We start from the raw sequence: 47231 nt of genomic DNA on the forward strand, positions 1-47231 counted from the left end.
GGGCCGACAGCGGACTCATCCACAAAATCGGCCCCGGCCTCTACGCCGCCACGACATGGCCGCCGACTTCCCTGCAGAAGCACGGAAACCCTCAACTACCCGGCCTTGGGTCAAGTCCCGCGTGTCGTGGTGGTGGAGCAGCGGAACCCCGGGTAGGAGCAGAGGGCTGTCAAGACCGTCCTGCTGGTGAGGGGTCCTGTTGCGCGATCAGTGTGCCGTCTCTGCATCCGGGCTGGCCGGCGGCGATGCGGAGGGTTTCTCCTACCCGGTCACTTGGGCGAGCTGACTCGTCACCTTCCTGTCGAACTTTTCGACGCCATCGTGGAGGAGACCCAAACCGTTCAGAGGCGGATGCTGCGCCGGCCCTGCCGCGCCGGAGTCTGCTTCGTGTTGACGCCGGCGTTGTTCCCGTCGCTGGTGTACCTACGAGTCCGGGACAGGTTGACCGCAGGGCTGGGGCCAAGCCGGCACCCGCGTCCCAGCGAGAAGGCGTTGCGCGACTTGCGGCGCCGGCGGACGGTCGCCTTCGACGGGCGCACCCGGATCGGGGGGTGGCGGCAAATCGTTCGGCTAGGTGAACTTGAGCCGACCACCATCGGAGGACCACCGGAGTCGAGGGTTGCTCATCACCGGTCGTCCGCGTCGAGGTGATCGTCGAGCGGTAGGCCCGTGACGAGGGCTCCACGTGGGATCCCGGTGCGCGCTCACTCGTGCACCACACCGCCCTCATGTCGAAACCCAGGGAGCACAAGGACACGGCGTGTCGACCGGGTGCGTCACACCCCGGCCGGGGCACCACTCAAGGGTGACTCCACAGTGGACCGGATACGGCGGGTGATCAGTCGACGCCACCCGTCAATGCGCTCCACCGCCGATCCGGCCCAGCGTCCCTATGCTGGGCCGAGTCCGACAGGAGGGCTGTGACCGTGCGGTACTCGACTTCTGGCCATTTCGCCGAAGGAATGGCGACGAACTCCTCGGCGACTCCTCCGGTGGCCGGGCCGGTCCGGCGACGACCCGGCCACCTGGTCCGGGACGCGCCCGCGGCCGGATCGGGACCCACGCCACTCCGGGAGCGCGCTGCCGCGGGGATGAGACCCCGGTGACGACGAAAGACTCAGCCCGCGAGAACACCGTCTTTCCCACTGATCGGAGTCGTGCCATGGCGGTTTCCCGCGCGCGTACGAAGTTGCTCACCGCATTCCTGGCCCTGCTCGTCACCGTCATCGCGACTCCCCCCACCGCCTCGGCCGGCGATGCGGTCCGCGCTGAGGGACGAAAGTCCGCAGAGGACGTCTCCCCCCGCGGCGACGTCGGCCGTCGTGAACCACCGACGCCACCGGAGCTGACCGTCGTCGGAGGCGCAATTCCCCCGGTCGCGCAGCCGGTCAGCGCGTCGGGGAGCGACGAGGTCGTGCTGCGACCGCTGGTGATCGCCGTCGACTCCGCCGACTTCGGCTTGCCCACGTGGAAGGCCGTGCTCGACCGGGTCGGCACGCCCTACGACGTCCTGTCCGCCGAGACCGAGCAGCTGACCGCGGACCGGTTGGTCCGTCCCGACGGCGTCGGACGCTACAACGCGATCCTGCTGACCGACAACGCCCTGCTGCACCCCGACGGCTCCGGCGGCCACGTCAGCGGGCTCGACGACGCGGAGTGGCGGGCGCTGTGGGCCTACGAGCGCACCCACGGAGTCCGACAAGTGTCGCTCTACACGTCCTGGGGCACGTTCCCGGAGGACTACTGCCTGCGCCCCGGGACAGAGGGCGGCATCACCTCCCCGGTCCGGTTGTCGCTCACCGCGGCAGGCGCGGAGTTCTTCGACCGGCTCAAGCCGACCGCGCACATCCCGGTCGCCCACTCCTACGCCTACAGATCCACGCTCGCCCCGGGCTGCGCGGCCCAACCCCTGCTGACCTTGGACGACCACGTCATGGGGGTGGTCGGCACCTCCGCGGACGGCCGTGAGCGGGCTGCCCTGACCTTCTCCTCCAACGAGCACCTGGCGCAGACCGACCTGCTCGGGTACGGGCTGCTGCGCTGGGCCACCCGGGGTGTGCTCGCCGGCGAGTCCAGGCACTGGATCAACGTGGACGTGGACGACTGGTTCAACACCGGCGACCACCTGCACGAGGACGGCCGCCTCGACACCGATCCCGGCTTCCGACTGAGCGGAACGGATGCCGCGGGCGTCGCCCAGCAGCAGCGGGACCTGCGCACCGACCACCCGTTGGCCGGGGACTTCGCCCTGAACCTGCCCTACAACGGCGGCGGCCTCGACCCCGACGCACCCGCGCGGTGCGCGCCCGCACCCACCGGTGACGCCTTGACCAGCTACTCCCGCTGCCTGGCCGGCGAGTTCCGGTGGCTCAACCACACGGTGCACCACCCGGCGCTGGACTTCACCACCTACGCGGAGAACGAGGCCGAGATCGGGGACAACCTGGCAATCGCCCGACAGGCCGGGCTGACCGTGCCCACCGAGGTGCTCAAAACACCCGCCTACTCCGGGCTGGGCGTGTACCACCCGGACCCGGACGCGGCTCCCACCGCCCCACCGACGGACTTCGGGCTGACCTCGTCGAACAAGGCGCTGCTCGACGCCGCCCACGACCTCGGCGTGCGGTACCTGCACGGCAACATGTCCTTCGCCGGCCACCGACCGGGCTGCTTCAACTGCGGCACCCGCCACCCGCTCCAGCCCGACGTGCTGGTGGTGCCGGACTGGCCGACCAACATCGGCTACCACGTCACCGCCCCCGCCGAGCAGACCTACTTCTACAACAACCTGCTCGGGGGCAGCGGCGGGTTCCCCTCCTCCGATCTCACCTACGAGGAGATCGTCGACCACGAGTCCGACGTCGCGCTCCGGCACGTCATGACCGGCTCGGCGTACGCGCACACCCTGCACCAGGGCAACCTGAGGCAGTACTCGCAGCTGCGCAGCCTGGCGTTCGACTGGCTCCGGGCGGTCGTGGAGAAGTACTCCGCCGCGTACCGGGTGCCGCTGCGCAACCCCGACTGGCCGGCCCTGGCTCGGTACGTCGACGCGCGCACCGCCCACTTCACCGAGTGGGGAGCGGGCCGGGACGCGGTGTGGGACAAGCGCACCAACACCGTCAGCTACACACCCGCCGGCGCCGGCTGGCTGTTCTTCACCGGCGTGACCGCACAGGGTGGTGTGGTCGACGTGTACGGGACCGACGCGGTGACCCTGGTGCGGACCACGGCCGAGGTCGCGCTCGTGGCCACCGCGACCCCGCGCGCATGAGGCCGGGCGGAATCGGTTCGCGGCTGCGGGTTCCGCTGCTGGCTGCCGTCACCCTCGCGGCGGCCACGATCACCCTGTCCAGCCCGCCGGCAACAGACACCGCCGTCGTGGCGGACACCTCCGTCGTGCCGGAGGTCGACGAGCCGCCCCCCGCACCCGCGCCGCTGCGCACCGCGATCAAGCAGCGGGTGCCGGTGCGGGTGGCACGGCCGGCGGGAGTCGTGGCGAAGCCGGGCGATCTGGTGGCGCTGCGCCAGCTGGTCGTCGCAGCCGGCGCCGACGACATCGGCCTGGCCACGTGGCGGGCGGTGCTGGACGGGATCGGCACACCGTACGACGTGCTGCTCGCCGCAGAGGAGCAGCTGACACCCGAACGGCTGGTCGGCCCGGACGGCGTCGGCCGGTACAACGGCATCCTGCTGACCGACGGGGCCTTGTTGCGCGACGACGGGAGCGGCACGTACGCCAGCGCGTTCGACCCCCCGGAGTGGGAGGTGCTCCGGGCCTACGAGCGCGGTTACGGCATCCGCCAGGTGACGTTGAACGCGCACCCCGGCACATCGCCGGAGGACCACTGCCTGCGCGACGGTTCGGAGGGCGACGTCGGCGTGGAGCCGGTCGGGCTCACGCTCCCCCCTGCCGGTGCCGAGGTTTTCGACTACCTGCGCCCCGAGGCGGTGGTCCCGTTGACCTCCGCCCACCTCTACCGGGCCGCGCCGGCACCCGGCTGCTCCGCCGACCCCGTGCTGGTCGCACCGGGCGGGGTGGTGGGAGTGGTCAGCCGATCCCCTGACGGCCGCGAGCGCATGGCGTTGACCTTCTCCACCGGGCCGGACGCCACACCCACTCCCCTGCTGGGCTACGGCCTGGTGCGCTGGGCGACCCGCGGGGTGCTGCTCGGCGAGCACCGGCACTGGTTCACCGTCGACGTGGACGACTGGTTCAACGCCACGACCCGGCGGCGACCCGACGGCGGCACCGAGTTGTTCCGACTCGACGGCCGGGACGCGGTCGCGGTCCGCGACCAGCAGCGCGCGCTGCGGGCCCGGCACCCGGTGGCCGCCGGGTTCACCCTCACCCTGCCCTACAACGGCAGCCGCTTCCGCCCCGAGGTCCCGGCGACCTGCGCCGGAAGCGGCACACCGGACACGTTGAGCAGCTGCTCCAAGAGCCTGGTCGACGAGTTCCGATGGGTGAACCACACCGCCACCCACCCGCAGATGAACGACACCCCCTACGACGTGAGCCGCGATGAGATCGTCCGCAACCTCGACATCGCCGCGCGCGGCGGGTTGCCGGTGCCGTCGGAGGTCCTCAAAACCCCGGAGTACTCCGGGCTGGGCGTGCACAACCCGGACCCGCGCTCCACCTCGCCACCGACGGACTTCGGGCTGGCGGGCTCCAACAAGGCGATGCTCGACGCCGCGCACGACCTGGGGGTGCGGTACGTGCAGGGGAACATGTCCTTCGCCGGTCACCGCCCGGCGTGCGCCAACTGCGGCGTCCGCCACCCGTTGCGGCCGGAGGTGATGGTGGTGCCCGACTGGCCGACCAGCATCGCGTTCGAGGCGACCGACCCTGCCGAACAGGTCGCGCTCTACAACGCCCAGTACGGCCGCGGCGGCCACCGGCCGGACCACGGCGACCACGACCTCTCCTACCGGCAGGTCGTGGACTCCGAGGCCGACGTCGCGCTCTGGCACCTGGTGAGCGGCTCGGTGTACGCCCACACGCTGCACCAGGGCAACCTGCGCGAGTACGAACCCGGGCGCAGCCTGGCGTTCGACTGGGCCGATGCCGCGGTGGCGGCGTACGCGGCGCTCTACCGGGTGCCGTTGAAGAGCCCGGACCGGCGATCGCTCGCCGAGTACGTCGAGGACCGGACCGCGCACTTCGCCGAGCTGGCCGCCCACCGTGACGCGGTGTGGGACCGGGCGACCGGCACCGTCACCTATACCGCGGACGGCGACCGGGCGCTGTTCCTGACCGGCATCGACACCCGGCCGGCCACCGATGCCGACCGGTCCGCCCCCGACGAGGCGGAGGTCTACGGGTCGGACGTGGTATCCCGGCTCGGCCTGAAGCGCGGCGAGACCGTCACCGTGATGGCGAGCCCCCGGCCATGACCACCCGTCGACAGCGACCGCTCACCGGCTCGGCCCTCCCGACGCGGGCGTTGAGGGTCGCGCTGGTCTCCGAGGGTGCTTACCCGTACTGCGCCGGTGGCGTGAGCCTGTGGATCGACCAGCTCGTGCGCGGTGTGGCAGGGCACGCCTTCACCGTCGTCGCGCTGACCGTCGACGGCTCGGAGCGCCCCACCTGGCCGGTCCCGGCGAACGTGGAGGTGGTGAACCTCCCGCTGTGGGGTCGACTCCCGCGCCGGCCGCGGGGCCGGCCGCGGGATTTCGCCGCCGCCCACGAGGCTTTCCTGCGGTCCTTCATCCCGTACGCCGAGGGCGGTGCGGACGTCGTGCTCGCGGCGCTGCGCCGGTTGTTCGAACTGGCCCAGAACTCGGACGTGTGCTCGGCGCTGGTGTCCAACGACTCGGTGGACCGGCTGATGGCCGTGGCGGCGGACGCCGGGTACCCGCTGTCGCTGCGCGACGCGGTCACCGCCACCGACCTGCTGGAGCACCTGCTGCGGCCGCTGTCGCACCCACCGATCCAGGTCGACGTGTGCCACCTGGCGATGAACGGGCCCAGCGCGCTCGTGGGGATGGCCGCCAAGTGGGCGCACGGCACGTCGCTGATGATGTCCGAGCACGGCGTCTACCTGCGCGAGCGGTACCTCGCCGCGGTGGGGACCCACAGGTCGCACGCGGTCGAGCGGCTGCTGCTCGGCTTCCACCGCGCGCTGGCCTGCGCCGCCTACCGCTGTTGCGACGCCCTGGCCCCGCACTCGGCCTACAACCGGCGCTGGCAGCTGCGCAACGGCGCCGACGAGGAGCGGGTGCGGACGATGTACAACGGCATCGACCCCGCCATCTTCCCCGTGGCCGGCGCGGAACCGGCCGAGCCGACGATCGTCTTCGTCGGCCGGATCGACCCTCTCAAGGACCTGCACACCTTGATCCGGGCGTTCCGGATCGTCCGCGGCGAGCTGCCCGAGGCCCGGTTGCGGATGTTCGGTCCCGTGCCGCCGGTCAACCGGGACTACCACACGAGCTGCCTGGACCTGGTCGACCGACTCGGCCTGTCGGGTGCCGCGGTCTTCGAGGGCCGGATTCCCAACCAGGTCGACGCCTTCCACCAAGGCCACCTGGTCGGGCTGACCAGCGTGTCGGAGGGCTTCCCGTTCAGCCTCATGGAGGGGATGTCGACCGGTCGGCCGCCGGTGTGCACCGATGTCGGCGGGGTGCCCGAAGCCGTCGGTGATGCCGGGATCGTGGTGCCGCCGCGGGACCACGCGGCGTTCGCGGACGCGTGTCTGGGGCTGCTCACCGACGGTGAGCTGCGCAGGCGCCTGGGTCGGCTCGCCCGGCAGCGCGTGCTGGAGAACTTCACCCTCCAGAGGTGGAACGACGGCTACCACGCCCGGTACGCCGAACTGGCCCTCGCCGGCCGATCCGGATGACCATCGCCGACCTGACCGGGCGGGTCGGCCGAGTGCTGCCCGACCCGGTGGACGAACTACAGGTGGCGGCGGTGCTGGAAAGCCTGGGTGTCACCGACCGGACCGCGGTCGAGGTGTACCGGGCGGCCGACGTGTTCGACCTGGCCCGGCAGGTGTACGAACGGCTGCCGCACGTGGGCGAGGGCGGCCGGCACGCCGCCGATCACCGCTCACCGGCCCCGCGCTCGTGGTACGACGTGGTGCACGGCCCGCTGTACCTGCTGCCCGCGGTCGGCTACCCGGCGGTGTTCACCGCGCTGGGCGGCCCGGCGGCGATCCGGGCGCTGGTGCTCGCCACGACCGTGGGGTGGCTCTGGGGAGCGGGCACCGTCTGGATCGCGCACCGAGTGCTCCGCTCGGGCGCCGGTGGGGTGACGGGCCGGCTGCTGCGCGTGCTCGCGACCGCGGGCGCCGCGCTGGCCGCGGTGGGCGCGCTCGCGCTGCCGTCCCCCAGTGGCGGCCCGGTCGCGGTGCTGTTCGTGATGGCGCTGACGGGCTATCAGATCGCCTCGGGAATCCTGGTCTTCTACCACCGGGAACCACTGGTCCTCCTCACCTCGCTGCCGGTCGTGCTCGGCGGGGCGGGGTATCTGGTGTCGGGCCTCGCCGACGCCCTCGTGAGCCCGGTGCTGCTGTTCGGCTGCGCCTCCGCCGCGGCGACGTTCGGCCTGGCGTTGTTGGTCACCCTGCGCGCCGAGGACGCGCCCGGCGCCCGACCACCGGGCGCGCGGGCACTGGTGCTCGGGGCGCTGCCCGTCATCGGGCACACGGCGTTGTGCGCGGCATTCCTGTTCTACACCGATGTCCGGTTCATCGGCGGCGCGGTCGACCTGGCCGTGGCGGCGGCACCGCTGGCGCTCGGCATGGGCGTCGCGGAGTGGCGGGCCAACCGGTTCTTCGAGCAGGCCGCCGAACTGCTGCGGGAGCGGCGTCCCACCGCCTGGTTCCGCAGCGCGGTGTGGCGGATGCTGCTGCGGGAGCTGGCCAACTGCCTGGTGGTCCTCGGCGGGCTCGCCCTGGTCCTGCTGGCCTGCCTGCGCGTGACAGGTCTGCTGACCTCACGAGGCGCGCTGCTGGTCGACGCCCACGTCGTGCTCGGTGGCGCGTTCTTCCTGGGGTTCGTCCTGATCCGGACCGGCCGCCTGCCGCGGTTGCTGGCCGTGCTGGCCGGCGTGCTGATCGCGGACGTCGCCCTGGCCGAGTTCGTCGTCGCCGACGCGTGGGCGCCCCACGCCCACGTGCCGGTGTTCCTGCTGTGCGGCACCGCGTTGGCACTGCTCATGCTGTCGACGCTGCGCACGAGCGTCGGTGAAGTCCACCACTACCGTTGACCAGGAAGGGATTCACCATGCACGCGGTGATACTCGCAGGCGGCCGAGGAGTGCGACTGCGGCCCTACACCACGTCGTTGCCCAAGCCCTTGATGCCCATCGGCGGGGAGTACGCGATCCTCGACATCATCCTGCAGCAGTTGCGGGCACGCGGATTCGACCGCGTCACGCTCGCGATCGGCCACCTCGGCCGGATGATCCGCGCCTTCGTCGGCGACGGTGCGCAGTGGGACATCGAAGTGGACTACCACGAGGAGGAGACGCCGCTGTCCACCATCGGTCCGCTGCTGAATTTCCTGGACCAGCTCCCCGAGCACTTCCTGGTGATGAACGGCGACGTGCTCACCGACCTGGACTACGGCGAGCTGCTGGGCCGGCACGTGACCGGCGAGGCTCCGTTGACCGTGGCCACCCGCAGGCGCGAGGTGCGGATCGACTTCGGCACGCTGGAGACCGTGGAGGGCAGGATCGTGGATTTCATCGAGAAACCGGTCCTGTCCTACAGCGCGAACATGGGTGTGTACGCGTTGGCGCGCAAGATACTCGCGCCGTACCCGCGCGATGTGCACTTCGGGTTGGATGCTCTGGTGCTGGACCTGCTCGCCCGGGGTGAGGACCTCGCCGCCTACGAGTTCGACGGCTACTGGCTGGACATCGGCAGGCCCGACGACTACGACGAGGCCAACCGGTGCTTCGAACGGCTCCGCTCGAAGCTCCTGCCCGCCGAACAGCGGCAGGTGCGTTCGTGCGCGCGCTGAAGGTGGTGCTGTTCGGCGCCTCCGGACACCTCGGCCAGTGGGTCGACCGCGCGCTGACCGCCCGGTCGGAAGACATCGCGGTGGTGCGCGTCGGGCGCGGCGCGGCGCTCGCACCCGACCGGGTCCGGTACGACCTGGTCACCGGCGACCCCGCCGGACTCGACGGGCTACTGGAATCGGTCGCGCCGGACGTGGTGGTCAACTGCGCCGGACGGCTGGACGGCACGGCCGCGGAGCTGGTCGCGGCGAACGTGACGGCGGTGGCCCGGCTGCTCGACGCGATGCCCTCCGCGGCGCCGGGCGCCCGACTGGTCACGGTCGGTTCGGCGGCCGAGTACGGGGTCGTCCCGGAGGGCCACCCGGTCACCGAGGACGCGCCGGAGCGTCCGGTCTCCCCCTACGGGGCCACCAAGTTGGCAGGCACGGCCCTGGTGCGGGCGGCCGTCGCCGCGGGACGGCTGGAGGGGGTGGTGCTGCGGGTGTTCAACCCGATCGGCCCCGGGACGTCCACCGGGACGGTCCTGGGCCGCGCCGCGGCCGCCCTCCGCGCGGCCGCGGCCACCGGTGAGCGGGTCGTCCGGCTCGGTCCGCTGGACGCCCACCGCGACTTCGTGGACGTGCGCGACGTCGCCGATGCCGTCGCCGGCGCTGCGCTCGCGCCCGCGCCGGTCGACCCGGTGCTCAACGTCGGCCTGGGGACCGCGGTCCTGGTGCGGGAAGCGGTCGAATTGCTGGTGGAGACGTCCGGCTTCAGCGGGCGGGTGGCGGAGTCCGGTGGGGCGTCGGCCCGGTCCGGCACGGTGGGCTGGATCGCGGCCGACCCGACCAGGACCCGACGGGTCCTGGGGTGGTCGCCGCGGCACGACCTGGCGTCGTCCGTGCGCGACGTCTGGGCGTGGTCGACGTGAGCGGCCGGACACACGGGTGGGCGCGCCGGCGGCGCGCCCACCCGGTCCGGGCGTCAGGACCCGTGCTCCCGGTACCAGTCGAAGGTCCGGCGCACGCCGTCGTCCAGTGCCACCTTCGGCTCGAACCCGGTCAGCGCCCGCAGTCTGGTGAGGTCCGGACAGCGGCGCCGGACCGAACCGCGGGGCGCGGGCACCCGGTCCAGGGTCGGCGCGTGCCCGGCCACCCGCAGCACCAGCTCGGCCAGCTCGCCGATGTTCGTCTCCGCCGTGTCGTCGCCGATGTGGACGATCCGCCCCCGCGCCTCCGGCACCGCCATCAGTCGCACCACGGCGTCCACCGCGTCGTCCACGTGGCAGAACGCCCGGAACTGATCGGTCCCGTAGACCCGGAAGGGGTCCTCGCGCCGCAGCGCGCGCAGCGACAGCTCCGGGATGACGTGATCCGAGCCCATCCGCGGCCCGTAGACGTTGTGGAACCGACCGATCACCGCCGCGACGCCCTTCGCCCGACAGGTGTGCACCACGGCGCTCTCACCCCACATCTTGCTCACCGCGTAGGCGAAGCGCGGCGCGGTGACGTCCTCCACCACCAGCGGTGTCGTCTCAGGGGTGGGGAACGGCACGACACCGGTCTCCACCCCGCCGGCGTAGGTCTCGCTGGTGGAGGCGAAGAACAGCTGCTGGTGAGGCCGCAGCCAGTCCAGGGTGTTGAGCACCGACAGGGTGTTGACCCGTAGGACCCGGGCCGGGTCGGCCTCGACGTTGCGCACCCCGACCACCGCCGCGAGCAGGTACACCTGCTCGACGGTGGCGGGCAACGCCGTGAACGACGCGGGGTCGGTCAGGTCGGCGGAGAGCACCCGGACGCCCAGCGCGGTCAGCTCCGGGTCGTCCCGGCCGCGGGAGAAGTCGTCCACGACGATCACCTCGTGCCCGTCGGCCAGCAGCCGGCGCGTCAGGTGCAGACCGATGAACCCGGCGCCGCCCAGCACCGCCACCTTCACCGCGCCACCGGCTCGTAGCCCAGGCCCGCGTAGCGGACGCCGTGGCCAAGCACCCGGTTCGCGTCGAGTACCCGCCATGAGTCGTAGACCAGCCGGACCCCCGACCCGGGCAGCAGGGCGTCGACGTCCAGCCGCTGGTAGTCGGGGTGGTCGGTGGTCACAAGCACCGCGTCGGCCTCGCCGAACCCGGCGACCAGGTCCACGGGGTCGCCCCCGTGCCGCCGGATCATCTCCGCCCCCACCAGCGGGTCGTGTCCGAGCACCCGCAGACCGGCGGCGGTGAAGGCGGGCATCATGGCCGTGATGGGGGTGCCGCGCATGTCGTCGGTGGCCGGTCGGCCCTTGTACGCCCAGCCGAGCACCAGCAGCGTCCTGCCTCGCGGGCTGCCGATCATCTCCACCACGCGGTCGGCGACGTGCACCGGCATCCCCTCGTTGACCTCTCGCGCCGCGCGGATCAGCGGCGGCGCGTACCCCGTCCGCTCGGCGGCGGCCAGCAGGAGGTACGGGTCCTTGGACAGGCAACCACCGCCGACGTACCCGGGTCGGGCGATGTCCGGCCGCGGGTAGTCGGTGTTGGTCGCGCCGATCACCTCCAGCGGGTCCAGGCCGAGCCGTTCGGTCAGCCGCGCCACCTCATTCCCGAAGGAGTAGATGACGTCGGTGTGGCAGTTGTTGACCAGCTTCACCAGCTCCGCGGTCTCCGCGCTGGACACCGGGACCACCTTGTCCACCAGTCCGGAGAACAGCGCGACGCCCAGCCTCAGGCTTTCCTCGTCCACCCCGCCGACGACCTGCGGCAGCTCGACCAACTCACGCAGCGCCTGGCCCTGGATCGTGCGCTCGGGCGCCACCACCAGCCGCGCCGAACCCCACGCGTCGAGCAGCCGGGGCAGGACCACGGCGCGGGTGGCGCCGACCGGGACCGTGCTGCGCACCACCACCAGCGTCTTCGGTGAGCACCGCTTGGCGACCTGCTCAGCCGCCTCCGCCAGGTTCTCCAGACGCGGCTCGTGACCGGAGGGGTCCACCGGAGTGGAGACGCAGATGATCGCCGCGTCCACCCCGCCGTCGGGTAGTTCCGGCACCGGGAAGATGCGCCTGCCGACCCACTCCTCGAACACCTCCTCGACACCGGGTTCGAAGAGGTGCGGCCGGCCGCGGGACAGCGCGCCGAGGACCGCCTCCTGGGTGTCGACACCGTGCACCTCGTACCCGCGCCGGGCCATCGCCGCGGCGAGCGTGATGCCCACGTACCCCATCCCCACTACCCCGATCCGACGTGACCGCGGCGATGTTCCGATCACTACTGGCTCCTCACTCCTGACGCGCTCCGCAGTTCACGGGCACGGCGCACTGATCCGGTCCAGCGACCGCACGGTCGTGTACCCCTCGAACCCCTCCTCGCGGTACCTGCGGCATGCCTCGGCGAGGTTTTCGGGGATGACGGCGTAGTCCACGGCCAGAACGGTCTTCCCGGCGTCGCGGACCCTCCGGGTCGCCGCCAGATCGGTGGCGCAGAAGTCCGCGGCGCACGGCACGTCGGTGGCCCGGAAGAACAGCTCCTCCACACCGATGCCGTCGACCGCGTCCAGGTACCCCGGGTGCTCGGCCAGTTCCGGGGAGTTCTGCGGGTAGACCTGGAAGCGCGGGTCCGCGCCCTTGCCGTACTCGCTGATCCGCACGATCAGCTCGACCATGCGCTGGCCCAGTTCAGCGCGGTCGAGGTCGGGCACCGACGCCCGGTTGATCTCCTCGTACGCCAAGGGCGTGTCCAGGTAGGCGCCGTCGAAGCCGGCGCGCAGCGCGCGGTCGATCCGGGGGCGGACCACCATCTCCCACCACTCCGGTTCCCAGTACCGCGCGAAGTGCTCGCCGGGCCAATCGGACCACTCGTGCAGCAGCAGTCCCGCGTCGCGGATCGTGGCGAAGTCGGGGCGGAAAGACTCGACCGAGCCGATCTCGAAATAGGCGAGCACCTCTGTGCCCGGCTCGCGCAACGCGGCGATCTCCGCGGCGCTGAAGTAGGACTCGCCGGCGTCCCGTGCCAAGTCGATCACCGCGTAGCGGGCGTGGACGCCGACCAACTCGTCGAGCCGGTCGTCGCGGTATCCCTGCAGCTGGTAGACGAGCCCGCTCAACAAGAAGCCCTCCGATCCACAACCAGGTACGACCAGGACGGACAGCATGACCAGGACGGAACAGATAATGGAGGAGCGACGGCACAGTCTCACCATGTCGAATGACTTTCTCACCCGTCCGGGCTACTCGGTAAAGTTGCAGGAGGCTGGTCGCAACGTGCTGACAGGCCGGATTTCGACCGGCGAAAGGAAGTCACATATGACGGATCCAGAGTTTCTGGGATCATACTGTCGGCCGACGGCCTGCAGCCGCCCATTCCGGTGCGTTCAGCGCTCGAAGCTCCTGTTGGCCGAAAGCCGTCAGCCTAGCAGGAGGTGATGCGCCCCTACGAGTGGTGACGGCCCTGAATCCGGACCGGTCGAGAGGTTGCCAGCGATGTGCCTGCCGACAACCTCATCCATTCAGGTGAGAGTGCGGTCGGGACAAGGGCTCGGGACGGCCCATGAGGGTGCTCGTGTTCCACTGGCTCGGCGTCTGGCACGGCACGATGACCGGCTGTGCTGCTTCGACTGGCCTACCTGGGCATGACCAACACGTTCGCGCTGCTGCGCCTGCTGCCCATGAGCGACCGGGACAAAGACACGGAGATCCTGGCGCTACGCCACCAGATCACCATCCTGCAACGCCAACTCGGAGACACCCGTCCACGGTTCTCCCCCGCCGACCGGGCGTTCCTCGCGGCGCTGCTGCACCGCCTCCCGACCACCACGCTTCATCAGCTTCGACTGCTGGTCCGTCCGGAGACGGTGCTGCGATGGCACCAGGACCTCCTCGCCCGCCGCCACGCAGCCAGGTCCCACCCCAAGCAGCCCGGCCGACCACGAACCATCCGCTCGATCCGCCTCCTGGTGCTGCGCCCGGCACGCGAGAACCCCACCTGGGGCTACCGACGCATCCACGGCGAACTCCTCGTCCTCGGTATCAAGATCGCCGCGTCCACCGTCTGGCAGATCCTCAAGGACGCCGGGATCGAACCGACACCCGAACGCACCACGACGACCTGGCCGGCCTTCCTCCGCTCACAAGCCGACGCGCTCCCGGCCTGCGACTTCTTCGAGACCACCACCCTGAACGGCACCCGCCTCCACGTGCTCGCGGTCATCGAGCACGCCAGCCGCAGGATCCGAGTCCTCGGCGCCACCGCGCACCCCACCACATCCTGGGTCACCCAAGCCGCCAGAAACCTCGCCATGGACCTCGACGACGAGGGCCGACACACGCGGTTCCTGATCCGCGACCGCGACGGGAAGTACCCGGCACCATTCGACGCCGTCCTCGCCGACGCCGGCATCCAGGTCGTCCTCAGCGGAGTCCGGATCCCGCGCATGAACGCGATCATGGAACGCTGGATCCACAGCTGCCGCCGCGAACTCCTCGACCGAACGCTGATCTGGAACCAGCAGCACCTGCTCCACACGCTGCACGAGTACGAGCGCTTCCACAACACCCACCGACCCCACCAAGGCATCCACAACGCACGACCACTACAACCACTGCCACAGCCAGCCCCCGATCAGGCGACCCTCACCCGCCTCGACATCCACCGACGGCAACGACTGGGCGGCATCCTCAACGAATACCACCACGCCGCCTGACCTGCACGGACGACATTTCGGCAAGCACACCGGCGACAAATCTGCCTGATCGCCCGGACGTCCCCCGCCTCGTGGGGCATCACGGCGTTCTCGACCTGGTCGCTGTCCAAGCTGCGCGACCATCTGCTCGCCCGCGCGGAAATGCTCGGCACCACGCCGGGATTCCTGCGCAGCCTGGACGAGGCGAAGCTGATCGAGCCGGAGCGCTCGTCAGGCGGCCACCGCCGCTACTCCCGGCACCAACTCCGGTTGGCCGCCCGGGTCAGGGAACCGGTCGACCAGGGCACGGGCCTCGACGCCGCGTGCCGCATCGTCACCCTGGAGGACCAGCTCCAGAAGGCCAGGGACCTCAACAAGCAGAACCAGACCCTCGAACCGGACCAGCCGTACCCGCCACTGCGCGGCGTGTGACCTGCCGGTGGTCGGGGACCTCACCCGGCGTCGGCACGACGAGCGCGCGTCACGGACTCGACCTCCGTGGCGCCCGTCACCCGCTCTGCGAGTGGCAGACGCGGACCACATCACTCCCGGTCCATTTCTTCCGGTGATCTCCCCGGTGCTCATCACTCAATTCGGTGAGATCCGACAATGCTCAATTGACAGTGCACCTGCGGTCTCGTTGTCTGATGGACGGTCGGCCTGCGATGCGGCTGACCGGTTCACCCCAGTGACTACGAGCAGGAGCACTCCCATGCACTTGATCAGGAAGATCGTCATCGCGCTCGTCGCGTTCGCCCTGGTGGCAACCGGCTCGGCGGTCGCCCACGCCGACGGCTCCGACCAGGCCCGGATCATGGGCTTGGGAGGTTATGCCAGCCTCCAGAACGTGAGCGACTCCCGGGTCAAGATCCGGCTGAGCGGCGTCCACTGCATGTACAACGGTGGAGTCGAAGGGTCGAACCTGAACGTCTTCGTGGGCGCGTACAACCCGGGCGACCGAGTTCCGCCGAATCCGAACAGGTATCAGTACATCGAGCAGAACGACGCCGGCGCCCCCTGTTACGGCGACAACTCCGACTTCACCTTCAGCGCTTACGACGAATCGAATCGCTTGATCGGCAGCGTGACGATCGAGGGCACGAAGTGGGGTTGGTACCTCGTAGAGGCGACCAACCCCAGGTGCTTCGACGTGGTGTTCAGCGATCCGTACCAGCTCGACTTCTACGTCTACTGCACCTAGTACTGCAACGGCACTTATGTGAGTGGGTAGCCGCGTCGTTTGTAGTGGCTGAGGCGGGCTTGGTGTTGGCGTCGTCGGCGCCAACACGACCAGGACCAGACGTGCTCGGCGCTGGTGGTGGGTCGTAGGACCAGGTTGATCAGCAGGCGTCGGATCTCGGGTAACGTGAAGCCGATCATGCCTGCGTGGCTGGCGCCGCTTCCCCTTTTGCCACAAGGGATCGCGTGACGGCGAGCCAGGCGTGGGCGAGCATGGACAGGGTGATGTGAGCATACCAGGCCCGCCAGGAGCGGACCTGGTAGTGGTCGAGTCCGGCCTCGTTCTTGGCCTGTTGGAAGCATTCCTCGATGCGCCAGCGGGTTCCGGCGATCCAGGCCAGGTCCAGCAGGGTCGACCGACGTGGTCCGTAGCAGACGTAGTAGGCGATGTCGGTCGGGTCGGTGATCGATCGGCGGGCGAGCAGCCAGTGTCCGCGGCCCGGTTCCCACAGGATGCGCAACGGCACCCTGGCCCAGTCGTACTCGCGCGGGCCGTGCGCCCCGGCGCCCACCGACAACCGCCGCCAGGCCCGCGCCGGCAGCCCGGCGACGAGGTCGTCGGCGCGGACCTGGCGGAAGTCGGTGGTGACCAGCGTGTCGTTGACCCTGGTCGCCACCACGTGCGCGATGTCGTGCTGCTCCAGCCAGAACCGCGGGTACTTGGCCTGCCCATAGGCCTCGTCCGCGGTCACCCACCCGAACGGAACCCCGGCGGCCAACGCCCGTTCGATCATCGCCATCGCCTGACGCGGCTTGGTGGCGAACCCGACCTCGTCGGGCACGTCGGCCGCCCGACACCGCTCCCGGTCCGCGGTCCAGGACTCCGGCAGATACAGCTCCCGGTCGATCAACGCGTGACCGCGGTCGGATGCGTAGGCCAAAAACACCCCGACCTGGCAGTTCTCCGTGCGTCCGGCGGTGCCCGAGTACTGCCGCTGCACCCCGGCCGAGCGGGTGCCCTTCTTCAGGAACCCGGTGTCGTCCACGATCAACACCCCGTCCTTCGCGCCGAGGTACTCAACGACGTAGCCGCGCAGGTCGTCCCGCACGCCGTCGACGTCCCAGTCCGCCCGCCGCAACAACCGCTGCATCCCGTCCGGCGACACCTCCCCGGCCCGCTCGGCCAGCGTCCAACCGTTCTTACGCTCCAACCCGGCGGTCAACCCGAGCAGATACTCCCGCGCCCGCGACCGGGACTCCGACCTGGAGAAACGACCACCGATCCGAGCGTGCACCCGATCCAATCCCGCCACAGCAACATCGACCACCACGACCGACATGATTCACTACCAAACAAGCAAGTGCCGTTGCAGTACTAACCGCAGGTCAGACGATGTGGCCGACTGTGACACCCCACGGGCTCTACGGCCGCCGGGGAATCGGCACGTGCTCGGCGTAGCCGAACTTGCGCGTGATCGGCCGTTCGACGAGGTGGAACAGCAGCGCGCCCACGGCCAGCGTGGCGGCGAACAGGACGAGCACGACCAGGCCGGCGGTGAGATTGTCATGTGTGCCGCGCAGCAGCCAGCCGCCGTAGATGACCACGACGCCTTGGCAGAGGTAGAAGCCGAAGGAGACGTCACCGAGCCACTGCACGGTCCGACCGCGCAGGGCGCTGCGGGTGCCCTTGACGTCGGCCGTGGCGGCGGCGCAGATCAGGGCGCCCAGCGGGATGGCGGTGGCGACGTTGAAGCCCCACACCACCGGCGCGTGCAGCGCGGCGACGTACCCGGCGACGGTCAGCAGCGCCGCGGGCAAGATGCCGATCGAGGGCCACCGACCGGTCGCCACGATCCGCGCCAGCACCATGCCCAGCACGAACTCGAACAGGCGCGAGGGCGGGAAGACGTAGCCAAACCAGAACTGAAGGTCCGAGAGCGGCGCGCCAGCTGACCGGGCGCCCGGGACGACGTACTGGGTCACGAGCTGGAGGGCGACCATGCCCGCGACCATGAGACCGGCCCAGGTCCACAGGCGACGGTCGGCGATGCGCTTGACGCCGCGCAGCAACATCGGGAACAGCAGGTAGAACAACAGCTCGCAGGACAGCGTCCACGCCGGCACGTTGATGCTGCGGTGGATCTCGACCTGCGGGAAGAACGCGTGCACCAGCAGCAAATTCGGCAGGTAGGCAACCCACGGCGTGATCGCCGCGGCGAACACCAGCAGCGTCGCGACCCACATGACCACGTGGTTGGGGAAGATCTTCAGCGCCCGCCGGCGCCAGAACGGCCCCACCGCCTCACCGTCGCGGGCCGACCAGGTCAGTACGAAACCGCTGAGGATGAAGAAGAAGGAGACGCCGACGTACCCGGCTTTGCCGAACAGCCACGACAGACCCTGCGCGGTGCCGGGATCGCCGAACGGGGACATCATCCCGTGCGGCGCGATCGGCGAGGGCATCATCACCGTGACGTGGAAGAAGAACACCAGCAGCGCCGCGACGAACCGCAGACCAGTCAACGACGGCAGTCGCACGACTTTCGGCGCGAGGTGGTCCGAGGATCCGGACCGCGCCAACCCGGTTGAGCCCATGAGTTTGTTCCTTACTCGACGAAGTGACGACCCTGTGGTGTGCGGTGGATGTCGTTCGAGCGACCCGGTGCCACCGCGCCGGTGCCGAACCGGGTTGTTCGACGGTCGCCGGCCCTGGACCGGGCGGCTACGAGGGGGCGCGCCGCCCGCTCCACCAGGTCGGTGGGGAGGGGTTCGGCGGATGTCGGGGTGTCGACGGCCGGGACCGACAGTGCGGGCATTCCTTCGCGACAACATCGGCGCGATTCCGGATCGAATGCGCTTCGATATCGACAAAGGGGCGAATGATCACACAAGGAGAAGCGGAGTAGGTGAGAAGGAAATTCGAGCGGTGATGCCGAGAGGACGGTAACACGGTCGAGAGCCCTTAGAAAGGTCTCCGCACCACGTTCTTCCCGCGGTGCCGACCACCCGAAGAGGAGGTCATCATCAGTACATCCACCTGCATGAACACATCCGGTCACACGGATGCGCCCGGCCACCGCGCCGCAGCCAGGACCACCTGACGAGGATTACCGAAACCTATTGTTCGTGAACTTCTCGTGCCTCACCGCGAGGAATGCCCGGACAGACGGGTCCACCGTTCCGCACGGCACCGACCACCTGTCCTTCCATGTCGGACTCGATCACGTGGTACTTGTCGCACCGCTCGCACCGGAAGCGCGGGGGCGGGTCGTAGTCGAACCAGATGGCGGCCATGGTTCTCCGATCCGGTTCGTGCGCGGGTGAATGAGCTATCAGCTCTGGGAATGCGATGGGAACGCGGAACCGCGACGGCGGTCGGTGCGACCGGGTTCGGCCGCACGGGTGGTGCCCGTCGGGTCAGATGAGGCCCGCGCGCACGGCGTACGCGATGGCATGCGGCCGGTTGCGCAGGCCGAAGCGGGTGGTGACGCCGTGGACGATGTTCTTCACCGTGCGCTCGGAGTACGCCAACTGCTCGGCGATCTCGGTGGTGTCCAACCCGTCGGCCAGCATCCGCATGACCCGCTCCTCGCGCGGGTTCAGCCGGTCCCGGGGGAACCCGCCGTCCGGGAGGGCCAGTTCCCGGTGCAACCGCTCGAACCTCCACAGCGCCGCCTCCACGTCGTTCGCCGACGGGGTGCCGCGGGTGTCCACCGCCGACCGCACGGCGTCCACCAGCAGCTCGGTGGTGACCGCGCTCCTCGGCAGGAGTGCCACGACTCCGCACTCGACCGCGGTCTGCGGGTCCGCCCCGTCCAGGTCCGCGACGACCATCACCACCGGGAGCGCGGTCGCCTGGGCCCGGCACAACCCGTCGACCACCTCGCGGGTCAGCGCGGTCACCGCGACGACCATCACCTCGGCGCGGTCCCACCGGTTGCCGGGCGGCAACTCGAACTCCGGCCAGGTCTCCAACTGCCCGATCAGCCCCGCCAGGCTCAACGGGTCCTCGGCTCGGACGGCCACCTTCACCTTCCGCACTACCGCCTCCCAGGGTGAGCGGTTCCGCGGGCGCGGCGCACGCGTCGCGGAACGGGACAGTCCGGCCGGGGTGCCACGCGGCGGACTCGCGTATTCCACATAACGGAGCACGTGAGAGCAAGATCGCGCCGGGGCGTGGCCCCTTGGGGAACGGGCTTCTACCCCGAAGGCCGGCGGACCCCGCAGAAGCGGGGCGGGCACCGCACCCCACCCGTCGACCGGCCGCGACCGCATCCTCCACGGCCACCTCCACGGCGTGAAGAGTTCGTGGAGCCCCCGACCGCAGACTCGGAGCCGGAACACGAGTTGGGAGGGAACCGGTGGCACGCGTTCGAGTGGCCGTCAAGGCGTTCGACAGGATCACCCACATCGGCCTCGTCAAGTCGCTCGGCGGTCACCCCGGTGTCCTCGTGGTGCCCGACGCGGAGTCGGGTGACGCCCAGGTGCTGGTCATGGCGGCGGATCGGCTGAGCTACGACGTGGTGGCGCGGCTGCGGAGCGGGGCGGAGGAGTCCGACACGCCCGTGGTGCTCGTCGCCGACCAGCTGGACGACGCCGAGCTGCTGGTCGCCATCGAGTGCCGGGTGGTGGCCGTGCTGCCCACGGCGACCGCCACCGGCGAACAGCTCGCGCGCGCCGTGTCCGCCGCCGCGGGGGGTGGCGGCGTGCTGCCGCCCTCCCTGGTCGGCAAGGTGCTCAAGCACGTCGAGCGGTTGCAGCGCGAGGTGCTGACCGCGCACGGCGCGGCGCCCGCGCGGCTCAGCGAACGCGAGATCGACGTGCTGCGGCTGGTGGCCGACGGCCGGAACACCGTCGAGATCGCACGGGAGCTCTGCTACTCCGCGCGCACCGTGAAGAACATCGTCGCGTCCGTGACCGGCAAGCTCAACCTGAGGAACCGCGCGCACGCGGTCGCCTACGCCGCGCGCGCGGGCATCATCTGATCACCCGTGCGGATCGGCTCCAGTCAACCCGGCGAGCGCGTCCCGGGCTTCCCGCGCCCGGAGGCTGCCGATCTCCTCGAACGCCTCCAGCGCGGCCTCGAACGAGACCCGCGCCTCGGCGAACCGGTGCGCGGTGGCCTGGAGGCTCCCCAGGCCCAGCAGCGCCGAGCCCTGCACGTGCCGGTTGCCGACCTCCACCGCCAGGTCGACGACCCTGGTGAAGCACTCGGCGGCCTCGGCGAACCGGTGCGCGGTGGCGTGCAGGCCCCCCAGGCCCAGCAGCGCCGAGCCCTGCACGTGCCGGTTGCCGACCTCCACCGCCAAGTCGATGGCCCGGGTGAAGTAGTCGGCGGCCTCGGCGTGCTGCCCCGCCGCCAGGTGCAGTTCGGCGATGCCCAGGAGGGTGCCGTTCTGCCGCTCCACATCACCTATTCGGACCAATCGGTCCAGGACACCGAGGTAGTGGGCCATGGCGTCGGGGTACCGGCCGAGGGCGGCGTAGGCATCACCGAGGTTCGCCAGCAGGTTGTCGTACGTCGGGACGGTCGACATGACAGGGTCGTCCACTGCGGGCTCCAGCACCTCCACGGCCTCGACCGGGCGCCCCAGGGCGAGCAACGCCATGCCCATGGCGTTGACGACGTTCAGCCGGAGCGGCAGCCGCGCCGACGAGGTGACCGCGTCCCAGTCGCCCTGCTCGCAGATGTCCAGGACCTCCTGGTAGCGCCCCAGTTGGTAGTAGGCGCCGGCCACGTTGTAGCGGCAGACCCACTCGAAGGACTTGTCCCCGATCCGGCGGCAGGACTCGATCGCGGTGTTCATCGTCGCGATCCACTCCGACCAGTGGCCGCGCAGGTGGTAGAACCCCACCAGGTGGTGCGCCGTCATCCAGGCATGGCGGTCGAACCCGGTGGAAGCCGCCGCCGACACCACCCGCACGCAATTGACCAGCTCCTCGTCGCACCACCCGGTGGCCTCGGCGAGCGTGTCGAACGACGGCGGCGTCACGTCGGGGCCGGGGGGCGTCAGTTCGGCCAGTGGGACCCGGCCGACGAGGATGTGCCGGTCGGCCGCCACCGCCCCGTGCAGGTACCAGTCGAACAGCCGCCGCCGCGCCGCCCGACGCCGGTCGGCCGATTCCTCGGTGGCGAACAGTTCGGCGGCGTAGAGGCGCACGAGGTCGTGGAACTGGTGGCGACCGCCGGGCAGGCGCTCGAGCAGGTTGCAGTCGACCAGCACGCGCAGGGCGTGATCGGCAGCCGATCGCGGGACGCCCGCCAGCGCCGCCGCGGCCGGAGCCCTGAAGTCCGTTCCGGGGAAGCCGCCCAGCAGTCGGAAGACGCGCGCGATCTCCGGTTCGAGCGCCAGGTAGGACCAGGAGATCACCGTGCGGGTCGCCGACGCCTCGTCGTCGACCTCCAGCAGGTCCAGCCGCTCCTCCACCACCGCCAGCTCCTCGACCAGCTCGGCGAGGGACTGCATCGGCCGCGTGGCCGCGCGCTCGGCGGCGATGCGCACGGTCAGCGGCAGGCCCCCGCAGGCCCGGACCAGGGCGCGGGCGGCATCGGGTTCGGCGTCGCGGCGCTCGCGGCCCACGATGTCCGCCAGGAGGTCCAGGGCCTCGTCCTCGGCGAGCGGTCCGACGTGCACGGCCAGCGCCCCGTCGACCGCGACCAGGCCGCCGAGGTACCGGCGACTGGTGACCACGGTGAAGCAACCGTCGTCGCCGGGGAGCAGCGGTCTCACCTGGTCGGCCGAGGCCGCGTTGTCCAGCACCAGCAACACCCGCTTGCCCGCGGTGGCGTCGCGGAAGGCCGCCTCCAGCTCCTCCGGGTGCCGGGGCACCTCGTCGTGGCGCACCCCGAGGGCGCGCAGCAGCACGCCCAGCGCGTCCACGGCAGTCATCGGCTGCTTCTCGGGCCCGAACCCCCGCAGGTTGACGAACAGCACGCCGTCGGGGAAGGCGTCGGCCACCGCCGTGCCCAACCGCACGGCGAGACCGGTCTTGCCGGAGCCGCCCGCGCCGTGCATCAGCGCGAGCCGCGAGCCGCGCTCCGAGGGACGCGCCGCCGCCCGCACCAGGTCGATCTCCCGACGCCGGCCCGTGAACACCGGGACGTCGTGCGGCAACTGCGCCGGCACCGGCGCCGGAGGGCGGCCGGCGGACGCGCCGCCCGGTCCGGGGCGCAGGGCGAGGAGTTCGGCGTCCGGTTCGAGTCCGAACCTCTCGGCCAGTACGTGGACCACGTCGTCGTGCAGCTCGACGGCCTCGTCGCGCGCACCGCACGCGACGAGCGCGGCCACCGCCCGCGCAACCAGGCCCCGCCGCGTCGGGTGGTCCACGGCGGCGGGGCGCAGGACGTCGGCGACACGCCGGGTCCGGCCGAGGCCGAGCGCCGCGTCAGCCCAGTCCTCCAGCAGGGCGAGGCGGCGCTCGGTGAGGCGTTCCCGCTGCTCGCGGGCGAACGGGCCGGGCAGGTCCGCCAGCGGTTCACCGGTCCAGCAGGCGAGTGCCGCGCCCAAGGCCCGCACGGCCTCCTCGGGCCGCTGCCCGGCGAGCAGGTCGGCCGCCCCGCGCGCCAGCGCCTCTGCCAGGTGCGCATCCACCGCGTCGAGCGGCAGGTCGAGCCGGTAGCCGCCCCGGACGGTGACCAGGACACCGGGCGCGCTCCCCCGCGCGCGGCCCGGTTCGAGCAGGCCGCGCAGCGCGGAGACGTAGGTCTGGAGGCTCCCGGCGGCGCTGCGGGGCGGGTTCCCGCCCCAGAGCAGACCGGGCAGCTCGTCGCTGCGGACGACCTCACCCGCGCGCAGCGCGAGCACCGCCAGCAGCGCGCGTTGCAGCGGGGGCCCCGCCGGCCGGGCGCCGTCGCCGCCGTTGACGGACACCTGTCCCAGCAGGGTGATGCGCGGGATCGAGGCTGCCTCCCGGTTCACCGCGACACCCCCGCGCACAGGGCCCGCACGGGAGCGGTGACGGCGAGCACGTCCCCTCCGCCCCGGTGCGCCAAGGAGAACGCCACCAGTTCGTCCGCCGCCGCGCCGCCCTCGCCCACGACGCGGCCGCCGCCCTCCAGCAGCAAACGGAGCAGGGTGGCGGCGTCGTCGGAGAGACCGGAGAGGACGCGCGCGAGGCGCTCCCGCAGGCCGGCGGGCTCGTCGAAGGAAAGCACGTCGAGCCTGCGGGCCTCGTCGGCCAGGTCCTCGGCCAGGTCCCGCAGCTCCGCCTCGCCCGGTGGGCGGTCCGCGTCGCGGGTGAGGTGGGCCAGTGCCAGCCGCAGCGCGGCGGGCAGGTACCCGCACGACCGGGCGACCTCCGCCGCCGCGGCGCGGAGCCGGACGTCGAGCGGTCCGCCGCGGCCACCGGTCAGCAGCGCCACCGAGTCCTCCTCGTCCAGCTCCCGCAGGTGCACGCGGTGCGGGCCACCCGGGCCGGGCTCCGGGAACGGGCCGGGCTCCGGGAACGGGCCGGTGACCAGCACCAGACCCGCGCCCGCCCGCACCCCCAGCAACTCGCGGACCTGCGCCGGGCTCGACGCGTTGTCCAGCAGCACGAACACCCTGCGCCCGGACAGCGCCGCGTCCAGCACCCGGGCCTTGTCCCCGACCCCGGCGGGCAGCTCGTCCCGGGGCACGCCCAGGTGGCGCAGCAGGCGGTCGAAGACGTCCGAGGCGGTCGCCGGCGGTCGGTCGGGCAGGTGCCCGCCGAGGTCGACGCGGATCTGCCCGTCGGGGTGGCGGGGTGCGACCTCGTGCGCGAACTCCAGCGCCAGGGCGCTCTTGCCGACCCCGGTCAGCCCGGTCAGCAGGATCGTCGCGCCGGGCGAGGCGGCGGCGCGCAGCCGGGCGAGCTCGGCCCGCCTCCCGGTGAACCCCCAGTCCCGGTGCGGCAGGTGCGCCGGGGAACGCCGCGCGGGCGGCACCGGTGCCGGAGGGGCGGTCGGCTCCGCCGCGCCAGCGTCGGCCCCGTCGGCGCACAGCAGCACCCGTTGCAGTTCCCCGATCGCGGGTCCGGGCGCCACCCCCAACTCCTCGCGCAGCCGCCGGCGCAGCGCGGCCAGCTCCTCCAGCGCCTCCGCGATCAGCCCGCAGGCGTGCAGCGCCTGGCAGAGCAGTTCGACGAGACCTTCGTCCAAGGGGTTCTCGCGCACCAGGGCGGTGCACTCGACCACGGCCTCCCGGTCCCGCCCGCGCGCCACCAGCGCCCGCACCCCCGCCCGCCGCGCCGCGGTCCACGACGCGGTCAACCGGTCGCGCTCGACGTCGGCGTGGGGGCCGCTGACCCCGGCCAGCGGCGTGCCGCCCCACAGGCCGGCGGCGCGGCGCAGGTCGGCGAGGCAGCCCTCGGCGTCGCCGCGGCCCTCCGCCTCGCGTGCCCGGGTGACGAGCCGCTCGAACACCACCGCGTCGACGTTGTCCTCGGGCAGGCGCAGCCGGTAACCCCGCTGGTCACCGAGCAGGACGGCCGACGCGTCCGCCGCACCGCCGGGTTCGAGGACCTTGCGGAGCGCCGACACGTAGGTGTGCAGGTTCCCCAGCGCGCTGCGCGGCGCGTCCGGCCCCCACACCGAGCGGATCAGCTCGTCGCTGGAGACGGTCCGGCCGACCCTGGCCGCGAGCACCGCCAGCACGGCGCGCTGCCGGGGACGACCGACGGCGACCACCTCGCCGTCGCGCGCCACGCGCACCGCCCCGAGCAGCAGGATCACCGGAGTGGAACCCCCGCTCATGCTGTGACCCCCGCAATCCCGGACCGCCGTTCGGCCCACCGACCCCGGCCGTTCGGCGGCACGCTCCCCTGGACAACCGCTGATCGGTTCACCATGATGCCACCCATGCCGGTCTTGATCGGGCTCCTCGGACCGCTGGCGCTCCGCGTGAACGGGCGCGAGGTCCCCCTGGGCCCGCCGAGGCGGCGAGCCGTCCTGGGATACCTCGCCTGTCGTGCCGGGAGCACCACCACCAGGCACGACGTGGTGGACGCGGTGTGGGGCGAGCGGGCACCGACCTCGGTCGTCGGCAACCTGCACACCCACGTGTCCGAGCTGCGCCGGGCGCTGGGGACAGGCGCGGACGACGGCGCCCGGGGGTTGTTGCGGACGGTCGGCTCCGGGTACCTGCTGGACGTCCCCGAGGACGCGGTGGACGCGCTGCGGTTCCAGCGCCTGCTCGGCGAGGCCGACCGGGCCGGGCGCGACGGGGAGCGATCACGGGCGCTGGACACCTGGCGGGCCGCGTTCGCGTTGTGGCGCGGCACGCCGCTGGCCGACGTGGACGCGCCCTACGCCGAGGCCGAGCGGACGAGGCTCGACCGGCTCCGGGTCGTGGCGGCGGAGCGGTTCACGGAGGCGTTGCTGGCCTCGGGCGAGCGCGCGGAGGCGCTGGCCGTGGTCACGCCGGTGAGCGACGAGCACCCGCTGGACCAGCGGCTGGCGGCGTTGCGCGTCCGGGCGCTGGCGGCGGGCGAACGGCGGGGTGAGGCGGCGGCGCACTTCCGGCGCACCCGCGACCTGGTCATCGCGGAGCTGGGGATCGACCCGGACCCGGTGCTCCGGCGTGCCCACGCGGAACTGCTCGTCGCGGAGCGCGTCCCCGCGACGGACCGGACGGCCGTGACGCGGCTGCCCGATGCCCCCGCCGGGTTCACCGGCAGGGAGACCGAGTTGCGGACCCTGGAGGACCGGTGCGCGCGGGCCGGGCACGAGCGGCTCACCGTGTGCGTGGTCGGCGGGCCGCCCGCGGTGGGCAAGACGTCCTTCGCGCTGCGCCTCGCCCACCGGGTGCGCGGGCACTTCCCCGACGGCGCGCACTTCCTGCCGATGGACGGGAGCGCGGCGGGTCTCGGCCCGCGGGAGGCGATCCTGGCGGTGTTGGACGCCGTCGGCGGCGGGCCGGACCCCGTGCCGGACGACCTGGACGAGCTGGTCGGTGCCTACCGCAGCCGGCTGGCGGGGCGGAAGGTTCTGCTCGTGTTGGACGACGCGCGCGGCGTCGGTCAGATCCGGCCGCTGCTGCCGACGGGCTCCGGTTCGATGGTCCTGGTGACCAGCGGTTCGCGGCTGAGCGGCCTGTCCGCCCGCGACGGCGCGCTGCGGGTGTCGCTGGGTCCCCTCCCCGACGACGAGGCCCTGGGACTGATCGGCGCGCTGATCGGCGAACCCCGGGACGACGCGGAGCGCGCCGCGGTGACCGAACTGGTCGGGCTGTGCGCGGGGCACCCGCTCGCCCTGCGGCTGGCGGCGGAGGGGGTGCTCGCCGCGAGGCCCTGTGGTCTGCCCGACTTCCTCTCCGGCCTCCGCGACGGGCGGAACGGCCTGCGCGTGCTCGACGCGGTGCGCGCGGGCGGCGGGCTCATCAAGGCGCTCACCCGCCCGCTGCGCGACCTGGGCCCCGACCCGGCGGAACTGCTCGCGCTGCTGAGCGCCCAGCCCTGCACGACGCTCACGGCGCCGGCCGCGGCCGCGCTGGCGGGGTGGGAGGTCCTCCGGACCCGGCGGGCGCTCGACGCGCTGGCGGACGGGTACCTCGCGGACTGGGGCCCTCGGGGCCGCTACCGGCTGGAGGGGTGGTCGCGGTGCTACTCGGCGCTGCACGCCGAGGGCGCGTTCACCGACGACGTCCCGCGGCAGGCGGAGCTGCGCCTGGTGGCCTGGTACGCGCGCGCGGTGCGGGTGGCGCGCTCCCTGGTCGACGGGCGGGCGCCGACGGGCGACGACGCGGACGCCGTGCCGTTCGCCGGTCCCGCGGAAGCGCTCGACTGGTCGACCCTGGAGCGGGACAACCTGGTGCTGCTGGCCCGGCGCGCGGCGGAGCTCGGCGCGGAGGATGCGGCGCGGGCGCTCGAACGCGGCGTGCGGTGACCGGCGGGTCAGCGGTCCGCGGACAAGGGACGATGGTGCCGTCGTCCGCATGAACCACGTGGCGTCCTCGAACTCCGGCCACTCCGGACGCCCGGTCTCCGCGCGGTGCCCGGTCTCCCCCGGCGTCGCCCGGATGTGGAGTCCACCGAGGACCGGTAGTGGGATTGCGGCGGGACGGCCCGCCACCGGGGTGGCGGGCGCGGAACCCGGCCTCAGCAGGGGAGCTTGCCGTACTGGGTCTGCGCCCAGCTGCACCAGCGTGTGACCCGAGTCGAACGTCCGGTCCAGCACGGTGCCGCGGTACCAGGTGCCGCTGTGGTACTGGAGGTGGAACCGCTCGCCCGTGGAGACGGTGGTCTCGGTGCAGCCGCCGCCCGGGTGCACCGCGTACGTCGAGAAACCGCCCCGGTCGGGGAAGTGCGCCGACACGCTGTAGTCGGAGCCGTAGTTGCACAGCTTGAAGGCGGCGGTCGCCGCCGAGGCCGTCCCGGCCGTGCCCGTCATGAGCACGACGCCGATGTCGAACCGTCCGTCCGACACGGCCATGCTCCCGAGGGCGGGGGGTGGCGACAACGCCCACGGGGTCCCGCTGCACCAAAGCCGTCCGGGTCCTGCACCCGAGGACCGGCCCCCGGCGATTTCCCCCGACCGGTGAACCCTGGGGGCGGTCGGCGACGTGTTCCCCGGAAGGGCGGTCGGTCAAGTGCTCCCGGGAACAGTGGAGTTCGACACCTTCTCCGATCCCCTGTGGACGGTTACCGTCGGGGCGTCGCGCAGCGCGGTCCCGCTCCGGAGCGGGACCGGCTCTCCCCCTCCACCCGACCCGCATCCCGTCGGATGCCCCCTGCCCAGGTGGTTCCCGTGAACAGTGACGCCCCTCCCCGCCCCGCGGACTTCCTGGCCGGCGCGTTCGCCCGGCTCGACGGGTTCGCGCCCGACCCGACCGACCTCCGCATGGGACTGGTGTTCCGCGTGACCGGCCCCCGTCCCGCGCTGACGGCGGTGCGGGACCTGGTGGCCGCGCGCGTCGACCGCGACTCGCCGCTGAGGCAGCGCCTGGTGCGCGACGACGGCGTCCACTGGGAGGACGATCCCGACTTCGACGTCGCGCACCACGTGCGGGAGCTGCCCGGCGCCGGCGGGGCGCTGCCCGCGCGGTCGGTCCTGGCCGGGCCCCCGGATCCGGCGCGCCCGCCGTGGGGCGTGTGGCTGTCACCCGCCGGCCCCGATTCGTGGGACCTGCACTACCTCGCGCACCACGCGAGGCAGGACGCGGCGGCCGCGGTGCGCACGGTCGTGGCGCTGCTGGGTGACGGCGACCGGCCCGCACCCGCGCCCGCCGCCGAGCGGTCGCGGTCGTGGACGCGGGGGCGGGCAGGCCTGCTCTCGCTGTCCCCCGATTTGCTCCGCACCTTCGCGCCCTCGCCGCCCGCCCCGGTCGGCGACGGCCCGGAACGGCTGCTGGCTCAGCGGTCCGCGCCCCTCCGCCTCTTCAGGGAGGTCTCGCGGAGCACCGGCGCGACGGTGAACCAGGTCCACCTGGCCGCGCTGGCCGTCGCCCTGGACCGGTGGTCCCCGGTGGCGGCGGGGCGGTCGTCCAGGCAGGTCGCCGTGCCGGTCGACACGCGCCGCCCCGGCGAGCCCGACGACGACTTCGCCAACCGGATCGGGCTGATGCGCGTGGCCCTGCCCTCCGGCGCGCGGCCCGCGGACGCGCTGCGCGCCGTGGTGGCGGCGGCGGGACGCGATCGGACCGACCGCCACCGCCGGGCGTGGCGGGACCTGGCGGACAACGCCCCCGAGCGGGTGGCGGGCCGGGTGCTGCGCAGGATCACCGACCCGACCCGCGTCTCGGTGACGCTGTCGAGCATCCGCGTGGACGCGCCGCTGATTCTGCTGGGCGCGCCGGTGTCGACCGTCACCGCGGTTCCGTGGCTCCCGCCCGGCCACACCTGCTTCGCCCTGGCGGTCGGCTACCGGGACGAGATCCGGCTGTCCGCGCTGTCCCCCGGCAATGTCCCCGACCCGGCGGAGCTGGTCGCGTCGTGGTCCGAGGCCGTGGAGGACATCCACCGGGCGCACGTGCGCGGGACCGCCGGACCGGCGCGCTGACCGGGAAGGGGCGGGTCAGCGGTCCTCCGCCGGCCCGCCCCGCCGCGCGATCCGGAACGCCTCGACGTACTTGGGCAGCTCCCGCAGTGCCTGGGCCAGCAGGCCGGGCGAGACCTGCTCGGAGAACGCCGAGTCGACGACGAACCGGCCGACCGCGGGGTAGCGCTCGCCGATCCAGCGCAGCGACGGGTCGTCCCACACCTTCAGGCCCTGCTCTCGCAGGCGCAGCTGCTCCAACGTCCGTTCGAGGCTCGCGATCACCTCGTCCGCCTCCTCGCCCATGACGAGGCGGCCCTCCCGGGCCAGCGTGAGCATGAGGTCGCCCGCGAAGCGGGGGCCCGTCCCGGGGCCGCGGTCGCCGAAGAGCGGCGCGGCGGGCCACGCCACCGGGTCGTCCGGTCCGCGCACCCGGCCTCCGACGTCCCCGCCGACGGGCAGGTCCCGCGGCCCGTCCGCGTCCCCGAACGCGATCGGCTCCATTAGCCACCTCCTGCGACCACGGCACCACGCCGCACGGCCGACCGGCGGCCCGAGTGGCGGATCATGCCCGTACGGATAGCAGGCTCTGCCCCGGCACACTCCGAGGCGGTGTCCCCGTCGTCGCGGTACCGTCGTGGTGTGCGCCGCCGGGACCGCGACGACCGCGGGGTGAAGGGGATCGTGGACCACCTCGCGTCCTGTGGCGACCGCTCTCCCGACCTGCGCGGCCTCGCCGAGGTGATCGGGCGGTCGGTCGGCGCGCGGGCCTGCGCGCTGACCGTGGACGGGCGACGTCTCACCTGGGGCGTGGCGGGGACGACCTGGTGGGGGACCGCCGTTCAGCACGGCGGCGAGGTGCAGGGCGCGCTGGCGGTGAGCCCCGGGTCGATGGGTCCGCTGCCCGGTGTGGCCGCGGCCGTCGGGCCGTTGTTCGCCGAGGCGCGCCTGGCCGCCGACGCCGACCGGCTGCGACGCGCGGGCGACGCCGCGGTGCGCGAGCTGGCCGACGGCCGATGGCGGGCGGCGGCCGAGATGGACCGCGAGCGCCGGGCGGCCGAGCGGGACCTGCACGACGGCGCGCAGCACCACCTGGTCGCCCTGCGCATGTCGGTCGCGTTGATGGAGCACGCCGTCGCTACCGGGGACGAGGAGAAGGCGCGGGAACTGCCGGCCCGGTTCTCGGCCAGGCTGGACGAGGCGGAGCAGTTGGTCGTCAGGACCGCCTCGGGCATCCTGCCGGTGGCGCTGGTCGCCAAAGGGCTGGCCCCGGCCCTGGCGGAGGAGTTGGACGGGCACGACGACGTGCGCCTCGACGTCGACCCAGCGCTGCGGCGGTACCCGGGCCCCGCCGAGTCCGCGGTGTTCTTCGTGTGCCTGGAGGCGGTCAGCAACGCCCGCAAGCACGCCCCCGGCGCGCCGATCCGGGTGTCGCTGCGCGAGACCGGGGCCGGGTTGGGGTTCGAGGTGCGGGACGGCGGCCCGGGCTTCGGTGAGCTGCCTCCGGACGCCGGTCTGCACCACCTGACCTCGCGGATGGCCGCGGTGGGTGGCACGGTGCGGATCGCCTCGGCGCCGGGGAAGGGCACCTCGGTCATCGGGTCCGTCCCCCGCTGAGCCTGCGGCACGGACCCCTACGACCGACCCGCGACGCCGCGCCCACGTCAGACCGCACCGGGTGCACCGGGTGCACCGGGCGGACCGTCCCATACCAGTCCCTCGCAGCTGCGCACCAGCACTTCGCACACCTCGCGCACCCGTGAACTCGTGGCGGGGTGCCCGCCCCGGGCCCGCCACCACTCGGCCTCGGCCCGCGCGGCCGACCCCAGCCACTGCGCGTCCGCCCCGGGCGGCAGGTCCAACCTGGTGTGGGCGGCGGGACCGTGCGCGCCCAGCAGCCGCAGCACCCGGTCCCGCAGGTCCGGTGGCACGATTGCCGAGCGCTCCACCTCGTCCAGCAGGTCGAGTTCGACGACCTCGTGCGCGGCGGCGCGGACCCGCTCGACCTCCCACCGCATCGGGTGGCCGCCGGGCAGCGCCCGGACCGCCTCCGTCGCGGACACCAACCCCCGGCGCGCGGCGATCAGGTCTGCCCGGACGAGGAGCCGCGCCGCGAGGAGCCGCCGCAACTCGACCAGCCCGCTCTCCCGGGCGAGGACCCGGGCCAGGTCCTCGGTCGAGTCGGCGTCGCGCGCGGCCGCGACGGCCACGCGCAGTTCGTCGCCCGTCAGCCGGCCCACCTCCGGCGCACCGGCGCGCAGGGCTCGGTACCGCTCGTCGGTCAGCGTCGACGCGACCAGGGCGAGCGCCGGCCGCAGCACCGCACCGGGCTCGATCACGTCGACGCGGTGGCGCCCCAGCCGCAGCTCCGCCCGGAACCCCGCGGTGGGCGGGGCGAGGCACAGCACCGCGTCAGCGGTGGGGGCGCCGGTCCCCGGATCGGCCGCCAGGAGCCTCGCCACGGCCTGCTCGGCCGCACCGGGCACGTCCAGCACGGTCAGCCCTCGCAGCACCTCCGCCCGCCGGCGCACGACCACCCGGTCCTCCGCGCCGCGCCGCGGCTCGACGGCGTCCTGCCCGTACGCGTACCACACGGGCCCGCCCGCGTCGACCGCGTCGCCCCCGAGCAGCGCGCCCACGACGGCCCTCCGGCCCGGCCCGACCACGGCGAGCCGCGGTGCCCGCCCCAGGTCGTCGGCGACGGCCGCCCACCGGTCCCGGTCGCCGGGCGAGGCCGCCCACCACCCCAGCTCGACGAGGTCGTGCACCTGCACGCGCAACCGGTGGGCGGGTCCGTCCTCCGCCCCGTCGGCCGGGGCCGGGCCGATCCGCTCGGGCAGTCGGATCGACACGTGCGCGGAGCCTTCCGACGCGGTGCACGCCAGCCTGCCGCCCAGGACGGCCAGGCGGGCCGCGTCGTCGGCGAGGTCGGCCCTCAACCGCTCGACCGGGGCGGTCCACCCCGGCGCGGTCACGTCGACCGCCAGCTCGCCGTGGGCGCGCGCGAAGTCGACCGCCACCGGCGTGGTCGCGTTCTCCGCCGCCACGAGGTTCAGCACCGCGGCGGCGGCGTGGTAGAAGCCCGACTCGACCTCCCAGCCGACCCTCCGGCCGAGGTCGCCGCCGAAGCGCACGGGGCGGCGCAGGACGGCGACGAGCTCCTCCAGCGCCGCGCGCGGACCCCGGTCGGGCAGCATCGCCGGGTGCACGCCGCGCACCGCGGTGCGGAAGGTGTCGAGCAGTCCGTCGAGCCCGTCCTTCAGCTCCTCGACCGCCCGGGTGGTGAAGGCGTCGCCCAGGCGCTCCACCCGTTCGCGCACGTCGGCGAAGTCGCGCCCGGCCAGGGCCGTGATCGCGCCGACCAGCCTGCGCCGCTCCAGGTCGCGGACCTCCGCCAGCCGCTCCCGCGCCGACGCCAGCTCCGCGTCCAACCGCGCCGCGCGTACCGCGGCCCGGTCGCGGGCGGCGCGCAGCCCCTCCAGGCGGATCGCGACCCCCACCCACACGGCGGTCTCGCGCAGGGCTTGCCGGTCGCGCTCGTGGCCCCGCCCCGGTGCGGCGACCAGGAGGCCACCGCCGCCGGCCACGGGTTCCGCCGCCACGTCGGGCAGCGCCGCCAACCCGGCGAGGTCGGCGGCGAGCACGTGCCCTGGCTCGCGCCGGGGCCACGACGTCGCCACGGCGAGCCCTCGCGGCGTCGGCTGGCAGTACACCACGTCCGCGTCGGTCAGCTCCGCCAGGTTGCGCACCAGGGCCGGGACCACGAGGGCCGCGGGGGTGCACGCCGCCACCAGGTGCGGAGCGCGTCCACCGCCGCGCCGCGCCACGCCGGCTACGCCTCGGTCCGGCGCGCCCGCAGGTAGGCGAGCACGGCGAGCACCCTGCGGTGGTGCACCGAGGGGTCGCCGGTCAGGTCGAGCTTGGTGAAGATGGACGCGATGTGCTTCTCCACGGCCTTCGCCGACACGAACAGCTCCCCGGCGATGGCGTTGTTGGTGCGCCCCTCCGCCATCAACCGCAGCACGTCCTGCTCGCGCTCGGACAACGTGGACAGCGCGCCGCCCTCCCGGCCGGCGGGGGCCTGCACCAGCCGCTTGGCCAACGCCGGTTCGATCACGATCTCCCCCGAGGAGATCCGCGCCAGCGTGTCGTCGAGCACCTGCACACCCGCGATCCTCTCCTTGAGCCGGTAGCCGATCCGCTCGGTCCCGATCTCCAGGATGCGCATCAGGTAGTGCGTCTCGGCGTAGTGGGACAGCAGCAGCAGCCCGACGTCGGGCCGCAGGTCGCGGATGCGGCCGGCGGTGACCAGGCCGCCGTCGGGTTCGGGGGGCATCCGGATGTCGAGGACCGCCACGTCGACGGGTTCCGTCGCCACCATCGCCAGCAGCTTGTCCCCGTCCGGGAAGCAGCCGGCGACCTCGTGCCCCGCGGCCTCCAGCAGCAGCACCAGCCCCTCGCGGAAGAGGGCCCCGTCCTCGGCGATGGCTACGCGCACCGGACCACCGCCCACCTGTGCCGCGAGGCGTGCCCCGGGCGGTCCTCGCGGAGGTGGACGCCCACGAGCCGGAGCCCTCCCCGGATGCGCACGACGACCGACGTGCCGGGGCGCAACGACCGCAGGTGGTCCACGAGCAGCAGGCACACCCGCGAGGCGGACGGTCCGGTCAGACCGGACGGCGGGACGTCGAGGTCCAGCGCCAGCCCGCAGCGGTCCGCGGTCTCGCGCAGGGCGGGCACGAGGCCCGCACCCGCGAGAACGGGCGGGTAGAGCACCTGGCCGACGTCGCGGAGGTCGTCGACGATGAGGCGCACCCGCCCCTGCGCCGCATCCACCAATTCCCGCACCCGCGGGTCTGTCACGGTTCCAGAGATCAGACTCAACTCCAGCGCCAGGGCGGAGACCCGCAGCGCGGGTCCGTTGTGGAGGGTGCGCTCCAAGTCGCGCCGCAGCGCGGCGGACCCCGGTCCGGGGGAGCGCAACCTGGCGGGCAGACCGCCCGCCCGTGCCAGGATCCCTCGTACCAAGCCCATCACGGCTCCAGCGTCGTACTCCCGGATCGATGGTGCAAGGTGGCCCTCCCCAAGGGGCAGTAGGGATATCCCTACTCCGATCCGGTGCTTACATAGCGCCATGACCACGACGTTCTCGAGGGGAGTGTTCGAATTGGGGTACGGCCTCGGTGTAGACCTCGGCACGACGTTCACCGCCGCCGCCGTTTCCGGGACGACGGGAACCCGCATGGTTCCCCTCGGTCCCGACGTCGTGGTCCCGTCGGTGGCCTTCGCGCTCCGCGACGGCGGCCTGCTGACCGGCACCACCGCGGAGATCGCGGGCGCCGGTGAGCCCGGTCGGGTGTCACGCAGCCACAAGCGCCGGCTCGGCGACCCGACGCCGCTGGTGATCGGCGGCGTCGCCTACTCACCGGAGGCCCTGCTGGCCGCGCAGCTGCGCGACGTGGTGACGCTGGTTACCGCGATGGAGGGAGCCGCGCCGCGGAGCGTGGTGCTGACGTGCCCCGCCGTCTGGGGGCCGTACCGCCGCGAGCACTTCGACGAGGTGCCGCGCCTGGCGGGGCTGCCCGACGTGCGGATCGTCACCGAGCCCGAGGCCGCCGCCATGCACTACTCGGTGGAGCGCAGGCTCGCGGACGGCGAACTGGTGGCCGTCTACGACCTAGGCGGCGGCACGTTCGACGCCACGATCCTGCGCGCCCGGCCCGGGGGGATGGAGATCCTGGGAACCCCCGAGGGCATCGAGCGCCTCGGCGGCATCGACTTCGACGAGGCGTTGCTGGCGCACGTCGACGCGCGCGTGGACGGGGCGATCGGCGCCCTGGACCCGGCCGACCCGGAAGCGGCGACCGCGTTGACCGCGATCCGCGCCCTCTGCGTGCGGGCCAAGGAGGACCTGTCCCTGGAGCCCGACGTGACCCTGCGCCTGCCGCTGCCCGGCGGGGTGCGCGAGGTCGTCGTGACGCGGGTGCAGTTCAACGACATGATCCGGCCGTCGGTGGCGCTCACGACGGAAGCGCTGCACCGCACGATCTTCTCGGCGGGCCTGCGGCCGGACGACCTGGCGGGCGTGCTGCTGGCGGGCGGCTCGTCCCGCATCCCCCTGGTGCCGCAGATGGTCTCCGCCGCCTTCGGCAAACCCGTGCGGGTGAGCCTGCACCCCAAGTTCACCGTGGCACTCGGTGCGGCGGCGATCGCGCGCAACGCGGTGGAGGTCCCGCGGACGACGTCCGCCGCACCGGCGCCCGCGGAGGTCGCGCCCGCCGCCCGCAGGCGCCCGAGGTGGCTTCTGCCGGCCGCGGCCGCCGCCGCGGCGCTCGCCGTCGCCACCGCGGTGACCCTCGTGCCGGGCGACGAAGGGCGGGGCGGGACCCCGGTGGCGGCCGGCACCCCCGACCCGGTGTCACCGCCCGGTGCCGCGTCGACCTCCCGGGCGAGCACGGGGAGCGCGTCCGGGCCCGCGGTCGAGCTGTTCGACGGCCGCGACGTCAGCCCGTACCGGAGCATGCTCGGCACCGCGGAGGACGGCTGGGCGGGCACCCCGATCGGCGACGACGGCAAGGCCGACTACCGGGCGGTCTCGGCGGCGCCCGGCGGACCCGATGGCGTGCGGGTGACCTGGAGCGGCGCGGGACCGGGCCAGTTCTACCTCCAGCACAGCACCGGTGGCGGCAGCGACCTCAAGGCGCACGTCGCGGCGAACAGCGCGCTGGTGGTGGACGTGGTCGTGCACCGACCGCCGAGCGACCGCACGGCGCTGGCCGCCCACTGCGTGTACCCGTGCGGGGCCGAGCTGGAGACCACGTCGGTGTTCCGCGGTCTGAAGAGCGGGGAGAAGCAGACCGTCAAGGTCCCGGTCTCCTGCTTCACGGCCGCGGGGCTGGACCCCACCAACGTCAGCACCCCGTTCCTGATCGTGACGGCGGGGACCTTCGAGGCGACCTTCGAGCGCATCCGCTGGGTGGACGGCGCCGCCTCCGATCCCGACGTGACGCCGTGCGACCGGCTCCACTGATCACCCCCGCCCCGGCGCGGACCCGGCGGGGCTCGGGATGTCCTCCGGCAGCAGCAGGCACAGGTCGTTGATCGTGGGCGCGACCAGCCCGCGCATCCGGCGGGCGTGCCGGGTCACCGCCTCGTCGAGGACCTGCCGCGCGTAGCGGCCGTTGCCGAACGACTCGCCGCGCGGCGCGGCGGCGAAGTGGGCGCGCAGCGCGGCCACCGTCGCGCCGCTGCACTCGTAGCCCGACGCGTGGGCGTGCTGGGTCATGATGGTGACCAGCTCGTCGGGGGTGTAGTTGGCGAACCGGACGCGGTGCGAGAAGCGCGACGACAGACCGGGGTTGGCGGCCAGGAAGCCCTCCATCTCTCGCTCGTAGCCCGCGGCGATCACCACGACCTCGTCCCGGTGGTCCTCCATCAGCTTCACCAGCGTGTCGATCGCCTCGCGGCCGAAGTCGTGCCCGCCGCCCTGCGGCACGGACAGGGTGTACGCCTCGTCGATGAACAGCACGCCGCCGCGCGCCCGGTCGAACGCCTCCGTCGTGCGCCGGGCGGTGTGCCCGACGTACTCACCGACCAGGTCCGCCCGGCTGACCTCGGTCACCTGGCCCTGGGCCAGGGCGCCGAGCGCGGTGAGCAGCGAGCCGTAGAGGCGCGCGACCGTGGTCTTGCCGGTGCCGGGCGGCCCGGCGAAGATCAGGTGCCGGCTCAGGGAGGGCACGGGCAGGCCCGCCGCCTGCCGCTGCCGGGCCGAGGCGAGCAGGTCGACCATGCCGGCGACCTCGCGCTTGACGTCGTCGAGGCCGACCAGCCCGCGCAGCTTCCCGAGCAGCTCCTCCACGCGCTCCTCGTCCACGCGCCCCGCGCCCGCGCCGACGGCGGAGCCGGGCAGCGGCCCGAGGTCGTCGGGCAGCAACCGGGTCAGCGCCACGGGCCCCACCGAGTCGTCCTCCGCCAGCCGGTACGCCTGGCGGCCGATCATCTCCTCGAACACCTTGCGCGCGGTGCGGCCGTTGCCGAAGGACGCGTCGCGCGGCAGGTTGGTGAAATAGGTGTGCAGCGCCGCCCTGGTCTCGAACTCCAGCCGGTAGTCGTGGCCGGTGCACATGCCCTCGACGATGGTGACCATCTCGGCCGACGAGTAGTCGGTGAACTCGATGGTCCGGGAGAACCGGGACGACAGGCCGGGGTTGGCCGCCAGGAACGAGCGCATGTCGTTGGTGTAGCCGGCGACGATCACCACGACGTCGTCGCGGTGGTCCTCCATCAGCTTCACCAGGGTGTCGATCGCCTCGCGCCCGAAGTCGGGCCCACTGCCGCCGCTCTGCGCGGCCAGCGTGTACGCCTCGTCGATGAACAGCACGCCGCCGAGCGCCGCCTCGAACCGCTGGGCGGTCTTCAGGGCGGTGCCGCCGATGACGGACGCGACCAGGTCGGCCCGCGCGACCTCGACCAGCTGGCCGACGCGCAGCACGCCCAGCGCGGCCAGGATGCGCCCGTAGAGGCGGGCGACCGTGGTCTTGCCGGTGCCGGGGGCGCCGGCGAAGACCAGGTGCCTGCCCAGGGGCGGCGACGGCAGCCCGGCGGCGGCGCGGCGCTCGGCCATCTGGTGCAACCGCACCAGGGTCTCCACCTCGCGCTTGACGCCCGCCAGCCCCACCAGGGAGTCCAGCTCCGCGAGCAGGGCGTCCAGGTCGTCCCCCGGTGCCGCGGGCACGGCCCGCCCCCTCTCGTCCTGCCGGCCGCGCCGGTCGTGGTCGTGGGGGCCCTGCCGGTCGGACCGGTCCTGTCCGGCCGGGCCGGTCGCGTCCGCCCGACCGCGCGCGTCGACCGGCTCGGGCCCGGCACCCCGGTCGGCGACGCCCACCAGGTCCCGGCCCCGGTTGCGCTCGACGCGGCAGCCGCGCACCTCCACGGGCTGGGTGGTCGTCACGACCACGCCGTCGCCCCGGTTGTCCACCACCTCGGCGTCGCGCAGCTCCCCGGTGGCGCCGTCCTCCCAGACCGCGCCAGTCTCGCACTCGCGCACCGAGCCGCCGGCCACGGCGAGCCGGGCGCCGCGGCGGGCCACCAGGCCCGACCTCTCGACACCCGTCACGTGCCCGTCGAGCAGGGTGACCTCGGCGTTGTCCTCGGCGATCACACCCATGCCCGCACCGGACTCGACGGCGCAGCGGGTGAGCGTGGCCCGCCCCGCACCGCCGACCAGCACCGCGTCGTGCCCGGTGTCGCGGAAGGTGCAGTCGGTCAGCTCCGCGGACGAGCCCTCCACCACGTGCACCGCGTGCCCCGAGGCGGACTCCACGACGACGCGCTCCAGCACGACGGACGCGCCCTGGACCACCACGACGGCCTGCGCGGCGGTGCGCTCGATCCGGCAGTCGCGCAGCACGGGCTGCGACCCGGCGCCGACGAGGACCGCCACGCCGTCCACATCGAACACGCTGGTGCCGGTGAGGGCGAGGGTGCTGTCGGCCTCCAGGACGATCGCGTTGCCGCCGATGCGCTGGAGGCGGCAGTCCTCCAGGTCGCCGCCCGCGCCGTCCGCGGCGAGGACCGCGCCCTGCGCGTCGGCGATGGTGCAGCCGACCAGCCTGGCGGTGCCGCGCGCGCGGACGACGACGGCGATGGTGGAGATCGACTCAAGGGCGCAGTCGCGCAGCTCGGCCTGGCCGCCGTCGAACACCAGCACGCCCGCGCCGCCGCCGTTGCCGACGCGGCACTCGCGCGCCCGCAGGTCGGCGCCCCGACGGACCACCACCGCGACTCGCGAGTTCGCCGACACGACGCACTCCTCCGCATACAGCGTGCCGCCGGTCAGGTCGAGGGCGGCCTCACCCCCGGTGTGCGCGAGCACGATGCCGGAGATGGTGGCGCGCTCGGCGCTCAACCGCAGCGCCGGGTTCTCGGCGGACTCGATGCGCACCTCACCCGCAGCACCCGCGCCGGACAGCGTGACGTCCCGGTCCAGCACCACGGCCTCGGTGTACGTGCCGGGGCGCACGGCGATCACGTCGCCGTCGCCCGCGGCCGCGACGGCGTCGCTGATGGTGCGGAAGCAGTCCGGCTCGGTGGGCGACACGCTCAGCACGGAGCGGAGACCGCTCACCCTGCTCGCCACAGCGGTCCCTCCTCACCGGCGGGGGTCAGCGCGGCGCGCACCCGGTAGCGCTCCAGGTGGGTCAGCGCCGTGCGGGGCGCGTGCGACGCGGCGTGGTCGGCGAACTCGGGGTCGGGCGACAGCATGTACCTCTCCAGGTAGTAGCGGGACGCCTCGGACCACACCCACCGGCCGTCCGAGCGCAGGTCCACCGGCACCGGCCGGGGGGACCGCGACAGGACGTCGTCCAGGGTGTCGGGCACCGGCAGCACGACCTCGCCGCCCGCCAGGAAGTCCAGCAGGCGCTGCCGCTCGTCGGCGGCGACCACGAGTTCGCGGACGGGGTTGAACCAGGGGCCGTCGGTCGCCGAGGCCCCATCGAAGGCGCGGGCCACCCGGACCGGTTCGGCGGGCTCCGCGCTCCACAGCAGCGTGGCGGCCAGCAACGCGTCCTCGTGGTAGCGGAGCAGCGCGGTGGTGGGGCCGAACACCTCTACGCGCGGCGACCGCTCCCCCCTCGCGGTCAGCACGCGCTGCACCGCGCCGGTGATCGCGGCCAGGTCCACGCCCGGCCGCGCCTGCACGAGGTAGACCGGATCGGTGCCGGCGCGCATCGCCCGCCAGCAGGCCGCCGCCTGGTGCGAGGCGACCGCCTGGACCACGGCGCGGTCGTGGGCGGAGGGGGTGGCGGGCGGCTCGAAGCGGTGCGCCACCCGGTCCCGGCCGACGTCGGCGAGTGCGCCGAAGAGGCGTTCCAGTTGGCCGTGGTCGCGGTCGGCGAGGGCTTCCCGGGCGATCACGAGCCAGCTGTCGGGCACCAGGCCCGCGAGGGCGAGCAGCCTGTGGTGGGGGTCCGGGTGCCGCGGGTCGGGCACGGGAGGCTCCTTCCGGTGTCGTCGGGGGGTCACGAGACGGGCAGGTCGCCGAACCACCGCGTGACCTCCTCCTCGTCGGCGGGGCCGGTGGCGGCGCGGGCCGCGACAGTGGCGCGCAGCCGCTTGAGCGCCTGGTCCTCGGGGGTGCCCTCCTCGGCCAGCAGGACGCGGCGCCGGTCGGTCTCCTCCACGGCCAGCACCCGCAGGCGGGTGTGGGCGGGGAGGAGGACGTCGTCGCGGCGGTCGTCGTCCAGCAGGCCGTCGAGGCGGCGGGCGGTGGTGCTCCAGATCAGCACCTCGGTCCCGGGCACCGGGCGCGCGGGCAGCGCGTTCCCGGCCAACGTGGGTTCGGGCAGGGTCAGCACGGTGCCGACGCGGTGGTCGGCGTCCACCGGCGCGCCCCGGAGCACGACGCCGCGCAGGGTCGGCAGGCGGCGCAGCCCCGCGGCCAGGCAGGTGTGGAAGTCGAGGTCGTGGTCGGCCTCGTGGTCGAGGGCGAAGACCCGCACGACGGTCAGCTCCGCGGTCAGCGCGGCGGCGTCGGCGCCGGGGGCCCGCAGGCCGGGCCGCTCGGCCAGCAGCCGCGCGACCGCCCGGTTGGCGACGTCGTAGCGGCTGCCCAGGGCGGCGCGCACGGCGGCCCGCTGCCCGGCGGTGCTGCGGGCGTCGCGGGGAACCTGCAAGGGTTCCCGCCGCGAGGGCCTCACCGGTTCGGCCGGGGTGGCTTCGACCCGGTCGGCGAGCGTCCCGGTGGTCGGCCCGGTGGCCTGTTCCGGCCCGGCGATCGGTTCCGGCCCGGCGGGGGGCGTGGCGGTGATCGGCTCGACGGGTGGCGTGCGACGGGGACTGGGTGGAGCGGTCAGGGACGACACGGCCGCCGGCAGCGCGGAGGTCAGGTCGGGCACCCGGGAGGTCGGCTCGGGTGCGACCGGCGGCGGCACCGGGGCGGGGGTCGCCGTCGGGGTGGGAGCGGGCGCCGCCGGAGCGGTCGCGGCGGCGGGTGCGGACGGTGCCGGTTGGGTGGGAAGAGGCGCGACCGGTCGGGGCGCGGGGGCGACCGGCTGGGAGGTGGGCGCGACGAGCGGGGGCGCCACCGGAGCGGGGACGGCCGCGCGCCTCGCGACGGTCGCCGTCGCGGGGATGGGGGCACTGCCTTCCGGCTCCGGCACCCCGACCACGGCGTCGACCCCCACGACCTCCACCGGGGCGACCGGGCGGTCCGGGGCACGGCGCGGCACGCCGACGGCCGGGGCGGCGGTCGCCTTGTCGGACACCTCCGGGACCTGGTCGAGGTGCACGACAAGGTCCGCGGCCGCGGGCGACACGGCCAGCAGCGGTTCGGCCGGCAGGACGCGCCCGTCCGGCGTGACCACCACGGCGTGCCGCCGGGGAGCGTCGTCGGGGTCGTCCCAGCCGGGCAACCCGCGCACCGCGTCCGCGGCGAACGGCGACGTGGGCACCACCCGCAGGTTCTCCCGCACGTCGTCGGGCAGTGCGCGGACCAACTCCGCCAGCGCGGTGACCACGGTCGCGGGCACCGCTCCCCCGGCGGCGACCACGAGGTCGGCCGTCGCGCCCGCGGGCTCCGACCACGCGGGGTCGGGCACGAGGTCGTCGGGCCGCGCGAGCACCCCGCGCGGCAGCACGTCGAGCCGCCAGCCCTCGGCGAGGCGGTAGGCGGCGGGCGCGACCATGGTCATCGACGGCACCGGCGCGAGCCAGCGGTCCACCACCGGCGCGGCGCCGGGCAGGTACACGCTCTCCAGGGCGAACGGTCGCCACGTGGGGTCGCCGCACTCGTCGAGGTGCACGGGGCCGTCGGGGCCAGGGACTCCGTGCAGCGCGCGCACCGGGCCGCCCAGCTCGTCGGCGAGCGCCTGGGCGACGTCGCAGCCGTAGCAGACCAGCACCGCACGGTCGCGGGCCTCACCGGGCAGGGCCCGCAGCACCTCGGCCACCTCGGGAACACCGGGGGCCGGCTCACCGGGCGCACCGACGACGACCGTCAAGCGCCCGGGATCGGGAACCCGGGTGCGGAGGGGGTCGTCGGCGCGCTCCGGCGAGCCGGGGGCGCGCAGCCACAGGCCGAGCGGGATCTGCTCGCCGGCGTCCCGGGGCAGGAGTTCCTGCCACCAGGGCGCCGGGTGGCGCGGCCCGGAACGGCGGCGACCGCCGTCGGGGCGGTAGGCGACCCACCCCGCGTCGCTGCCCGCCACGAACACGTTGCCACCCTGGAGCGGCACCAGGGCGTCGTCCGGCGCGACCACCTCCACGCCGAGGCGCTCGGCGAGCAGGTGCGCGGGCGGCAGCTCCCCGTCCGGTCCCGTCGCGGCCAGGTTCGGGGCGACCAGCCGGACGCTGCCCGACACGTGCTCGTCCAGGTCCGCGATCACCCACGGGTCGAGCCGCGCCACCGCCTCGACGGCCGACGCGCCCACCACGACCGCCGTCCGGTACCGCTCGGGGGCGAGGGCGGCGGCGAGGGCGGCCGCGTCGCCGTCCGCCCCGCGCGAGGCGACGAGCAGGGCGTGGCCCACCCGCTCCACGGTGATCGTGTCGTCCACTGCGTCCTCCTTCCGCCGGTCCCACTGCAATCACGCGGGGGACCGGCGGAAGGGTTCACCGCCTCACCGGCAGCGGCCTGCCCCTCGGCGGGAACTCCCACTCCCGGGGCTCCTCGGCGTCCGAACCGACCACCAGGGCCACCACGTCGCGCCCCAGCAGCGCGGCCAGGCCGGCCGCCAGTTCGGCGGTCACCACCTCGCCGACGAGCCGCAGGCCGCCGATCCCGGGGACAAGTCGGGCGGCCGTACCGCGCACCGCGGTCGCCACCCCGGCCACCACGTCGGCGAGCATGCGGTGGCCGTCCACCCGGCGCTGGTGCAGCACCAGCGCGGAGAGGAGCGCCTGCTCGGCGGCCGAGTTCGAGGCCCCCGCAGCCCGCACCTGGTCGCGCAGCGACCCGATCCGGTCGTCGAGGCCGTCGAGGTAGTCCGCCCAGTCCCCCGAGCCGACGCGGTCCCCGTACTCGCGCAGGACCTCCGCGCCGACCCCGTCCGGCGCGCGGGGCGGGGTGAGCGGCGCGCCGGTGAGGAACTCGCCCCCCGGGCCCAGCGGGATCGCGGTGAGGCGGCCGACGTCCCGGATGGCGTCGTCGGTCGCCGGCCGGATGGTGCCCGCCTGGGCGTCGACCAGCGACACGACACCGTCGTGGTTGACCACGTTCCAGGCGTGCCCGTCGCGGCTGCCCGGCGGGTAGGCGAAAACCAGGGCGGCGGAGCCGTGGCCGCCGCGCGCCACGCGGTCGATGACCTCCCCGAGCGCCCGCGGCCCGGCACCCAGCACCTCCGGCGCGTGGGGGAGGCTCCGGTCGAGCACCGCGTCCGCCACGCGGGGCGCCCGGCCGGTCACCATCGCACCGGCCACGCGCGGGCTGCCGTGGTAGGTCGCGTGGAAGGCCAGCGCGGCGTCGAGGCAGTTGACGTCGCGGCCCAGCGCGGAGCGGTCGCCGTTGACCAGGCCGACCCACCGGGCCGGGTCGGTGAACCGGGTTCCGGGCGGGACGACCTCCAGCAGCGCCGCGGTCTCCCGCTCCGACGGCGGGACCAGCTGCTCGCGCAGCGGCTTCACCTCCCGCGGCGCCGGCTCGGCGATACCCGTGCCGGGTTCCCCCTCCGACCGCGTGCCGAGGGCTTCCGGCACCTCGATGGCGCGCGTGCTCCTCCCGACCCGGTCCTCACCGTCGTCGGGGCGGGCACCGCCGGTCTCCGTCGAGTCGTCCGGCTCGGCGGGCGGCGATCCCATGTCGAAGTCGAACAGGCTGTTCGGCGACGCCGGCTCCAACACCGGGCCGTCCAACCCGGTGAGCGGCGACCCCATGTCGAAGTCGAGCGGCGACCCCATGTCGAAGTCGAACAGGCTGTTCGGCGACGCCGGCTCCAACACCGGGCCGTCCTGCACCAACACCGGGCCGTCCAACCCGGCGGGCGGCGACCCCATGTCGAAGTCGAACAGGCTGTTCGGCGACGCCGGCTCCAACACCGGGCCGTCCTGCACCAACACCGGGCCGTCCAACCCGGCGGGCGGCGACCCCATGTCGAAGTCGAACAGGCTGTTCGGCGATGTCGGCTCCGACATCGGGTCGTCCGGCACATCCTCGTCCGACCGAGTGACACCGAGCCCGACCGACTCCGCAAGCCCCGCCCGCGCCCGTGTCGACCCGACATCGGCACGGGCGTCCTGAACCACGTGCACGTCGGTGAAGACGGCACGTCCACCACGCACCACGACCGCCTCGACGCCCGCCTCCCGCAGCGCGTCCACCACACCCCTCGCACGGGCACCGGTCACCTCCACCGCGGGCCGACCGCCCGGCCGCGACGCGCCCACCGCCGACAGCTCCTCCGCCAGGGTCACCAGTTCGGCGGTCCTCATCGTCCCGAAGTCGTGCAGCGACAGCACCGGGGCCACGCCCCGCCTGGCACCCGGCATCCGGACGTCGGTGACCGGCGCGACCGCCCAGTCCACGAACACGTCGGCACCGTCCGCACGACCGCCGTCCCCGACCACCAGTGGGTAGAGGTCGCTCCGCCGCAGGATCTCCTTCTTCCACATCGCGTCGGCCACGAGTTGCGCATGGCTGCCCGTCACCAGCAGGACAGGGCTCAGCAGCCCGGCAGCACGCCGCCGCTCCACCGAAACGGCCAGGTCGGCGATGAGCGAATCGAGCTCGACCACCTGAAACAGCGTCAAGTCCGCCGCCCGCGGCGCGAAGTCCAACGACACCGGATGACCCGGGTGCTCCAGCAACCCCTTCGACCTCGGCGTCGCCCGCCAGAACAGCTCCACCGGGAACATCTCGCGCGGAACAGCCGGCGACGCCCCGACCCAGTCGACCCGCACCGCCGTCGCGCCGGCACCGGGTTCGGTCCGAACCCGCACACCCCGGGTCGCGAACACATCGGCCACCTCGGCGGAGGAGTCGCCCGACACCTCCACGACCGGGAGCGGGAGACCGTGCTGGGTCCGCACCCGCCCCAGCTCGGCCACCTCCCCGGCCAGGGCGAGCACCGCGTCCCCGCGGGCCGTCGACAGGGGCGTACCGGGCTCGGTCGCGTCGAGCACCAGGTCGGGCTCCTCGTCCCACGCGCTCGACCGGCCGCGACCACCTGCGGCCACGGCGCCGGGGTCGACCGGGGCCACCTCACCCAGGGCTCCCTGAGGTGGCTGGGCCGCGGTGGGTGGCTGGACCTCACGGGAGGTGCGGGTCACCCTGGACGTGCGACGCGGACGAGGCGCCCGGGGCACGCCCACCTCCTCTGCCGCCAGGGCCCGGCGAACCGCGCGGGCCACTTCAGCCGCTTGGGCCGCGGAGACCGCCTCGGACGCTCGAATCGCTTCCTCCGCCCGGGCCGCCCCAGCGGCTCGGGCCGCTGGGGCGGCTTGAATTGCCTCTCGAATTGCCTCGGTGACGTGGACGTCGGTGTGCCCGGCACGCCCACCACGCGCCACCACAGCCTCGACGCCCGCCTCTCGCAGCGCGTCCACCACGCGCCACGCCCCGGGGCCGGTCACCTCCACCGCGGTCCGACCACCCGCTCCCGCCGGCACCTCCGCCAACATCCGCTCCGCCACGACCCGCAACTCGACGGACCCCAACGACGCCAACCCCGGCAACGACAGCACCGGCGCCATACCCGACCGCGAACCCGCCTCCCCGGTCCGCCAGTCCACGAACACGTCCGCGCCGTCCGGGCGCCCCCCTTCGACCATCGAGAACGGAGCACCCGTGTCCCGCAACACCCGCTGGACGAGCCGCCCATGAGCACCCGACACCACCACCAGGGGAAGCGGCCGGTGCGCGGCACGCCGCAGACCCACCGAAGCGGTCAGGTCCCCGACCAGGTCCTCGACCTCGGCGGCCTGCTCCGGCGTCAGCTCCCGCACGCCCGGAGCGAAGTCCAACGACACCGGATGACCCGGGTGCTCCACCACTCCCCGAGACCTCGGCGTCGCCTTCCAGAACAACTCCACCGGGAACGCCTCGGGAGCCTCCACCTGCGACGGCACGAGCCAATCAACCCGTACCACCGTCATCCCGGCACGATTTCCGAGCTGGACCTCGACACCGCGGGACCGGATCACGCCAGCGCTGCTCCAGGCGGCAGGTCCCGACACCTCCACGACCGGGGCGGGAAGACCACGCGCGGCACGCGCCCGGCTCTGCTCGACCACCGCGTCGGCGAGCGCGAGCAACGCCGCATTGCGGTTCCACGATATCCGATTGGTCCTGTTGGGCGTGTACAAGACCAGTTCCGGTCCCTGGTTCCACGCACTCGAACGGTGCTGATCGGTACTCACCGAACCGTCGGTCACCAGGACCACGTCACCCGAACCCGCCGACGCCGTCTCGGCGGTGTGCACGTCGGTGTGGCCGGCGCGCCCACCACGCACCACCACAGCCCGGACACCCGCATCCTCCAGGACGTCGACGACCGCCTGGGCACGCGGACCCGTCACCTCCAACAAC

The 47231-nt window shown here is 73.6% G+C and carries 30 protein-coding genes and 1 pseudogene; 15 read left to right on the forward strand and 16 right to left on the reverse strand.

All coding sequences use genetic code 11. The features are described from left to right. Positions 1 to 210 precede the first annotated feature (210 nt). The 7 genes from CKY47_RS37160 to CKY47_RS35560 all read left to right on the forward strand — a co-directional run bounded on the left by CKY47_RS37160 (position 211) and on the right by CKY47_RS35560 (position 9881). Positions 211 to 651 (forward strand): transposase domain-containing protein, encoded by a 441-nt coding sequence (locus CKY47_RS37160; protein WP_371320793.1) that lies wholly within the window; start codon positions 211 to 213, stop codon positions 649 to 651. A gap of 763 nt (positions 652 to 1414) precedes the next feature. Beyond that, positions 1415 to 3271 (forward strand): Agd3-related carbohydrate-binding protein, encoded by a 1857-nt coding sequence (locus CKY47_RS35535; RefSeq protein ID WP_306750780.1) that lies wholly within the window; start codon positions 1415 to 1417, stop codon positions 3269 to 3271. Next, the gene (locus tag CKY47_RS35540) at positions 3268 to 5397 is read left to right on the forward strand and encodes an Agd3-related carbohydrate-binding protein (RefSeq protein ID WP_306750781.1); all 2130 of its coding nucleotides are present in this window, start codon (positions 3268 to 3270) and stop codon (positions 5395 to 5397) included. The genes CKY47_RS35535 and CKY47_RS35540 overlap by 4 nt, the downstream gene beginning before the upstream one ends. Continuing rightward, entirely contained in the window at positions 5394 to 6845 is a 1452-nt protein-coding gene (gene pelF, locus CKY47_RS35545) for a GT4 family glycosyltransferase PelF (RefSeq protein ID WP_306750782.1), read from the forward strand. The genes CKY47_RS35540 and pelF overlap by 4 nt, the downstream gene beginning before the upstream one ends. Next, positions 6842 to 8215, forward strand: a complete 1374-nt coding sequence (locus tag CKY47_RS35550; RefSeq protein WP_306750783.1) for a hypothetical protein — start codon at positions 6842 to 6844, stop codon at positions 8213 to 8215. Before pelF ends, CKY47_RS35550 begins: the two co-directional genes overlap by 4 nt. A 17-nt stretch (positions 8216 to 8232) precedes the next feature. Beyond that, positions 8233 to 8973, forward strand: a complete 741-nt coding sequence (locus tag CKY47_RS35555; RefSeq protein WP_306750784.1) for a nucleotidyltransferase family protein — start codon at positions 8233 to 8235, stop codon at positions 8971 to 8973. Next, on the forward strand, positions 8961 to 9881 hold the full coding sequence (locus CKY47_RS35560) for an NAD-dependent epimerase/dehydratase family protein (protein WP_306750785.1): 921 nt from the start codon (positions 8961 to 8963) through the stop codon (positions 9879 to 9881). The genes CKY47_RS35555 and CKY47_RS35560 overlap by 13 nt, the downstream gene beginning before the upstream one ends. A 53-nt stretch (positions 9882 to 9934) precedes the next feature. On the opposite strand, the gene CKY47_RS35565 is transcribed toward CKY47_RS35560, so the two are convergent. The 3 genes from CKY47_RS35565 to CKY47_RS35575 are packed head-to-tail and all read right to left on the reverse strand — an operon-like array spanning position 9935 to position 13074. After that, the gene (locus CKY47_RS35565; protein ID WP_306750786.1) at positions 9935 to 10885 is read right to left on the reverse strand and encodes an NAD-dependent epimerase/dehydratase family protein; all 951 of its coding nucleotides are present in this window, start codon (positions 10883 to 10885) and stop codon (positions 9935 to 9937) included. After that, a complete protein-coding gene (locus CKY47_RS35570; protein ID WP_306750787.1) occupies positions 10882 to 12192 on the reverse strand; it encodes a nucleotide sugar dehydrogenase in 1311 nt (436 codons plus the stop codon). The genes CKY47_RS35565 and CKY47_RS35570 overlap by 4 nt, the downstream gene beginning before the upstream one ends. A 33-nt stretch (positions 12193 to 12225) precedes the next feature. After that, positions 12226 to 13074: a glycoside hydrolase family 191 protein gene (locus CKY47_RS35575; RefSeq protein ID WP_306750788.1), complete on the reverse strand. Its 849-nt coding sequence runs from the start codon at positions 13072 to 13074 to the stop codon at positions 12226 to 12228. Positions 13075 to 13524: 450 nt separating this feature from the next. Between CKY47_RS35575 and CKY47_RS35580 the strand changes: the two genes are divergently transcribed. The 3 genes and pseudogenes from CKY47_RS35580 (at position 13525) to CKY47_RS35590 (ending at position 15802) form a co-directional block, all read left to right on the forward strand. Then, a complete protein-coding gene (locus CKY47_RS35580; protein WP_306750789.1) occupies positions 13525 to 14622 on the forward strand; it encodes an integrase core domain-containing protein in 1098 nt (365 codons plus the stop codon). A 135-nt stretch (positions 14623 to 14757) separates the two neighbouring features. Further along, positions 14758 to 15033: pseudogene (locus CKY47_RS35585) on the forward strand (helix-turn-helix domain-containing protein); the annotation flags it as partial. A gap of 280 nt (positions 15034 to 15313) precedes the next feature. After that, positions 15314 to 15802, forward strand: coding sequence for a hypothetical protein (locus CKY47_RS35590; RefSeq protein ID WP_306750790.1), 489 nt, complete (start codon positions 15314 to 15316; stop codon positions 15800 to 15802). A gap of 175 nt (positions 15803 to 15977) precedes the next feature. Here CKY47_RS35590 and CKY47_RS35595 read toward each other — a convergent pair whose 3' ends face one another. From CKY47_RS35595 to CKY47_RS35605, 3 genes are all read right to left on the reverse strand, one after another. Continuing rightward, positions 15978 to 17111, reverse strand: a complete 1134-nt coding sequence (locus CKY47_RS35595) for an IS701 family transposase (RefSeq protein WP_306750791.1) — start codon at positions 17109 to 17111, stop codon at positions 15978 to 15980. A gap of 91 nt (positions 17112 to 17202) precedes the next feature. After that, positions 17203 to 18318, reverse strand: a complete 1116-nt coding sequence (locus CKY47_RS35600) for an acyltransferase family protein (protein ID WP_306750792.1) — start codon at positions 18316 to 18318, stop codon at positions 17203 to 17205. An 879-nt stretch (positions 18319 to 19197) separates the two neighbouring features. Continuing rightward, on the reverse strand, positions 19198 to 19821 hold the full coding sequence (locus CKY47_RS35605) for a response regulator transcription factor (protein WP_306750793.1): 624 nt from the start codon (positions 19819 to 19821) through the stop codon (positions 19198 to 19200). 320 nt (positions 19822 to 20141) lie between these two features. Between CKY47_RS35605 and CKY47_RS35610 the strand changes: the two genes are divergently transcribed. Further along, positions 20142 to 20765, forward strand: a complete 624-nt coding sequence (locus CKY47_RS35610; protein ID WP_306750794.1) for a helix-turn-helix transcriptional regulator — start codon at positions 20142 to 20144, stop codon at positions 20763 to 20765. Here CKY47_RS35610 and CKY47_RS35615 read toward each other — a convergent pair whose 3' ends face one another. Then, entirely contained in the window at positions 20766 to 23699 is a 2934-nt protein-coding gene (locus tag CKY47_RS35615) for an AfsR/SARP family transcriptional regulator (RefSeq protein ID WP_306750795.1), read from the reverse strand. Then, entirely contained in the window at positions 23696 to 25492 is a 1797-nt protein-coding gene (locus CKY47_RS35620; protein ID WP_306750796.1) for an AfsR/SARP family transcriptional regulator, read from the reverse strand. The genes CKY47_RS35615 and CKY47_RS35620 overlap by 4 nt, the downstream gene beginning before the upstream one ends. 105 nt (positions 25493 to 25597) lie before the next feature. Here CKY47_RS35620 and CKY47_RS35625 point away from each other — a divergent pair, with 105 nt between their 5' ends. Then, positions 25598 to 27622: an AfsR/SARP family transcriptional regulator gene (locus CKY47_RS35625; RefSeq protein WP_306750797.1), complete on the forward strand. Its 2025-nt coding sequence runs from the start codon at positions 25598 to 25600 to the stop codon at positions 27620 to 27622. A gap of 861 nt (positions 27623 to 28483) precedes the next feature. Beyond that, a complete protein-coding gene (locus tag CKY47_RS35630; RefSeq protein ID WP_306750798.1) occupies positions 28484 to 29734 on the forward strand; it encodes a WS/DGAT domain-containing protein in 1251 nt (416 codons plus the stop codon). A gap of 15 nt (positions 29735 to 29749) precedes the next feature. Here the strand turns inward: CKY47_RS35630 and CKY47_RS35635 are convergent, their stop codons facing one another. Beyond that, a complete protein-coding gene (locus CKY47_RS35635) occupies positions 29750 to 30214 on the reverse strand; it encodes a hypothetical protein (protein WP_306750799.1) in 465 nt (154 codons plus the stop codon). 138 nt (positions 30215 to 30352) lie between these two features. On the opposite strand from CKY47_RS35635, the gene CKY47_RS35640 reads away from it, so the two are divergent. Further along, entirely contained in the window at positions 30353 to 31327 is a 975-nt protein-coding gene (locus tag CKY47_RS35640) for a sensor histidine kinase (RefSeq protein ID WP_306750800.1), read from the forward strand. A 47-nt stretch (positions 31328 to 31374) separates the two neighbouring features. Here the strand turns inward: CKY47_RS35640 and CKY47_RS35645 are convergent, their stop codons facing one another. Genes CKY47_RS35645 through CKY47_RS35655 form a run of 3 tightly spaced genes read right to left on the reverse strand, consistent with a single transcriptional unit; the run spans position 31375 to position 34744 of the window. Beyond that, the gene (locus CKY47_RS35645) at positions 31375 to 33537 is read right to left on the reverse strand and encodes a hypothetical protein (RefSeq protein ID WP_306750801.1); all 2163 of its coding nucleotides are present in this window, start codon (positions 33535 to 33537) and stop codon (positions 31375 to 31377) included. A gap of 5 nt (positions 33538 to 33542) precedes the next feature. Next, positions 33543 to 34208 (reverse strand): response regulator transcription factor, encoded by a 666-nt coding sequence (locus tag CKY47_RS35650; RefSeq protein ID WP_306750802.1) that lies wholly within the window; start codon positions 34206 to 34208, stop codon positions 33543 to 33545. Continuing rightward, a complete protein-coding gene (locus CKY47_RS35655; RefSeq protein ID WP_306750803.1) occupies positions 34199 to 34744 on the reverse strand; it encodes a sensor histidine kinase in 546 nt (181 codons plus the stop codon). The genes CKY47_RS35650 and CKY47_RS35655 overlap by 10 nt, the downstream gene beginning before the upstream one ends. Positions 34745 to 34844: 100 nt before the next feature. Here CKY47_RS35655 and CKY47_RS35660 point away from each other — a divergent pair, with 100 nt between their 5' ends. After that, a complete protein-coding gene (locus tag CKY47_RS35660; RefSeq protein WP_306750804.1) occupies positions 34845 to 36740 on the forward strand; it encodes an Hsp70 family protein in 1896 nt (631 codons plus the stop codon). On the opposite strand, the gene CKY47_RS35665 is transcribed toward CKY47_RS35660, so the two are convergent. From CKY47_RS35665 to CKY47_RS35680, 4 genes are read right to left on the reverse strand one after another with little or no spacing between them, the layout of a single operon-like run. Next, the gene (locus tag CKY47_RS35665; RefSeq protein ID WP_306750805.1) at positions 36741 to 39848 is read right to left on the reverse strand and encodes an AAA family ATPase; all 3108 of its coding nucleotides are present in this window, start codon (positions 39846 to 39848) and stop codon (positions 36741 to 36743) included. Beyond that, the gene (locus CKY47_RS35670; RefSeq protein ID WP_306750806.1) at positions 39833 to 40702 is read right to left on the reverse strand and encodes a hypothetical protein; all 870 of its coding nucleotides are present in this window, start codon (positions 40700 to 40702) and stop codon (positions 39833 to 39835) included. Before CKY47_RS35670 ends, CKY47_RS35665 begins: the two co-directional genes overlap by 16 nt. A gap of 29 nt (positions 40703 to 40731) precedes the next feature. Then, positions 40732 to 43266, reverse strand: coding sequence for a hypothetical protein (locus tag CKY47_RS35675; protein WP_306750807.1), 2535 nt, complete (start codon positions 43264 to 43266; stop codon positions 40732 to 40734). Between the two features lie 55 nt (positions 43267 to 43321). Then, on the reverse strand, positions 43322 to 46798 hold the full coding sequence (locus tag CKY47_RS35680) for a toxin glutamine deamidase domain-containing protein (protein ID WP_306750808.1): 3477 nt from the start codon (positions 46796 to 46798) through the stop codon (positions 43322 to 43324). Positions 46799 to 47231 lie beyond the last annotated feature (433 nt).

This window comes from Saccharothrix longispora (genome assembly GCF_030852425.1).
Classification (GTDB): Bacteria; Actinomycetota; Actinomycetes; order Mycobacteriales; family Pseudonocardiaceae; genus Actinosynnema; species Actinosynnema longispora.

Bases quoted from the DNA above. Each gene is read 5' to 3' on its own strand.
- CKY47_RS35540 (WP_306750781.1), top strand. From the start codon at position 3,268: ATGAGGCCGGGCGGAATCGGTTCGCGGCTGCGGGTTCCGCTGCTGGCT.
- pelF (WP_306750782.1), top strand. From the start codon at position 5,394: ATGACCACCCGTCGACAGCGACCGCTCACCGGCTCGGCCCTCCCGACG.
- CKY47_RS35550 (WP_306750783.1), top strand. From the start codon at position 6,842: ATGACCATCGCCGACCTGACCGGGCGGGTCGGCCGAGTGCTGCCCGAC.
- CKY47_RS35555 (WP_306750784.1), top strand. From the start codon at position 8,233: ATGCACGCGGTGATACTCGCAGGCGGCCGAGGAGTGCGACTGCGGCCC.
- CKY47_RS35575 (WP_306750788.1), bottom strand. From the start codon at position 13,074: ATGCTGTCCGTCCTGGTCGTACCTGGTTGTGGATCGGAGGGCTTCTTG.
- CKY47_RS35590 (WP_306750790.1), top strand. From the start codon at position 15,314: ATGCACTTGATCAGGAAGATCGTCATCGCGCTCGTCGCGTTCGCCCTG.
- CKY47_RS35620 (WP_306750796.1), bottom strand. From the start codon at position 25,492: ATGAGCGGGGGTTCCACTCCGGTGATCCTGCTGCTCGGGGCGGTGCGC.
- CKY47_RS35625 (WP_306750797.1), top strand. From the start codon at position 25,598: ATGCCGGTCTTGATCGGGCTCCTCGGACCGCTGGCGCTCCGCGTGAAC.
- CKY47_RS35635 (WP_306750799.1), bottom strand. From the start codon at position 30,214: ATGGAGCCGATCGCGTTCGGGGACGCGGACGGGCCGCGGGACCTGCCC.
- CKY47_RS35655 (WP_306750803.1), bottom strand. From the start codon at position 34,744: ATGGGCTTGGTACGAGGGATCCTGGCACGGGCGGGCGGTCTGCCCGCC.
- CKY47_RS35660 (WP_306750804.1), top strand. From the start codon at position 34,845: ATGACCACGACGTTCTCGAGGGGAGTGTTCGAATTGGGGTACGGCCTC.
- CKY47_RS35680 (WP_306750808.1), bottom strand. From the start codon at position 46,798: ATGACGGTGGTACGGGTTGATTGGCTCGTGCCGTCGCAGGTGGAGGCT.